A 57,671-nucleotide genomic window follows, 5' to 3' on the forward strand; every position below is an offset into this window, starting at 1 on the left:
GCGAGCTCGGCACGGTCGAGCCGACGATCTTGGTGGGCCAGCCGGCGAAGTAGTGGAAGGCCCGGGCGGCGAAGTCCACGTCGATCCCGCGCGCGGCGCCGCGCACCTTGCCCGCGTCGAGGACCTCGAGCTCGGCGAACTCGTCGGCGCGGGCCAGGATCGCGTCGCCGATCCGGTGCAGGACCTTGCCGCGCTCGAGCGGTGTCATGGTGCGCCACGGGGAGGCCGGGTCGAAGGCGCGGGTGGCCGCCGCGACGGCCCGGTCGATATCGGCGGCGCCCCCGCAGGCGGCGGTCCCGATCGCCCGCCCCGTGGCGGGGTCGAGGACGGGCCGGCTCTCGCCGCTCAGTGGGGCCTCGGCGTGGCCGGCCAGGAAAACGTGCGGGGCGCGAGCGAGCCGTTCGGCGACCGCGGCGGAGATGCTGGGGGTCTCGACAGTGAGAGTCATCGGTGTCCCTTCTCGATATTTGATACATTGACATGCTGTGGCTTGAAGCACAAGCCGCGGCGCTCAAGAACTCTCTGACCTGGTCTTTTGTCGGTGTATTTGACTCAAGAAGTCGACCAGAGCTTGGGTTGAACAGGTTTCCGGGCTTGTGTAACTTGTATCAAAGATCTAACTTCGAAGTCTGAAACGGCGAGCCAACTGGCTCTGACGACCGGCACGCAGGAGGCGTCGATGCCCCTCACGAACAGCACGACCACGTCGCACGCGACCGGAACGACGGCACCGCCGGACGGAGTGCCGGCCGCGCGCCCCTTCCGGGACGGCCTACTCACGCTCGAGCCGCCTCGGCTGCTCGGGTCGCGCTGCCTGGCCTGCTGCACGACGGCGTTCCCGGTACGGGAGTTCTGCCCGGCCTGCCGCGCCGTTGAGGGCGTCGAGCCGGTCGCGCTCTCCCCGAAGGGGCGGGTGCACTCGTTCACGGTCGTCCGGCAGGCCCCGCCAGGTGTCGACGTGCCGTACGTGCTGGCCTGGATCGACCTACCCTCCGACCAGGTCCGGCTGATGTCCACCCTCGTCGGGCTCGCGCCGGAGGAGGTCGCGCTCAACCTGCCGGCCGAGCTCGAGCTGACCGCGTTCGGTACGGCCGAGGACGGCGGCGAGCTGCTCGGCTACCGGTTCCGCGCGACCGGGGCGGGGGTGGCGGGATGAGCCTCGCACCCGCGCATGTCGCCGGGGCCGGGATGGTCCGGTTCGGCAAGTACCCCGCCGAGGTCACCCTCGAGCGGATGGCGGTCGGTGCCGCCCGCGCCGCGCTCACCGACGCCGGGGCGGAGCTGACCCAGGTCGACGGCCTGTACGTCGGTCACGTGTTCGGCGGACCCGTCGCCGGCCAGCGCGTCGCCGCCCAGCTCGGGCTCGACGGCACGCCGGTGTCCAACCACGAGAACTACTGCGCCAGTGGCGCGACGGCGATCCGGGAGGCGTGGGTCGCGCTGTCCGCCGGGCTGCACGACGTCGTCCTCGTGATCGGCGTGGAGAAGATGACCGACCGGATCTCCGGCGGTGTCCGGCCCGATCCCGGTGACCTGGATGCCGCCGTCGGCTACGTGATGGCGGCCGGGCACGCGATGAGCGCACGACGCTATATGGCCGACCACGATGCCACCCGCGAGCAGATCGCCGCCGTGGCAGTGAAGAACCACGCGCACTCGGTGCACAACCCGTTCGCGCAGTACCAGCAGCCGATCTCCCTGGCCCAGGTGCTCGGCGCCCGGCCGATCGCCGAGCCGCTCGGCCTGCTGGACTGCAGCCCGATCTCGGACGGAGCCGCCGCGGTGCTGCTGTGCAGCCCCTCCGGTCTGCGCCGGCTCGGGATCGGCGGGCCGGTGCCCAGAGTCGTGGGGGTCGGGCTGGTCAGCGGATCCGTGCAGACCGGGCTCGGTGACCTGAACGCGGAGGACGTCTCCCGCCGGGCGGGGGAGCAGGCCTGGAAGCTCTCGGGGGTCGGCCCCGACGAGATCGACCTGGTCGAGATGCACGACTGCTTCACCATCGCGGAGATCGTCCGCACGGAGGGCCTCGGGCTCGTGCCGCGCGGACAGGGCGCCGCCTGGACCGCGGCCGGCCACACCTCCCTCGGCGGCCGGCTGCCGGTGAATCCCAGCGGCGGTCTGCTGTCCCGGGGCCACCCCGTCGGCGCCACCGGTGCCGCCCAGGTCTGCGAGCTCACCTGGCAGCTGCGCGGCACCGCGGGCGGCCGCCAGGTTGACGGCGCCCGTACCGCGCTCGCGTACTGCAAGGGCGGCACCGTGAACGGCACCGACGGCGGCTCCGTCACCACGGTGGTGATGACCCGATGACTCCCACGTCCGCACAGACATCCGCAACTCGCCGCACCGCCGCCGGTGCCGGCTCGGCCGCCGAAGTGCACGTCGTCGGGGGCGGGGCACTGGTCGCCGAGGTCTCGCGAGTCGCGGCCGCCCTCCGGCCGTCCTCGCCGTCGGTGTGTGTCGTGCCGCGGATACCGGCCCCCGCCCCGCTGGCCGAGCTCACCGATGCCCGGCTCAGTGCGGACATCGGCGCCGCACTCGACGAGGTGCTGGCAGCGGTGCAGCGGGAGCTCGCCTTCGTGCGAAGCGGCCGCCTGGTGTTCGTCCTCCCCTCGGGTCCGCTGATGGCGGCGACCGGGTCCGCCGGTGCCGCCGCGGTGACAAACGGCGTGCTCTCGATGGCCCGCACGCTGGCCATCGAGCTGGCCCGCGACTCGGTGACGGTGAACGTCCTCGCCCTCGACACCGGGGTAGCCGCGGCAGCCGTCGGGCTGGCCGCCGCGTTGGCGGAGCAGCTCGCCACCCTGCTCGGACCGGGCGGGCAGTACATCACCGGCCAGGAGATCTACCTGACGGCTGGATCCGACCTGGGGAGGCTGCGGCCATGACACTGCACGGCAAGCTCGCGCTGGTCACCGGGGGCGCCGGCGGCATCGGCCTCGGCATCTGCGCCCGCCTCGCCCGGGGTGGCGCGACCGTCGTGGTCGCCGACCTCGACGAGGCAGCGGTCCGCGCGGCCGCCCAGGAGATCGAGGGGCGGCTTCACCCGGTCGTCCTCGACGTCACCGATCCGGACTCCCGGCACGCCGCGATCGCCCGCTGCGCCGAGCTCGGCGGTGTGGACCTGCTGGTCAACTGCGCCGGAGTGCTGCGCGACGCCCGGGTGGGCAAGCTCGACCCGACCCTGTTCCGGCGCCTGCTGGAGATCAACCTGCTCGGCCCGCTCGCCCTGATCCGGCTCGCCGCCCCGGGAATGGTCGAGCGGGGTGGGGGAGCGGTGGTGAACCTGGCATCGCGCGCCTGGCTCGGCACGTTCGGGTCCACGGCCTACTCCACGGCCAAGGGCGGTCTGGTCGGCGCGACGCGCTCGCTCGCCCTCGAGCTCGGCCGCAGCGGGATCACGGTCAACGCGATCGCTCCCGGCTTCGTCGAGACCCCGATGACCGAGGGGCTGCCACCCGAGATTCGCCGCCGCACCCTCGATGCCATCCCGGTCGGGCGCGCCGGGCGTCCCGACGACGTCGCCGACGCCGTCGCCTACCTCGCCACCGCCCCCTACGTGACCGGGCAGGTCCTGGTCGTGTGCGGGGGGCGCAGCATCGGCGACCCCTACGCCGCATGAGGAGCAGAACCATGCAGAACAGCCACGACGGACCCCTCGCCGGGGTCAAGGTCGTCGAGTTCGCCGGTCTCGGGCCCGGCCCGTTCGCCGCGATGCTGCTGGCCGACGCCGGCGCGGACATCGTGCGGATCGACCGGCCCGCCGGCAGGGTCGACGGCGGCGCCCTCACCCGGGGGCGGCCCTGGCTCGGGCTCGACCTCAAGACGTCCGAGGGGCGCGACCGCGCACTCGAGCTCGTCCGCCGGGCCGACGTGCTGATCGAGGGCTTCCGCCCCGGCGTGATGGAGCGGCTCGGACTCGGCCCGCAACGCTGCCAGGAGGAGAACCCTCGGCTCGTCTACGGCCGGATGACCGGCTGGGGACAGGACGGCCCCCGTGCGCGCGAGGCCGGCCACGACATCAACTACCTCGCCCTCACCGGCGCGCTGCGCTCGATCGCCCGCCGCGGCGCGGCCCCGGTCCCGCCCCTGAACCTGGTCGGCGACTACGGCGGAGGCGGCATGATGCTCGCCTTCGGCATCGTCACCGCCCTGCTCGAACGCGGCCACAGCGGCCGAGGGCAGGTGGTCGACGCGGCCATGGTCGACGGCGTGAGCCTGCTGATGACCGGGATCTGGAGCCGGGCGGCGCAGGGCCGGTGGTCCGGCGAGCCGGGCACCAACGACATCGACTCCGGCTCCCCGTTCTACGACGTCTACGCCACCGCCGACGGCGAGTACATGGCCGTCGGCAGCATCGAACCGCTGTTCTGGGCCCGGCTCCTGGAGGGCCTCGAGCTCGATTCCTCGGCGTTGCCCGACCAGTGGGACCGCGAGCAATGGCCGCTGCTGAAGCAGCTGGTTGCGACCGCGTTCGCCACCCGGACCAGGGCGGAGTGGACGGCGGTCTTCGAGGGTCTCGACGCTTGCGTGACCCCGGTGCTGTCGCTGGCCGAGGCACCCGCCGACGCCCACCTCGCCGCCCGGCGCACCCTCGAGCACCACCCCGACGGGCCACAACCCGCCGCCGCGCCGCGCCTCGACCGGACCCCGTTGCGCGCCCGCGCCGCCGACCCCCTCGACGAGGCCCTGGCGCGCTGGGGCGTGCCCGCCACGGTAGGTGTGTCATGAGCGCGGCAGAGAACACCCCGGCGAACGCGGTGATACTTTATCCATTCCAGACCAGGGGAGCGGGAGGAGCAGCGGTGGCCGGACGGGCTCGCGCCGACTCCCGCCCGCGCGGGCGGCGCCGCGCCCTGAGCGTCGAGGTGGCCGAGCACATCCGCTCCATGATCTTCGACGGCAGGCTCAAGGCGGACCAGCGTGTCCCGCAGGACGCCATCGCTGAGGAGCTCGGGGTGAGCCGGCTCCCGGTGCGCGAGGCCCTGATCGCCCTCGAGATGGATGGGCTGGTCACGTCCGAGTCGCACCGGGGCACCTTCGTGGTGCCCATCCGGTCCGAGGACATCACCGACCACTACAAGCTGTACGGGATGGCTCAGGGACTGGCCGCCGCCGGAGCCGTCCGGCGGATCACCAATCCAGTGCTGACCAGGCTCGACGAGCTGCACGAGCAGATGTGCGCCAGCGACGATCCGGATCTGGTGCACGACCTGAACTGGGAGTTCCACGCCCTGATCAACAAGACCGGGGCGAGCCGCAGGACGCTGTCCATACTGCGGCACCTGTCGCACAACCTGCCGCGCGAGGTCTACAGCCTGCCCGCGGCGGCGAGCCCGCAGGCCAACCGCGGGCACGCCCGGATCATTGCCGCGCTGCGCGCCGGCGACGCGGTGGAGGCCGATCTGGCCAACCGCGAGCACGTCCGCCAGGAAGGCGACCAGGTCGTCGCCGCGCTCAAGCGCGACGGCATTCTCGCCGACTGAGCTCGATCCCCGGCTGGCCATAGACGGCCGCCAACTTGTATCCAACATCCGAATCAATGGAGGTTCGGGATGGGCACCCATGTCTCGGTCGCCGGCATCGGCACCACCGACTACGGGGCGCTCGGGCGCACCGCCGATGACCTTGCCGGTGAGGCGCTGCGTGCCGCGCTCGACGATGCGGGGCTCGCCGTCACCGAGATCGACGGCCTGCTGACCCACCGCGTCGACAGCTACGAGTGCCTCGCCGCCGAGCACGGCCTCGACCCGCGCTGGACCGCGCAGCTCCCGCCGGAGGGCCGGATGACCGGCCCCGCGATCCAGCTGGCCGCGACGGCGATCCGTGAAGGCCTGTGCCACACCGTCGCCGTGGTGTACGGCAATGACGGCCGCACCCGGGGCGCCACCTACGGTGCCGGGAAGTCCGGGTCCACCGCGGCCGGCGAGGGCTACGGCAGCACGCCCGCGTTGACCGCCCCGTACGGCTTGACCTCGCCCGGGGCCTTCTCGGCGCTGATGCTGCAGCGCCACCGCCACCTGTACGGCACCAGCGACGAGCAGCTCGGCACCGTGGCCACGACGTTCCGCACCCACGCCGGCCGCAACCCGCAAGCGCTGCGCCGGCAGCCACTGACACTGGAGGACTACCTCGCCTCCCGCTACATCGTCGAGCCGCTGCGCATCCTGGACTACTGCCAGATCAACGACGGTGGCGTCGCCCTGGTGCTCACCTCCGCCGACCGCGCCCGCGACCTGCCGAAGCGGCCCGTGCACGTCCTCGGGGCCGCGCAACGCGCTCGACTGACCGGGTCCGACCTCCCCCCGGAGGACTTCTGGGCATCCGCCCTGAGCGAGGTCGGCAACGCCGTTCGGCACGCCGCGGACCGGGACCGCGCGGACGTCGACGCGCTGATGGCCTACGACAACTTCAGTCCCAATGTCCTGTTCACCCTCGAGGGCCTGGGCTGGTGCAAACCCGGCGAGGCGGGGCAATGGATGGCCGACGGCCGCATCGGGCTGGGCGGGGAGCTGCCCTGCAACACCTCCGGGGGCCAGCTCTCCGAGGGCTACCTGCAGGGCTGGGGCCTCGTCGTCGAAGCCGTACGCCAACTCCGGGGGGAATGCGGAGCACGGCAGGTCCCCGGCGCGCGCACCATCCAGTACGCCTGCGCCGCGCCGATCGTGTCGTCGGTGCTGCTCGGGACGGAGGCCTGATGGACGTCCAACCGCATGTCGACGGGCTGCGGGCCGGCGAGTTGCGCGTCGCCCGCTGCGGATCTTGCGGCACGCCGGCCTTCCCCCCGCCCCGAATCTGCCCACGGTGCGCCACCCGCGACGCCGCCGAGTGGTTCACCGCATCCGGACGCGGGACCGTCTGGTCCTTCGCCGTCTTCCACAAGACCTACCTAGCCGGGCATCCCGCGCCCTACCCGGTGGCCATCGTCGAGCTCGCCGAAGGCCCCCGGATCATCACCACGCTCACCGGCCTGACCACCGCCGACATCCGGGTCGGCCAGCCAGTGATCGCGGACGTCGACGCGCACAGTGAGCCGCCCCGCGTCGTGTTCCGCCCCGAACCCGATGGAGCAGCGCGATGAGCGTCCCGACCGATACACCCGCCACCAGGCCGGCCGGTCCGGTCGCCCTCACCCTCCCCGAGGTCCTTGACGACCTCGCCGCCCGACACCCCAACGCGGAGGCGCTAGTCGGACCTGAAGGGCGGACGACCTACGCCGCGCTCGCCGACCGCACCACCCGGCTCGCGGCCTTCCTCGCCGGCGCGGGCCTCCGGCGCGGCGACCGGGTCGGGATCCTGCTGCCCAACGGGCTGCGCTGGATCACCGCCGCCCTGGCCGCGCACCGCGCCGGCCTCACGGTGGTACCGGTCAACACCTGGTATCGCGCCGCGGAGCTGGAGCACGTCCTGCGTGGCTCCGCCGTCCGGCTCGTCATCACCGACTCGACGATCTTCGGGCGCGACGTCCGCGCCGAGCTCACCGCGGCTGGGCTGCCCCAGACCTTCCCGGCCGCCAACGGTCCGGACGGCTACCTCGGCGCCCTGGTGTGGCCGGCCGACGCCGAACTGCCGGGCGAAGCAGGCCCCGTGCCGCTCTCCGGACCCCGGCCGGACGACCTCGCCCTGCTGCTGTTCACCAGCGGCAGCACCGCCCGCCCCAAACCGGTCCCGCTCGAGCACGGCAAGCTGCTGCGCAACGGTTACGAGATCGGCCGCCGCCAGCACCTCGTCGCGGGCGACCGGCTCTGGATCGCCGCCCCGTTCTTCTTCGGCTACGGCTGCTCCAACGCGCTGCCCGTCGCGCTCGCCCACGGCGTCACGCTCTGCCTCGAAGAACGCGTCGACGGCGACCGCTCGCTGGAGTTCATCGCCCGCGAGCGCTGCACCGTCTACTACGGGCTCGCGCCCACCACCCGCAACCTGCTTGCCGCCCCGTCCTTCGGCCGCCACGACATTTCGTCCTTGCGCACCGGTACGACCGGGTTCACCGCCGAGGACAAGCGCCTGGTGATCGAGGAGCTCGGCGTCACCGAGGTCTGCAGCATGTACGGGCTCACCGAGGGCTACGGACACTCCACCGTCTCCGATGCCCACGATTCCGTGGAAATCCGCCTGCGCACCTCAGGACCGATCGTCCCCACCCAGGAGATCAGGATCACCGACCCCGACGGGACCCCGCTAGTGACGGGCGAGACCGGCGAGATCGAGCTGCGCGGCTGCGTGATCGGTGCCTACCTCGGTGGCCCCGAACTCAACGACGGCGCATTCCGGGACGGCGGGTGGTTCCGCACCAGTGACCTCGGCCACCTCGACGACGCCTGCCGCCTCCATGTCGTCGGCCGCCGCAAGGAGATGCTCAAGGTCAAGGGCATCAACATCGCCCCCATCGAGGTGGAGGAACTGCTCTGTAGCCACCGCGCTGTCGACCAGGCCTACGTGGTGGGCCTACCGGATCCCGCGGGAGACGAGCTCATGGTGGCGGCAGTCGTGGTCCGGCGCGGCCACGAGCAGGGGCCGGCATTCGTCGCGGAGCTGACCGCACACGTCAAGGCACGCGCGGCCGGTTACAAGGTGCCGACCCGTATCGAGGTTCTCGCCCAGGAGCAGCTGCCACTCACCGACACCGGCAAGGTCAGCAAGCGAGCCCTGCGAGACCTCCTGGCTGGAGGTACGGCGTGAGCATCCACACCCTCGCCGCCAACATCGGATTCACCGAAGGCCCGCTCTGGACCCACGACCATCGACTCCTCGCCGTGGCGATGTCGCGGGGCCTCGTCGTCGAGGTCGATCTCGACGGCGGCGTCGTCGACACCACCGAGGTCGGGGGCGGACCGAACGGCTTGGCCGAAGGTTCCGACGGCACTGTGTGGGTGGCGCAGAACGGGGCCGCGCTCCGGCCGAGCCGCTCCACGCGCCGCACCCCGCCCGGACTCCAACGAATCGAGCGCGACAACGTCATCGACGTCAATGTCGAGGGCGCCCTTGCCCCGAACGATCTTGTCGCCGGCCCCGACGGTCGCATCTGGTTCACCGATCCCGGCCTGCCGGGCGCCACCGGCAACGGCCGCCTGTGCGCACTCGAGCCGAGATCAGGCGCGACCTCCGTGGTGCTCAACGGCATCGCGTTCCCGAACGGTCTTGCCTTCGGACCTGAAGGCGACATCCTGCACCTCGCCCGTACCGACGAAGGGCGAATCACCCGTCACCGATGGACGGGAGATCGACTCGTCCCCGCCGGACAGGCAGCCGTCCTACCCGCCGGAGGGCCGGACGGGCTCGCGCTCGACGCGGACGGACGGCTCTACGCGGCCGCACCCGACGCCGACGCCATCTTCGTGTTCGAGCCGGACGGACGGCTGGCCGGGGAGATCCGCTTCCCCGGGCCCACCTTCCCGACCAACCTGTGCTTCGCTGGTCCTGACCTCGGGGTTCTTGTCGTGACCGCGGCCAAAGGCGGCAAGGTACTGCTGGTCGAGCGGCCTGGCGCCGCGCCCGGACTACCCCTGCGTGACGGGGCGGCCTGATGCCCCGACATCCGATGGCCATGAGCCGGGTGATCGCCGCGGTCACCGAGTTGGTCGACTCACAGCCGCGAGGGTCACGGCTGCCCGCCGAGCGCGCACTGGCCGATCGGCTCGGCGTGGGCCGCGCCGTCCTCCGGCATGCCCTTCGCCAGCTCGAGTACACCGGAAAGATCCGGACCCGCGCTCAGTCGGGCAGCTACGTTCGTTGATCTGGCACTCGCCGACTGCGTGAAGCACCGCGCTCGCAACGACCCGTCGGAGAGTAGAGAGTGGGGCGACATATGTCCGAGGAGCTTCTTCCCGAGCGGGGGACCGTGTCCCGTGCGGTCATTTTCGACAGGTACGGCGACGAGAGCGTGCTGCGAGTGGTCGAAGTCCCCGTCCCTGCGCCCGCGCCGGGTGAGGTTGTCGTCCGCGTCGTCGCCGCCGCTCTGAACCCGGGGGAGATCGGGATTCGGGAGGGCGTCTTCGCACAGATGTGGCCGGCGTCCTTCCCCGAAGGACAGGGCAACGACTTCTCCGGTCGTGTCGTCGAGATCGGGGCCGGAGTCACGTCCTTGACGGCAGGCGACGAGGTCATGGCATTCAAACCTCGAGGCGGCCAGGCTGACTACGTCAGCGTCGACGTGCCGCATGTCGCTCGTAAGCCGGCGGAACTGTCCTGGGAGGCGGCCGCCGCGATCCCTGGCGCCGGCGCGACCGCGTACGCGGCGGTACGCGCGGTGGCGCCGGTGGCCGGGGAGACCGTGGTCGTCTCAGCGGCGGCCGGTGGCGTCGGGGTGATCGCCGCTCAACTGGTGCGGCTGGCCGGCGCGCGGGTCATCGGTACGGCCGGCTCACACAACCACGACTTCCTGAGGTCGCTCGGCATTGAGCCGGTCTCGTATGGCGAGGGCCTCGCCGACAGGATCAGGAACCTGACGGACGGCCAGGTCGATGCCTACGTCGACACCTTCGGGTCGGGCAACGTCGATATCGCCATCCTGCTGGGCGTGGACCCCGCCCGAATCACCACCACCGCGGACGGATTGGCGGCCCAGCGCTACGGCACTCGCACCGACGCCCAGGAGGAGGCAGACACGCCCGAGGAATGGGAAGCCATCGCCGACCTGGTGCGGACGGCGCGGCTTGTGGTGCCCATTCAACAAGTTTTTCCGCTGACCGAGGTTCAGGACGCCTATCGTGAGCTGGCGAAGCGGCACACCCGCGGAAAACTCATTCTGCGCGTGAGCTGAGCGGCGGTCGCCGATTTCGCTACGCTGAACCAAGACGAATGGGGCGTCTGCCGATACAGGACCAGCCGCTCGCCCAGGTCATGCGGGAGCGCTATCAGGTGCACGCTGACCTGGTCGAGGCGTTCGCCGCCCGGGACTCGGACGAGGTGGCCCGGCTCAACCACGAGCACAGCCTCCATCGAATCACCGTAGCCGAGCTCGCCGCCAGCACGATCTGTTCAGCCGGTATACGGCTTCCGCGGGCCGAACGCCAGCGCCTCAGCCGTTCACTAGTTCCTTGATCGTGTGGCCGCGTCACCCCCTAGGCCTGCTCAAACACATAGCTGCCGGGCGCGTCGGCGAGGGGCGGGTGGTGCTGGCCCCCGAGCTGGGCGGGCGCCCGCTTCAGTTCTCCCGACCGGGCCTCGATCCAGTCGGCCCAGTGCTCCCACCAGGAACCGGTGTGCTCGATGGCTGACGTACGCCACGCCTCAGGGTCGTCGGTCAGCTCGCCGCCGGCCCAGTAGCGTGACTTGGGGTTACCTGGTGGGCAGACCAAAGTCTGGATGTGCCCGGTGTTCGCCAGTACGAACGTCGACGTCCCACCGAGCAGGTGCGCCGAGGCGAAGCAGCCCTTCCACGGTGTCAGGTGGTCGGTGGTGCCGCCCGTGACGTAGGTGTCGACCTCGACGCGGCTGAGGTCGACCGGTGCGCCGAGCACGGTCATTTCGCCGGGGTGGGCGAGTGTGTTGTCGGCGAAGATCTCAAGGAACTGGCGGTGCAGTGCGGCTGGGAGGTTGGTGCCGTCGGAGTTCCAGGCGAGGATATCGAATGGGGGTGGGTCCTTGCCGAGCAGGTAATTGTTGACGACGTAATTCCAAATCAGGTCGTTCGGCCGCATCCAGGCGAAAACGGATCCGAGGGTTCGGCTGTCGAGCATTCCGGCGCTGCGCGATCGCCAGCGAGCGAGTTTGAGAAGCGCGGGCACCGATAACATCCCGACAGCGGCGGGTGTGGTCCAGTCCAGCAGAGTGACGCCGAAACTCGCCGCCGACACGCGATGGTCACCGATGGCGGCCAGGTGGTTGAGCACCACCGCGGTCGTGATCCCGCCGGCGCAGAGCCCAAATAGATTGACGAGCTCGGATCGCGTGATGGCCGCGACGGCGTCGAGCGAGGCGAGGATCGCGGCCGCATAGGTCTCGAGATCCCAATCTCGCTGCACCCGGCTAGGGTTCCGCCAGGAGATGGCGAACACCTGCTGCCCCCTTCCGACTGCGAACTCGATTAGCGATCGGCCGGGTGCGAGGTCCATGAAGTAGTACTTGTTGATCTGGGGTGGCACGATCACAATGGGCGTCCGGCGCACCTGCTCGGTAGACGGCCGGTACTGCAACAGTTCCAGGACCTCGTCCCGGTAGACAACGGCGCCCGGCGTTACCGCGATGTCCTTGCCGACGGTGAACGCCGTGCGGTTGACCTGCCGCGGCAGCCCGCCGTTGTGTCGAAGGTCGTCAACTAGGTGGCGGGTGCCCCGGACTAAGCTCGCGCCACCGGTTTCGAACGCCCGCTTCAGGGCGGCGGGGTTACCCGCCAGGCTGTTTGTGGGCGCGAGTGCTGACGCGAGCACGGTCGCGACGAAGCGGGCACGCTCCCGGTCGCGCCAGTCGGGCAGGTCCAGATCTTCCGCGATTTCAGCGGCGCAGTCGCACGTGGCGAGGTACGCCTGCATGATCCGTCGGTATGCGGGGTTGTCGTTCCAGGTGGGATCGGTGAACCGTCGGTCACCCTTCGCCGGCTCGAGCTCGGAGCGGCCAACCGCGACCCTCCCCAGCTCGCTTGCCAACCGCGCACCGGAAGCAGCCACAACAGGTGCGGCCGCGGCGAGTCTTGCGACGTCGCGTGCGGCGTGGAACAGCCCCCCGGGTACAGGCGGGGACGTATGCCGTGAGTGGTCCGATCCTGTGAATGACATCGAAGGCTCCGAGCTGTGTTGAGGTGCCCTTCCGGCCGGCCTCGTCGGGCTGGCAATGGCCTAGCCGGTTCCCAGCTGGAAACTGGAGGAACACGGCATTACTCCTCGCCTGAGACCGTCCGTTTAAACTTGAATGGGTTCGACACCGGTGGCGTCGATGACGGCGGCAATCAGGATTCGGCGTATCTGATTGATGTCGGCTGATGTGCGCGGTGGGTATATAAGGGTGTAGGTCTCCGGGAGGTTGAACCTGATTCCGGCTAGCGGGTGGAACTCGCCCCACCCGCGTTCCACGACGAGCTGGGCGTCCGCCGGATTGAGCGTCATGTGCATCGATCCATCGGTCGGGTGGATATGGCCCACTTCGCATCCATCGCCACGGACACGGAGGGCGTCGTTGTGCTTTTCCCAGCGGCTCGTGCGGTACTGCAGGGCGGGCGACGTCAGGCCGGCGAATTCGTCGAAGATGGCCTTCAGTTCACCCCTCATATGTGCCGTGGGTTGCTGATCCAGCACGCGGTGCGGTACTGGATGTGGCGCCACGGTGGGCCGATTTCCGTCGCGGGGTGGCAGGTCCAGAAGTATTCGGCTGACTGCTCCGTCGGTCGGCTTTAGCGAAGTCAGTGGATCGCGGCTGCGGAAGCGCATCACAGTGACCTGCACCCAGCCGCCGATATTCGGTGGGAGACCGCCGACGCCGAGTGCGCGCCACGCGCGATAGTCGCGTGCAGCCCAGATCGACGCCGCAGCAGCGAGCGCGCCGATGGCGAGAGGCCGCGAATAGCGGAACTGAGGCATCACGCATCTCCCAGGAATCAAGTGTGGTGGCCAGGGAGCCTGGCGTCTTCGCTGATCAGATAGAAGCCCGCGGTCGTGCGCTGGTTGAACATGCGCAGTGTTGGCGATTGTGATGGTGAAGGCCGTGCTGACGCGGGATGCGGTCACATGTCGAGGCCACCGTCGACGGCCAACACGCTCCCCGTGACATAGCCTGCCTCGTCGTCGACGAGGAACTGGACCGCTCGCGCTATTTCGGAGGCCTGTCCAAGGCGGCCAACCGGAACAGCTTTAAGAAGTTTTGCGAGTGTATCCTCAGCGATCGCGGCAACCATCTCGGTCTCGATATAGCCGGGAGCAACACAGTTAACAGTGATGCCCTTGCGGGCTACCTCCAGCGCGAGGCTCTTGCTGAATCCGATTAGACCGGCCTTGGACGATGCGTAGTTGGCCTGACCAACCGATCCCGTTTGTCCGATCACAGAGCTAATATTCACGATGCGACCGAACCTATTGTTGATCATATGATCCAGCGTTGCCTTCGTCATGTAGAAGGCGCCAGACAGGTTAATCCGCAGCACTGCATGCCAGTCGTCGATGGTCATATTGCGAACGGTCTTATCGACGGTGATGCCAGCATTGTTGATCAGGTAGTCGACCCGGCCACCTTGCTCGAGGACGTCCGATACTACGCGTTGGCAATCGGCGGGCACGCCGACGTTGCCCTGATGTGTCGAGACGGACGCGCCTTCGGCGCGGAGCCTGGCGGCGAGCTCCTCGGCGGCCTTGCTGTTGGAGTTGTATCCCACGGCGACGTGCAGCCCGGCGCGGGCGAGAGTGGTGGTGATCGCGGCGCCGATGCCGCGCGCACCGCCGGTGACGATGGCGACCCGTTGTGCGGGCCGTGTGTCGACATTGACGGTCATGACAGGCCTTTCTGAAACAAACATGATGGAATGGTTGTCGCCGATTTCGGCTTTGCCGAGCCTTATGCCTTCTTGAGTACGTAACCGGCGTCGATGGGGATGGCGGCGCCGGTGAGGTAGCGGGATTGGTCCGAGGCGAGGAATACGACTAGGTTGCTGATATCGATGGACTCGAGCCACGGGATCGGTATGGCGTTGACCCGGACGTAGGCGGAGTCGGGTTTCTCTGCGTCCTGCTTGGTTGGGTGTTCTAACTCGGGCATGAACAGTCGGCGGGTTGTTTCGTTGTCGATCATGGCGGTGTCCACGTTGCCAGGGTTGACCGAGTTGACCCGGATGTACTCGGGTCCGAGCTCGACTGCGAGCGTCTTCATGAGTGCGTTCACTCCTGCCTTGGCCGCGTTGTAGTGCGCGATGCCGGGCGGGGGCAGCAGGGCGGCGGCGGAGGCTGTGAAGATGATCGAGCCACCGCGTCCACCCGCTCGGATGTGCCCGGTTGCGGCTTTGACGGTGTGCCAGGCCCCGGTGAGGTTGACGTCGATGACGTCCTGCCACACCTGTTCGTCGAGGTCCAGCGCGGCGCCCAGGGAGAAGATGCCCGCGTTGACCACGACGATGTCGAGGCGGCCGAAGGCAACTACCCCAGAGTCGATAACCGTCCGTAGCGCGCGCAGGTCCCGGACGTCAGCTTGCCGAAGGTGGGCCCGACGGCCGGTCTTCGCGATCAGTTCAGCTGTCTCAGCGAGGTCATCTTCAACGGCCATTGGGTAGTGAGTGGTAGTGATGTCGAGCGGGAGGTCGACGCCGATGATGTCGGCGCCTTCCTCCGCAAGTCGCAGGGCGTGACTGCGTCCTTGGCCTCGGGCAACTCCGGTAACAAAGGCGACTCGGCCGTCGAGACGTTCCATGATAATCATTCCTCCGGTGAGGTCTGGAAGTTGCGCGCGCTAGCGGGCGGCGACGTGTTTCCCGGCGAGGTAGGCGTAGCAGAGGATTGGCCCGATTGTTCCGCCGCCGGCCCAATACGCCTCGGCGGACGGCGAGGCCACGCAATTGCCGGCGCCGTACAGCCCGGAAATCGGTTGGCCGTCGGCGCGCAGTACTCGGCCGTGAATGTCCACTCGAGGGCCGCCCTTGGTGTCCAGCGTGCCCGGCCCCAGGATTGTGGCATAGTACGGCCCGGTGTCACTCAACGCGCGCATTGTGGGGTTGGGTCCATCTCCCGGCCCGGACATGGCATTGAGAGCGAGCTCGATCGGTGTTTCGCCTCGATGGAAGTCCTCGTCCACCCCGCTCTCGGCAAACCCACGGAATCGTTTGAGCGTTCGATCGAGCTGGTCACTGAACATCGGGTCGAGTGAATTGTGCTCGGCCGGCAGACCGAGGGTGCTAAGCCGCTTGTCGAGTTCCAGGGTCAGACCGGCGAGATCGTCCGCCTGGACAACCCAGTAGCCGTCGACGTCGTCCGGCGGCACCGGGTTGCCGAAGTCGCGGCCGGCGACTGTAGTAGCGACTTGCTGGTCCCAGATCGCGATCAGAGGCAGGTTGGGATAGCGCAGGTGGCGGCTGTCCCAGTCGAAGAAGGACTTGGTCAGCTCGTGGTAGATCGCTTTCTCGTTGACCGCCCGCTCACCGAACCGGTTGACGATCAGCAGCCCGTCGCCGGGGAGCACGAACGACCCAGCGACCGTCCGGGGTTCGCGTCGCATTTGTTCGAGCACGATCGGCGCGCTCCAGGCGTGCTGCATACCAGCGAGCTCCGCGCCGGCGGAGAGCGCCAGCGGGATGAAATCGCCGGTGTTGGAGACCGCGGCGCAGCCGCCCACATAGGGGCCGCGCAGGAACTCCCGGCGTAACCGGGCGTTGTGGGTGAATCCGCCGCTGGCGAAGACGACACCACGCCGCGCTCGGATACGGCGGGTAGCCGTCCCGCCAGTGACTACGCCGGTCACGGTGCCGTCGGAGGTCACTAGCTCGGTCACCGGGGTGGCGGTCCGCACCTCGACGCCGAGCTGGTCGGCGGCCTGGTGGAAGCGGGCCAGCATCTCCTGGCCGCCGGTCTGTCCGCCACCGCCCGCGGCGGGCCACAGGACCCGGCCGCGTTTGGGTGTGTTCTCCGGCAGGTGCGCGGAGTAGTCGGGGAAGTCCAGGCCGGCTGCGGGCTCCAGCGCGCCGATCTTCTCCAGGGCCGCGATGGCCTCGTCGCCCCGGTCGTAGAACGTCTCCAATGCCTGGTACTCGTCCTGGGGAATCCCGAGGAACGGCTCGTCCGGTGAATAGAGCGCTGGGCGAGAAAGTCGGGCCAGGTAGCGCAGCGCGTCGTCCTTCGGGTCCTCGATGCCGGCCTCGCGCATGAACCGGTTGTTGAGGATCCAGAACCAGGCGGCTGCTTTCCGGGTGGTACCGCCCGTCGCCCCGGCTTTCTCCAGTACGAGAACCGATGCGCCCTCGCCTGCCGCGGTCAAGGCGGCGGCGAATCCGCCGGCGCCGCTTCCCGCTACCACGACATCGAAGACCTCGTCCCATTCGTCGCTCATGATGCGCTCCGGTCGGGGGCGAAGACCGGGTTGACATCCATGTAGATCTGGTAGTCGGCGATCGCGCCGTCGTGGGTCCGGAACACATTGCAGCAGGGCAGCGATACGCTGGTGCCGTCCAGTCGTGAGTAGTGCACGGTCATCTCCGCGATGACAATGTCGGGATTACCGGCAACCTGCCAGAGTCCGGTCAACTCGTGTCGAATTCCGGCGATGCCGGCGAGGAAATCACGCATGGTGTCCTCGACTTTCCCGCGCCCATGTACCGGGGGGTTGTTTCCGAAGGCGAACCGGATATCGTCGGCGAACATTGATGCCGCTGTCCCGCCATCTCCGTGGTCAATAGCCGTGAACAGCTCACGAATTAGTTCGAGTTGGGCAGAAGCAGGCGCACGCGTCATAGCGATTCCTTTGCTGAATTTCGGAAAAGTAAAACTTAGGATTGGGCGCTGGTGAGCCGAGGGAACAATGCCTCGGCATTGCCCCGGTCGATAGCCCCGCGCAGGTAGGCCTCGATCGGGTACAGCTCGTAGGAGTGGCCGAAGCCGGCGGCGATCTCGGCTGGGGCGTAGGTCTGCGCGCTCCACTCGGAGATCGGCGGGCCGCCCGCGGTGATGTCGTGGTCGGTCAGCCGATCGCGCTACTCGGGCGGTACCACGTGCTGGTGGGTGTCAATCAGCCCGGGCGGGCATCACCGCGCTCCAACCCGTCGCAGGTCCGCCGCGAAACTCTCGAATACGGTGATCGCGGCGAAGTCGCTGACCGAGTCCCGGCTGATGACCTCGTCGGCGGCCCGGCCCAGCAGGATCTGCTTGATCGGCGTCTCCAGCTTCTTGCCGGTCAGCGTCCGTGGGATGGCCGCCACAGCCTCGATCACGTCGGGCACGTGGCGCGGTGAGAGCTGACTGCGCAACGCTGCACGGATCCGCCCACGCAGCGCGTCGTCGAGCGCGCCGCCGCCGGACAGTGTGACGAACAGGATCAGCTGGCCGGGCCCGCCTTCGGGGTCTTCCAGATGCAGCACCAGGCTGTCGCCGACGTCTGGGAGCTCCTCGACGACCGTGTAGAACTCGGCGGTGCCGAGCCGGACCCCGCCCCGGTTCAGCGTGGCATCGGAGCGGCCGCTGATCACGAAGCTGTGCCGGTTGGTGACGGTGGCCCAGTCGCCGTGTCGCCACACGCCCGGGTAGGTGTCGAAGTAGGCCGACCGGTACCGCGCGTCGTCCTGGTCGTTCCAGAACCGGATCGGCATCGAGGGCATCGGTTGCCGGATCACTAGCTCGCCGAGGGTCCCGGTGACCTCCCGGCCCTGGGCGTCGAAGGCGGTCACGTCGACGCCCAGGCACGGGCCGGCCAGCTCACCCGGGTAGGCCGGCAGCCAGGGGTTGCCGCCGACGAACGCCGAGCACACGTCGGTGCCACCGCTGATCGAGTTGACCAGCACCCCGTCCCCGAGCTGCTCGGTACACCAGTCGGAACCGTCCGGGGGCAGCGGTGAGCCGGTGACGCCGAGCCCGCGTAACGCGGACAGGTCGTGTGCCTGGGCGGGTTGTGTCCCGGACTGTCGGCAGGCCATCAGGTAGGCAGGGCTGGTGCCCAGCAGAGTGGCGCGGTTGTCCGCGGCCAGCCGCCACTGGGTGTCGAGCTCCGGGTAGAGCGGGTTGCCGTCGAACAGCACGATCGCGGCCCGGTGCAGCAGCGCGGAAACCAGGATGTTCCACATCGTCCACGCCGTAGTCGTGTACCAGAGCACGCGGTCGCCCGGGCGGGTGTCCAGGTGCAGGGCGTGCAGCTTGAGATGCTCCAGCAGGATGCCGCCATGGCCATGCACGATCGCCTTGGGCAGTCCGGTGGTGCCGGAGGAGAACAACACGTACAGCGGGTGGTCGAACGGCACCGCCGTGAAGGTGAGAGGGCCGGGCTCGGCCAGCAGCTCGTCCCAGCTCAGCGCATCGGGCACCCGGTGATCGCCGTAGGTGACCCCGACGACGTGGCGCAGCGTGGGCAGCCCGGCCCGGATCGAGGCCAGCTCATCAGCCCGGTCGATATCCCGGTCGCCATAGGTGTAGCCACTGACCGCGACCAGCACGGTGGGCTCGAGCTGGGCGAAGCGGTCGACCACACTGCGCGCACCGAATTCCGGGGCACACGACGCCCAAACCGCTCCCAGCGACGCCGCGGCGAGGAACAACACGAGCGCCTCGGGCACGTTGGGCAGGTACCCGACGACGCGGTCGCCGCGACCGACGCCCAGCCGGCGCAGCCCCACAGCGGCCCTGGCGACCTGCTCTCCCAGCTCACCGAAGGTGAGCTCGACCGGGTCGCGGGTTTGCGAATGTGCGATCACCGCGACCCGGTCGGTGTCCTCGTCCACACCGAACATGTGCTCGGCGTAGTTCAGCCGAGCCCCGGGGAACCATTCCGCGCCAGGCATGTCCCGGTTGCCGAGCACCTCCTCGTGGTTGCCGTGAACCCCGAATCGGTCCCAGACCGAGGTCCAGAATCCGTCGAGGTCCTCGATCGACCAGCGCCAGAGTGACGCGTAGTTCGGGAAGGTCCGGCCCCGCTCGGTGGCGAGCCAGTTCAGGTAGTCACCGAGCGCGGTGCCCTCCGGGCCGGGGCTCATTGGTGCGCGCCGGTCATCAGGTCGGCGAGGTCGTCGGGCTTGAGGAACGACGCCGGTGGCGGCGGCCCCCAGGCGTAGAGGCTGCGCTCGCCGGCGATGACACCCGGCTCCCAGAGCTGGTCATCGAGGATGCAGTCGATGTCGGAGTAGTACTCGGAGAAGTTGGCGGCGGGATCGCGTAGGTACCAGAAGAAGTTGGACCCGATGTAATGGCGGCCCAGCCCCCAGGTGTGACGCTCGGGGTGCTCCTCGAGCATCGCGGTCGCGCCGCGGCCGACTTCGTCCACGTCGTCGAGCTCCCACGAGGTGTGATGTAGGAAACTCACCGGTGCCTGCTGCACCAGCACGTTGTGGTGGTCGGTGCTGCAGCGCATGAACGCGGCCAGCCCGGGGGCCTCGTCACTGACCTTGAAGCCCAGACCATCGGTGAAGAAGCGCTGCGTGGCGGCCTGGTCCACGGATCCGAAGACCACATGGCCGAGCTTGCGCGGACGGACCCGGCCGGAGCGCAGGATCCCGGGTGCGCGGGCGTCAGGGCGTTCGATGTCCCCGGGGGCGTTGTAGGGCGGGGTTGGAGTGGCGGTCTGGGCGATCCGCGGCGCGATCGAGACGATCACGTCAAGGCCGGTCGCCGGGTCGGCGGTGCGCAGCCCGCTCGCGTCGCTGTGGGCGGCGACGCCGATGCGGTCGAGCGACGCGGCGATCCGGGCCAGGTCGTCCGGGTCGTCGGCGCCGACCCCGAGGGAGACGAGTCGACGGCGGGGGCTGTGCACGATCTGCAGTTGCTCGCCGCCGTCCATGGTGCGGAACCGGTGTTCGCCGGGCGAAGCGGTGGCCGGAGTCAGGCCGAATTCGGTGTAGTAGTCGGCGGTCTCGGCGGTGCCAGGTACGCCGATGGTGATCTCGGTGAGGCGGTGAAGTGCCATCTTGGGACTCCTGCTCTATTCAGGCGTGTGCTGGGTGGGCGCCGTAGCGGACACGAACCGGTGGCGCATCTCGCCGATGCCCCGCGCGTAGCTGACGAGCTCGTCGCCGGCGGACAGGAACCGCTGCGGCTTGCGCACCACTCCGACGCCCGCCGGGGTGCCGGTGAAGATGACGTCTCCCGGTTCCAGCGGCAGCACGGCCGAAAGCCGCGCCACCAGCTCCGGGATGGAGAACACCAGGTCGCAGGAGCTGCCCTTTTGCACGGCTTCGCCGTTCACGGCGCAGCCCAGCTGGATGGCGTCGCGCTCGGCCAGCTCGTCCGGGGTGACCAGCCATGGACCTGTGGGGCTGAACCCGGGAAAGGACTTGCCCAGGCTGAACTGGGGCGCCGGCCCGGCCAGTTGCACCGTGCGCTCGGAGATGTCCTGGCCCAGGGTCAGACCGGCGATGTGCGACCAGCCATCCTCGACGGCCACATTGCGGGCCCGCTCGCCGATCACCGCCACCAGTTCGACCTCCCAGTCCACGGTGGGTCCGGCGAGCACGATGTTGCCGATCGGACCGGTGAATGAGGAGACGAACTTGGTGAACACGGTCGGCGAGTCGGGGATGGCGAACCCGGCCTCGGTGGCGTGGTCGCGGTAGTTGAGCCCGATCGCGAGCACCTGCGCCGGGTGTGGTGCGGGGGCACCGAGATCGTCCTGGGTAAAGGGAACAGCGGGCTCCGTGCGCGGCGCGTGACCCGCCCACCAGCGCCGGAACTCCTCCCACCGAGGGTAGATAGCCTGAGGATCGGCACTGAACTCACCAGCGCTGGTTTGCTCGACATCGAGGGCGCCGTGCTCGGTGAACACAGTGAGCCGGCCGGCCAGATTTCCGATGCGCATGATCAGTCCTTACCGGGAGTAGCCAGGATGTGGTTGAGCGCCTGCCGCAGGGTTTGTGCGGGGTCTGGCACCGCGCCGTGCGAGCGGAACGCCACGTACCGGTCGGGCCGCACCAGCACCGCGCCCTCGGCGGAGATGCCTCGGTGCTTCAGCCAGCTGCAGCGCACGTCGACGTAGTCGCTGCCCAGCACGCCGACCCGGGTTGCGCGTAGCGGCAGGCCACGCTCCGCGGCGACCTTTTCGGCCGCCTCGACCCAGGCGTGTCCTTCCTCGCCGGCGATGAGCAGGAACTGCCCCCCGTGTAGCAAGGTGCCCAGTGGGACCCGCTCGCCTTCGCGCTCGACCCAGGCGTGCGGCATCGGGTGGCCGGGTTTGGTGCTCGGTTCGTACAGCCGTACCGGGTCCAGCGGGGTGTAGGCCGGCGAGCCGTCGTCGATCACGGCGGACGATTGGTAGGTGTAGCCAAACTCGACGTTGTGGTGGCGGAACTCCATGGTCTGCGAGCCGATCGCCCGGTTGAGCGCTTGGCGTTTGTGTTCGGAGTTCGGCAGCTGCTCCCACAGCGGGCGTACCTCGGCCCAGTTGGCCTCGGGGGTCTTGTCCGGGGAGAGCTCCAGTGCCTGGTCGATGCTGTAGTGGTTCATCGCGGCATTCACCGCGGCCTCGACGTTGGCCGCGTCGGTCGGTCGGCGCTCGGCGCCGTAGCTGTCGAGCAGGTAGTCGTCCGCTCGTCCGGCCAGCACCGCGGCGAGCTTCCAGCACAGGTTGTAGGCGTCGTGCACGGCGCTGTTGAGGCCCAGTCCGCCGGTCGGCGGGTGTCGGTGGGCCGCGTCGCCGATCAGGAACACGCGCCCGGCCCGGAACTCGTCGGCGAGCACGCCCTCCATGACCCAGGGGCTGATGTGGTGGATGACCGGGCTGAAGTCGGGAATGCCCAGCGTCGCGCGGATCCTGGCGAGCACCTTGTCCGGGTCATGGGCGTCGGTGTCGTCGATGGCGAACTGCAGGTGGAACACCCACTCCTCGGAGTCGGGCCCCCAGTGGTCCGGGCCCATGGCCACCAGCACCCCGGAGGCCCATGAGCCACCGAAGTCGGGGTTGACCAGCCAGCGGATCAGCACGTCGGGGTCGTCGAGGTAGCTCGACAGGTCGGCGGTCATGTGGGTGGAGACCATCCGCATGAGGTTGGTGGGCCCGCTCATATCGATGCCGACCAGCTGTCCGACGCTGCGGCCGCCGTCCGCGCCCAGCAGGTAGCGGCTGCGCACCTGGTACTGCTCGCCGGTGCCGCGGTCGAGGACCGTCGCGGTGACTGCCTCCGCGTCCTGATCGATCGCCAGCAGCTCGTGGTTGAACCGGATATCGGCCTCGGGAAACGTCTCGGCGTGCGCCTTGAGCACCGGTTCCAGGCGGATCTGAGGCAGGTTCGCGGTGCGGCACGGGCTCGCCGCGATGTAGTCCGGGTCGGTGTATCCACCGCCCCAGACCTCCAGTCGACCCACCCGGCGCCCGTAGCCGTCGTGTGCCCCGGCCACCCCGGCGTACCAGGCCGTGGCCTGCATGTTCGCCGCCGGCGTGCTCCTGCGCATGATCTCCGGCGCGACGCCCAGCTCGGTGAAGATCTCCATGGTGCGCTGGTTGAGCACATGGGCCTTCGGCAGCACGGAGGTGCCCGGATGGCGGGAAACGAGCAGCGAGCGCACCCCCAGCTGCGACAACAGCATCGACGAGGTCAGACCTGCGCCGCCGCCCCCCACGATCAGTACTGGGACTTCGATCTCCCTCATCACGTCCTCCTTGACGTTGTGTCCCGGGCTTGAGCGAGTACACAATCAATCATGATGATTATGGCTGAAAGTATCGACACTCGACTGGACTGCTGTCAAGACCTAGGTCATAATCATCATGACGGATAGGGGAGGTGGTCACCGGTGAGTGCTGGGATGCTCAGTGACGGCGTCGGCTCGCGCGCCGAGAGCGCCGCTCGGCGCGTGGCGGAGCTGGTCCGCCGGTCGGCTCCGGGCACGCGGTTGGGCACGAAGAACGAGCTGCGTGAGCTGTGTGAGGTCTCGGTCGGCACCTTCAACGAGAGTCTTCGGCTGCTGCAGTCGCGCGGGTTGGTCGAGGTGAAACCCGGCCCGGGCGGGGGGCTGTTCGTCGCGGAGCAATCGCCGATGGTCCGGCTGGGCAACTCGGTGCTCGCGCTGGATGCGGACGCCGCGTCGGTCTCCGACGCGGTCCGCATCCGCGACGCGCTGGACCCGCTGCTGATCGCCGACGCGCAGCACCACTCCTCGCCAGCCGACCTCGAGGCGTATCGCGGGCAGGTGGCGGCGATGCTCGCGGCCACCGAGACCCAGGACCCCGTGGAGTTCCTGCACGCGAACTGGCGGCTGCACGCGCTGATCGCCGCTGTCAACCCCAGCGCGATGCTGCGCTCGCTCTACACCACGCTGCTCGACATCGTGGAGGCGCACACCCTGGCGGTGCTGCCGGTGCAGGACCAGCCGCTCGCGGAGGTCATGCGGGGGCGCTATCAGGTGCACGCCGACCTGGTGGAGGCGATCGCCGCCCGGGACTCGGCAGAGGTGGCCCGGCTCACCCACGAGCACAGCCTCAAACGAATCACCGGCGGCTAAACCTAGTTGCGCTCGATCCGTCCAACCCGCGTACGCGCGGCCGTGCTGGACGTCGACGCCGAGACTGGCATCCAGGGCGGCAATGGCTTGTTGGCGGCCGCGACCGCATCACCGTCTGTGGGGTGACGTCGGGTTGTAGATGAACCCGACGTGGAGGGCGTAGATCCAGTGCTAGACGAAGACGGCCAGCACGAAGATCCAGCCGAAGTTCAGGCTGAGGAACCCCGCGTGCACGCCCATCGCCGGTGCGTAAACGAGGGGAGTCATGACCAGGACGCTCAGGACGGCGAGGATGGTGCCGAACACGAAGGCCTTGGCCATGTTGCCTGCGGCGCTGTTAGGCCACGGCAACAGTGGGTGCAAAGCCACGACGTACAGAAGCGTGAAGATGATCCCGATGCGGGTCTGCAGGTAGGCCAGATGGCGGTAGCCCTCCGGGAAGCGGGCCAGCAGGCCTTCGTCGAGGATACGTGCCCAAGGACTATGTGCGGGACCCCAGTGCGCCCGCCGAGAGCATGGTGCCTGCACTGGCTCGACAGTTCCGAGGGACTCGTGCCCGGCAAGTACGACTTCAAGTCGACCTTCATCAACGGCTCCTGGGATGGGCAGTACACGTTCATGGAGCCGATGATGACCAGAGAGTGGCTACTGACTAAGGCGCCACTACGGCAGGACATCAAACAGCCGGTCGCCTATCAGCGCAGCGGCTACTTTCCGACCGTCTACAGCGTGAACTTCGACGATTCATCGAAGGAATACGTGATCTCGCTGGGCGGCCTGACAAAGCGCGATGCGTCCTGAGCCGTTGCTCGCGCGGTGCAGGCAGGTTTCCCTGGCCGAGGTGGCGGCACTAGGCCACTCAGACCGGTGACCAGCGTGGTGCACGTGGCGAACCCGCGCGCGGAGAAACACGGCCGGAACGCCCCAAGCAATTGCTGATCGATCGGGGAAGTCTCTCGGATCGCTGCTCGGTAACAGGGCGGCGCGAGCCAGGCACTATCACTGGCGCACGTACGTTCCGTCAGTCTTTCAAGGGCCTCGGCGGCGACAGTATTAGCACCCGAGCGAACAGCTGCTTCAATCAGTTCAACCGGAATATAGCTTCGGAGACCGGGCTCGTCGAGCTCACCCGCTCGCTTTAGGGAGGCGAGCGCTTGAGGGTACTGGCCTCGCCACTTTCAGAACGGCGAACGTAAGGTGGCCAGAGCGGTACTCCACGCCACGACCTGGTCAAGGACTACGCCAACCGCTTCCGATTGGAATGGAGCGGGGGCGAAGGTGCTGAAGTTATCACTTCCAGCTCTGATCAAGGTGCTAGTGGGCCGCGTCTGAAGCTGGTCGATCCCGATCCCCACCGCGAACACGCACCCGTCGACACCGTCATCTTCGCCTCGGGGATGCTCGTGGCCTCCGCTCTGCGACAACGCGTGACATCGAATTGGCTGAACATCTCCTCGACCGTGGTGACGAAAGCCTTCGTGGCGGCCCGCGAGGCGGGCTGCTTCGACGCGATGAGTGACACCTCGAACTCGATCGCCGGCTCGGTGCGGTGCAGAGCCGGTTCCGCCCCGGGAGCGCCGAGGTAATGACAAAGGCAAGCCCGAGTCCGCCTGCGCGCCGCGTTCAGCAACTGGCGTACCACGTCCGCCAAGCGACGAGCACGACGTCCTTGCTTGTCGCGGACTCCAGCAAGGACCTTTTCTCTGATTCCGTCTTGGCCTGATGGACGACGCCGGTGCTGTCCACTCGCAGCAGCGTGACCGAGCGTCCCAATCACGGCAACCGCCCCGCGCTGCTGGCGCTACGCAAGTCCGACGTGTTGAACGCGGCGAATCTGGGCACACCGTGCACCCTAACGACCCCGTCTTGCCCGCCGAAACCTGTAAAATCTGAACCCCCTCAAGTGAGAACCAATTCGTACCAGTCTGCTGAGACGGCGCAGGTCACGCAGGGTGCAGATCAGAGCGCTCGCGGCATCGCTCGCCACCCGGATGATCTTGTTCGGTTGGGTTTCGGCTTACGGGGCAGTCCCGGCGGCCTACGGCCGGACACCGAGGAGTTGATCAGGGAGCCTGCGGACGCTCCCTGTCTGAATGCTTGGGCCGGTGGGGCGGCGAGATCAGATCTCACCCCGGATGGCATGCAGCGCCTGCTCAACGCCGCAGCCTGGGACGTCGATGGGATGCGTAAGGAGCGTGGCGGCGTCAGTCGCGGGGGTCACGGCCGACGTGGCAAAACATCGCCTCCACGATTTGAGGGGATTGACACTGCCAGGACGCATAATGGATCGACCTTCCGTTGCCGATGTGAGCGTCCAGCTTCATGGCGCACCGGTACGGGTTCAAGCGACGGCGTTGGCGATCGCACGGTATACGCGGTCGACGTCGTTCTTCCAACCGTGCAGCGTGCTGCCCGAGTCAGTGGCCAACGACTTCTCGATCTGGCGCAACATCCAGCGCGAGTACGCGGAGGAGCTTCTTGGGCAAGCAGAGTGCGACGGCAGCGGCCGCCCGCTCGATTATGCGAACCTCGAGCCCTTCGCAACGATGGACCAGGGGCTGGCCGATGGTCAGATTCGGGTCTACTGCCTCGGTCTCACGCTCGACGCGCTGACGCTCGCCGGCGACTTGCTCACGGTCGCCGTGTTCGAACCTGAGCTGTACGACTCGCTGTTCGGGGGCCACGTCGACCGCAACGACGAGGGCGCCATTCCTGCCCGAGCCGTTCCCTTCGAATCCAACACGATCCGCGCGCTCCGCGAATCCGGTCAGCTCTCGCCCGGCGCGACTGCGGCCATCTACCTCACGTGGCTACATCGCGCCTCATTGCTGTTCAGCTCCCTGTAGTGTCACCCCGCAGGGCGGCTGCTTTAGGACGCTGTTGATTCACTTGCCTGTCTGCACGCGGGAGCTCGCCGTCGAAACGGACTGGCGATGTTGCTGCACCAGCACCCTGGTTGGGGTGCGCGTCGGATTCGTAAATGCTCCATGCATGGACATCGCTGAGGAGGTTGAGAGCCTGCGGTGGATCGCCGCGGGGTGTCCTGGAAATGCAGTTGGTGCCCCAGGAACCTCGGCTGGCTAGTTTGCCGCCTGCCCGTCCTGATGAGTCGATAAACTAAGGGCTGAGCCCCAGCCGATGAACGCCGGGTAGATGAGGCCAGCTATAGCGATATCGACCGGCCGAATGAGGTGAAAGCGATGGGCGCGGAGTTCGCGGCGAACGTGAACAGGACGTCGCAATTCCAGAACGGTTCGATCGACAGAGCAACCACGCCGCCGAGCAATGCCAAGGGTCGCGCAGGGGTGCGATGACGCACTGCGATGACGGCGCAGTCCATCGCGATGAGGACTGCGGCGACAACCAGCGCGAGCAGAGTCCCCGGCAGGACGGGGTCGCTCGCCTCCACGTGCAGCACCGAGACAGCGTGCATGACAGGCACGATCACGAATAGTTCGTAATCTAGACTACCGGGATGGTGTCCGTCAGCGCCCGGTATGGGTAGCGAAGCGGGGTCGCGCTGGTGCAGGCCTCAGGAATCGTCGCCTCCGCGCTCGAGTAGGTGTATGCATGGTCTGGGGGGGTCCGATTGTGTGGAGGTCTCGTATGGGGGAGGCGGGATGACGCCGGCTCGGCTCGTTCGGGCCGAGATATTGCACGAGAGTGAACGCACACGTGTGACTCGGCTGTTCTTTCCGGGGCGCACAGTCATTCGGAAGGAGCCGCTGGGGCCGAACGCGGAACGCCGGCTGGGGAATGAGCTGGCAATGCTGCAGCGGCTGCGCGGGGTTGCGGGGGTCTCACAGTCGCTGGATGCTCCGCGCTACCCGGGCTCGATCGTGCTGGCCGACGCCGGCGGCACGAGCGTGGCCGGGCTGGCGAAGCCGCTGGGCGTCGATGACCTAATCGGGCTTGCGGTGGAGGTGGCCCAGGCGGTGGCGGGGATGCACCGCCGGGGGGTAATGCACCGGGATATCAGTCCGGGGAACATCGTAGTCTCCCGCGACGGCGCCCCGTGCCTGGTGGACTTCGCGTTGGCGGCCTCGGTGGCCGAGGTCCGTCCGGAGTTCACCCACCACAACCAGATCGTGGGGACGTTGGCGTATCTGGCGCCGGAGCAGACCGGGCGCACCGGCCGGCCGGCGGACCAGCGCGCCGACCTGTACGCGCTCGGCGCGACGCTCTACGAGTTGGCCACCGGCGGGCCGCCTTTCGGTTCCGGGGACCCGCTGCGCCTCACGCACGATCACCTGGCCCGGGTGCCGGTGGCGCCGGCCCAGGTGAACGCGGCCCTACCGGGCCCGTTGTCGGAAATCGTCATGCGTCTGCTGGAGAAGGAACCCGACCATCGCTACCAGACCGCCGACGGCGTAGTCCACGACCTGCAACAGGTCCGCGACGCCCAGGCACGTCCGGCAGCGGCTCGGGTGCGTATCGGCGAGCACGACGTTCCTTCGCGGCTGCTGCCGCCGCAGCTGGTGGGACGCGACGCCGAGCTGGCGGCGCTGGAGGCAGCGTTCGAGGCGGCGCTGGCCAGCCGCTGTCAGGGAGTGCTGGTCGGCGGCGCTCCGGGGGTGGGCAAGACCGCACTGGTCGACCAGTTGCGGCCGGCGGTGACCGGCCGGGAGGGCTGGTTCGTGGCCGGCAAGTTCGATCAGTGGCGGCGGGATATGGAGTTCGATGCCAGTTACCAGGCGTTTCGCGCGTTGGGCCGGATGCTCTTGGCCGAGCCGGAGGACAAGCTTGCCGAGGTCCGCGAACGGATCATCAAGGCGCTCGGCCCGAACACTGGACTGCTGGCCGCGTTGGTGCCGGAGTTCACGATGCTGCTGCGGGTGCCGCCAAATCCGGGGGATCCGCTGACCGCACAGGCGCGGACGCAGCGAGTGGGTGTGCAGGTGCTGAGGGCGGTTGCGTCTCGGCAACGGCCGGTGGTGGTGTTCCTCGATGACCTGCAGTGGGCCGGTCGCACCCCGCTCGGCTTCGTCGACCTCGTGCTCAGCGAGGAACCGTTCGAGGGCCTGTTGCTGGTGGGGGCCTACCGCGAAACCGAGGTGGACATGGCACATCCGCTGGCCGCGCTGCTGTCCCGGTGGCGCGATCAGGCCGGTGTGCGGCAGCTGCGCCTGGACAACTTGGCGGTGCCGGACCTCGTCACCATGGTGGCGGAGATGCTGCACGTGGACGCGGCTGCGGCGGCCGGCCTGGTCGAGGTGATCGAATCACGTACGTCGGGCAACCCGTACGAGACGGTGGAGCTGCTCAACGCGCTGCGACACGAGGGCGTGCTGACCGCAACGGCCGCGGGGTGGCGGTGGGACGAGACAGCCGCGCGGGTTCGTCTGGGCGAGTCGGAGGTGGCCGGGTTGCTCGCGGCGCGAGTCGCGGCGATGCCACCGGCCTCCCGCGCGCTGATCGAGGCGATGGCCTGCCTGGGCGGACGGGCAGAGGCAAGCCTGCTGCGGACCGCCATCGATGCTCCGCCGGGCGTGGTGGACCAGCAGCTGGCGCCCGCCCTCGACGAGGGCGTCTTGGTGGGCGAGCCAGGGCTGCGTGATTCGGTGCGGTTTCGCCATGACCGCGCCCGCGAGGTCATCCTGGGCGGTCTGGCCCCGGCACGGCGACGCGCGTTGCAGCTGGCCATGGCGCGGCGGCTGGCCGGAGTACCGGAGCTGTACGCGGTGGCGGCCGAGCAGTACCTGCCGGTGATCGACGCCGTCGCCGACGCAGCGGAGCGCCACGTGGTGGTGGGGCTGCTGCGCCGGGCCGCCGACCAGGCGGCGTTGATTGGCGACCACGCGCTGGTGAACGCACTGCTGGCGGGCGCGCTGAGGCTGATCGACCCGAGCGAGACCGCCATGCTCGTCGCGGTGCATACCGGCCGGCACGCCGCCCTATACAGCATCGGGCGCCTGGACGCGGCCGACGAGGAGTACCGGACGATCGAGCGGCTGCGCCCCACCGCCCTGCAGCGCGCGGATCCGACGGCGGTGCAGGTGAGAAGCCTGACCCACCGGACCCGTTTCGCGGAGGCGATCAGCCTCGGCCTGGACTCGCTGCGTGAGCTCGGCATCGCCGTCCCGGCGGCGGACCGGCTCGCCGTCGAGCTGGACCACCGGTTCGGCTGTCTGTACCGGTGGCTGGACCACACCGGCGCCCCCGACGATCTGGCCCGGCCAGATATCACCGACCCACTGCTGCTCGCCGCGTCCGGTCTGATCGACGCGACGCTGCCGCCGGCGTACTTCGGCGAGGACTTCTCCATGCACGGGTGGCTGAGCCTGGAGGCGCTGCGTATCTGTATCGAGCACGGCCCGGCCCCTGCGCTGGTCGGCTCGGCCGGCCACGCGGCCTTCGCCGCTGTGGCGCTGCGGGGCGACTACGCCGCCGGGTACCGGGCGGGGCGGCGGATCGTGGCGCTGGGCGAGGCCCGCGGCTACGAGCCTGCCACCTCGCAGGCGCGTTTCCTGTTCGCCCACCTGAGCTGCTGGGGCGAGCCGATCGAAAGCGGTGTCCAAGAAGCGCAGCGGGCCCGGGAAGGACTGATCGCCGGAGGTGACCTGGCCAACGCGGGACACACCTACTATCCGGCCGTGAGGGGCCTGCTGGACGGCGCGCCCTCGCTGGACGCCTACGTCGCCGAGGTCGAGGATGCCTTGGCCTTCGTGCGGCGTACCGGCAGTGAACAAACCGGTCAGTTGATCGACGGCGACCGGTGGCTGGCCGGTGTGCTACGCAGCGAACGCTCCGCCGCAGCTGGTGGGGTGGCGCCCGACAGGTACGTCGGCAACCCGCTGGCGCGTGTCCAGGCGCACGTCAGCCGCGCGATCGCCGCCGTCATCTTCGGCGATCCGGCCGGCCTGGCGCAGCACACTGCGGCGGCGATGCCGCTGCTGCCGGCCGCCGCGGGCGCCTACGTGACCGCCATCGCCCGCCTCCTGCGCGGGCTAGACCTGGCCGGGCGGGCCCGCATCATGGACAGTGACGAGCGCGGCGGCCTGCTGGCAGAACTGAACGAGGTGACGGGCTGGCTGGCCGCCCGTGCGGCGGACGCGTCGGACAACTTTCTGCACCTGCTGAGGCTTCTCGAGGCCGAGCGGGCCTGGGCGGTCGGCGACTTCCGCGCCGCCGTCCTCGCCTTTGACGCCGCCCGGCGGGAGGTCGCCGGACGCCAACGGCCCTGGCACCGGGCCCTGATCGCCGAACGCGCCGCCTGCTTTTACCTCGCCCACGGCGTCGAGCAGGCCGGTTACGAGCTCCTCGCCCAGGCCCGCCGGGAGTATCTCGCCTGGGGAGCGACCGCGAAGGTCGGCCATCTGGATTGGGCCTACCCGACCCTGCGGCCACACGCCGATGCGTCCGCCGACCAGCCTGGCGATCTTCCCCATCAGCGCGCCACCGTCACCGCCGGAACGCTCGACCTGCTCGGCATCCTGGCCGCCTCCCAAGTCCTCAGCTCCGAAACCACCATCGAACGCCTCCACGCCCGCGTTGTCGAGGTGCTCCGCACGATGACCGGCGCCACCGATGTCCAGCTGCTGCTCTGGGGCGATGCCCGGCGCGACTGGTTGCTGCCCGCGCCCGATGGTGACGGCGGCGGCGCCCGGATCGGGGGCACCAGGCATGAGAACGCGGTGCCGATGTCGGTCCTGCGCTACGCGCAGCGGACGGGCGAACCGTTGGTCGTGGCCGACGCCACCGGCGACGACCGGTTCGCCCGCGACCCCTATTTCGCCGACCTCGCCTATTGCTCGCTGCTGGCAGTGCCCATCCTCAGCCGCGGCACCCTGCAGGCGGTGCTGCTGCTGGAGAACCGGCTCATCCGCGACGCATTCACCACTCAACGGCTCGACGCGGTAAAACTCATCGCCGGCCAGCTCGCCGTCTCCCTCGACAACGCCCAGCTCTACGTCGAGTATCGCCGGGTCGCGGACGAGCAGGCCGCCCTGCGGCGGGTGGCGACCCTGGTGGCCCGGGCGGCACCACCGGAGGAGGTGTTCGCCGCAGTCACTGCGGAGGCCGCGCGGCAGCTTCCAGCGGACCACGCAAACCTGTTGCGCTACGAGCCCGGCGACGCCGTGACCTTCGTCGCGGCCAGCGATGGCCCGATCGTCGGCACCTGTGCTCGGCTCGGGGGGCGGAACATCGCCACGCTGGTGTTCGAGACCGGGCAACCCGCCCGGATCGACGACTACGCCGGCGCCTCCGGCGGGGCCGCCGATCTCGGCCGGGAGTGGGGCTTCCGCGCCGCCGTCGGCACGCCGATCAGGGTCCAGGGCCTGCTGTGGGGCGTCATGATCGTGGGGTCCAGGCGGGAGGAGTCGCTACCGGCGGACACCGAGGCGCGGCTGGCCGGGTTCACCGAGTTGGTCGCGACCGCGATCGCGAACACACAGGCCCGGGTGGAGCTGCGCAGCTCCGCCGGGGAGCAGGCGGCGCTGCGGCGGGTGGCGACCCTGGTAGCGAGCGGGGCGCGGCCGGAGGAGGTGTTCACCGCGGTCACCGCCGAGGCCGGGCGGGTGCTGCAGGTCGACTACACCAGCCTGATCCGGTGCGAGCCGGAGGGGGTTATGACATGGGTCGGTGCATGGAGCGGCACCGGTGCCGTGTTCCCAATCCCGGTCAGCACTCGGGCTGAGACCGGAGGACAGAACATGCCCACGCTGGTTTTCGAGACTCGCCGGCCAGCGCGCATCGACTACGCGCACGCCTCGGGTGCGGTCGCCGAGCTCGCCCGCCAGGTGGGCATCCGCTCGTCGGTGGGCGTGCCGATCAACGTCGCGGGCCGGCTGTGGGGGCTGCTGGCTGCGGTGTCCACGCAGGTGGAGCCGTTGCCGGCGGACACCGAGGCGCGGCTGGCCGGGTTCACCGAGTTGGTCGCCACCGCCATCGCCAACACCGAGGCCGAGGCCGCGCTGACCGCCTCCCGGGCCCGCATCGTCGCCGCCGCCGACGCCGCCCGCCGCGGCATCGAACGCGACCTACACGACGGCGCCCAGCAGCGGCTGGTCTCCCTCGCGCTGCGCCTGCGCGGGGGGGTGATGGCGGCGGTGCCCTCCAGCGCCGACGAGCTGACCGCGCAGCTGGACGGCGTCGTCGACGAGCTGGGTGAGGTGCTCGACGAGCTGCGCGAGCTCGCCCGCGGCCTGCACCCGGCCGCGCTCGCCGACGGCGGATTGCGCCAGGCGTTGCGGACGCTGGGCCGCCGTTCCGCGGTCCCCGTGCGCCTTGACGCTCGCGTCGACGGGCGGCTGCCCGAACCGGTTGAGCTGGCCGCCTACTATGTCGTCGCCGAGGCACTGACCAACGCCGCCAAACACGCCGGTGCCTCGGTCGTCGACGTCTGCGTGGCCGTCGGCGAAGGGCAGCTGCGGGTCGAGATCCGCGACGACGGCCGCGGCGGCGCCGACCCCGCCGGCGGATCCGGCCTGGTCGGGCTCAAGGACCGAGTGGAGGCGCTCGGCGGCCGGCTCGGGGTGCAGAGCGTCCCCGGCGCGGGTACCACCGTGCAGGCCGAGCTTCCCCTGGGCCCGGCCCGCGCGGTCCGCGGCTGACCAAGCCGACGCCGTGCCTCGGCAGCCATGTCCGCCGTGGCGCGCCCTCGTGCCGGGCCACGGTCGCCGCCCGGTTCCACGCCCTGCGGTATCGCCGCGGACCTGGCGCCGATCCGGCTGCGCGACCTCCGTCCTGGCGCTGATGTTCGCCGCCGGGGGGCGATGAATGCATTCAGGATGGTGGATGAGGCCGGCTGCGGTGGCGTTGTCGGCGATTTCGTACGGTGCGACCGGATCGATGCCTGCGTTGGCAAAGGGTGTCGATCGAGTTAAGCGACGAAGCCCTGCTGGCAGGTAATGGAGTTGGGCGCTAGCCGCGGAGACATGCCTTCAGCTGTCAGCGATGGTAATGAGGTGCGCAGTCGGGCAAGAAACGCCGGGCAGCGGTTGGCGAATTCGCATTCGGTGGCCTCGACGTTTGCCGCTGTCGCGGTGCCGAACTTTCGCCGCTACGGGCCTCAGCGCCGCCAAGTCGCGGACGTCCGCTCCGGGCGGCACTCCCGCGTGTCGCGGAAGGGTACGTCCGTGATGCTTGCGTGTCCGTTTTTGTCCAAAACGTATCTCCAGAATACGACTCGGCACCGGGCAGCGGCACCTCGCGTGAAGAGCAACAGGGCTGATCAGAGGCCCTGGGGCAGCCAGGGACCACGATTGTCTTCCTGAAAGGGAGGCGACCGGATGAGTCCCGGAATCAAGGGAGCTGATCACGGTGCGACTGATCGTGGGTATGACGGGCGCGACGGGTGCCGGGTTCGGCGTCCGGCTGCTGGAGAACCTCCGGCAGCTGCCGGAGGTGGAGACCCACCTGGTGCTCAGCCGCTGGGCGCGCACCACCGTCGAGCTGGAGACCGGCCTCTCGGTGGCCGAAGTGGGTGCGCTCGCGGATGTCACGCACCGGCCCGAGGACCAGGGCGCGACCATCTCGTCCGGTTCCTTCCGGACCGACGGCATGGTGATCGTGCCGTGCTCGATGAAGACCCTCGCCGGGATTCGGGCCGGATTCGCCGACGGGCTGGTGGGGCGGGCGGCAGACGTGATGCTCAAGGAGCGCCGCAAGCTCGTCCTCGTCCCTCGTGAGACTCCGCTGAGCGAGATCCACCTGGAGAACATGCTCGCTCCGGCCCAGAGGGGTGTGCAGATGGTGCCGCCCATGCCCGCCTTCTACAACAATCCGCAGTCGGTGGACGACATCGTCGACCACGTCGTGGCCCGCGTCCTGGACCAGTTCAATCTCCCTGCCCCGGCCGCGAAGCGCTGGGACGGCATACGCGCCGCCCACGAACTGAAGCCCGCGGGCTGACTCCGTCTTCTTCCTGCACCGCTAGAGAGAGGTTCGACAATGGCTTACGACGACCTTCGCAGTTTCCTGGACACCCTGGACAAGGCGGCTGACGATGCCGCAGCGGGCGTGCACGCAACGAAGGGATCACACTCCGATGGCATCACCCCAGCCGACCGCCTCCGACCGGCCCGACACCCTTATGTGGGAAGCACGCGCCGAGCCGGGCCGACGACAGGAGTTGCTGGCCTGGGTCGAGGAGCGGGCATTGCCTGAGCTCGTTGGCAGCCCCGGCTTCCTGGCCGCCGACATCTACCTCGGCGGCCAGGACCGCGTCGTAGCCATCGCCCGCTTCGACGCGGGCCACGCCCCGGCCCGGCTGCCCGACCCGCCGACCGATGTGCTCGCCCGCTCCGCTCACCGGTGGCCGTTCCGCTTGCACCGCAGCGTGTCGTCCTGACGAGAACCGTCTCTGCTGACCGCGTGTACGGCGTGGCAGACGAAGTGTGTAAGCCGTGGTCCTGACAGCGTGCCAGGGGGCTGATGGTGGATGAGGCCGGCCGCGGTGGCGTTGTCGGCGTTTTCGTACGGTGCGACCGGATCGATGCCCGCGTTGGCAAAGGTGTCGATCGAGTTCAGCGAACGCGTTGCTCGTCGGCGCACTCGCCTGCCTCGCTGCGGTCATCATCGGCGCCCGGCCACCGCGCACGGTGCCGCCCCCCGTCCCGCAGCCCGCTACCGGCCCGACCGCGGGCTGGCAGTCCGGGAGTGCGGTCTGAGTCTTAGGAAACTGCCACGCCGTACGGGCTGTCCCCGACGGAGATGGTCGTGAGGACCTTGAGCGTGTGGGGGTCGATGACGGCCAGGGCGTTGGCGCCCTGATCGGCTACGTAGAGGGCGGTCGCGGTGGCCGCGACGCTGAACGGGTCGGTGCCTTCGGTTCCCAGCGACACGGTGTTCGTGACCTGGTGGGCGTGGGTGTCGAGGACGGAGAGGTTGCCGGGGCCGAGGTCGGCGATGTAGGCGTTGTCGCCGCTCGGAGACAGTGCCGCGCCGAACGGGCCGACGCCGACCGGCACGGTGGCGATGACTGTCCCGGTGTGCGTGTCGATGATCGAGACGCTCTGGGCGAGTTCGTTGGCGACGTAGAGGGACCCGCCGTCCGGAGTGACGGCGAGGCTGGCGGGGATGTGACCCGCGGGGAGGGTCCGGATGGTGTGGTTGGTCCGACTGTCGATCACCGAGACGTTGTCGGATCCGGCGTTGGCGACGTAGACCGACCCGCCGTCACGGGAGATGGCAATGCCGACCGGTTGCGTGCCGACCGGGATAGCGGCCACGACCCGGTTGGTTCCCGTCTCGAGCACGGAGACGCTGTTGGTTGCGCCGCCGGTGACGTAGGCGGTCTTTCCGTCAGTGCTGACGGCGACGCTGGTGGGGCTGCTCCCGGCGGGAAGGGCGATGGAGGCGGTCACGGTATTGGTGGCGGTGTCGAGCACCGATACGTCGTGGGATTCGGCGTTGGCGATGTAGGCGTGCTTGGTGTCGGGGGCGAGTGCCACACCTGTCGGTGCGGTCCCGACCGGGACGGTCGCTACTACCTTGTCGGTACGCGTGTCGATCACCGAGACGGTGTTGTCCTGTTGGTTGCTGACATAGACGTTGGCACTCGCGGTCGCCTGGCCGGCCAGAGGCGCGGCCGACGCGGGCGCGGCGAGGGTGCCGAATACCAGCAGCAGGACCACCATGCCAGCCGCGACCGCGGCCGATCGGGGGGCACTGCCCCGTGTCGAGCGGCCCACGCCGGCGCGGGCCCGTCGTCGCGGTGAACGCATGGGTGAACTCCTCCGGGAACGAGACGGCTCGGTCGGGCGGCGGCTGTCATACCAGCAGGGTGCGGGCGTAGTAGTCGTTGGCGTCGGTCACTCCGGGGAGGGCGAAGAAGTAGCCGCCGCCGATGGGGCTGATGAAGGGGACCAACGCTTCGTTTTCCAGCCGATTCTGCATGGCAATGTAGGTCGACAGCTGCTGCTGGAAGCAGCAGAACGCATGCCCCATGTCGGGATTTCCCGCCTGATCGGGGCTGCGGTCGTACTGGAAGCTGCGGCGCAGGATGCTGCTGGTGGCCAATGTCTCCGGGGTCTGCGGGTTCGCCAGGCGGATGTGGCAGTTCAGCGGGGTGACCAGACCTTGTGGATCATTGGTGTAGATCGGGTCCGAGGTGTCGGGGACATCGGGTGAGGTGGCGTACAGCGGGGCGCCGCTGAGCTTGCGCCGGCCGAAGATTCGTTCCTGTTGCTCGACGGGCACCTTGTTCCACTGGTCGAGCAGCATCCGGATGATGCGCACCACCTGGTAGGTGCCCCCCGCGGTCCAGGCCGGTTCGGGTGCGCCGGGCTGGGTCCATACCTGCTGGTTCATATCCGTGGCATCTTCAGTGTCAGGGTTTGTAATGCCGTCCTTGAAGCCCATCCAGTCCCGCGGAATGCCTACCGGCCGCGGAGGGAAGCGGTACCCGTCGATGCGCCACCGGACCCGCATGACGGCGCTGGTGTTGGCCAGGATGTCGAGCATGGCGTGCCCGACCGTGTCGCGGTGCCCGGCACACAGCTGCACCAGCAGGTCGCCGTCGCAGATCGCCGGGTCCAGGTTGTCGTGGGCGAACGCCTGCATCGTCTCGAGCTGGGCCGGCTTGCGGGGCCCCAACCCGTAGCGGCCGTCGAAGAGCGACGCGCCCAGCGCCACGGTCACAGTGAGATCGTCGGGTGGGACGGTGGATCCGAGCAGCCGGTCATCCGAATGGGCTCCAGGGGAATCCGCCGACGGCACACCCCCCGCGGTCAGGAACGCGGCCCGCGCGGTGAGCGTCTGGAACAACTGGGTGAGCTGGCCGCAGTCGGCAGCGGTCACATCGAAGGCCAGGAACGTCGCGGCCGTCTGCGGCGGGGTGGCAATACCTGCCTGGTACTGGCCATGGAACGGGATCGACCGCCGCCCGTCCTCCGTCGCCTCCAGGTTGTAGTCGTCCTCGTTGGAGCCGCCGTTCTGCGGCGGGCTGGCGGCTCCTGGACGGGTGGCGGCTCGCCCGCACCCGCCCACCAGCGCGCCAGCGGCGACCGTGCCTGCCACCCCCCCGCCGACATTGCGGAGAAACCACCGCCGTCCGAACCCCGAAGATGATTCACTCACCGGGCAGTTCTGGTCGGCCGCCGGTCCACGCGATTCTTCGTCACGCATCTGCCTTCCCCCTTTGCTCTCGAGCACGCAAGGCAACATCGAACTGGCCCAGTCCTCATTGCCGGGCCAGTTCGATGCACGACCGCCGTATATCCTTCTTTAGCCCAGTTCTTCGATGGCCTTGGCGACGCCTTTACCGTAAGCGGGGTCGGCCTTGGCGAAGTGGCCAATCCAGCGTTTCTGGATCGCATGAGGGACGCCCCGCATAGCGCGCGCGGTGTTGTCGAACAACGCTAGTTGTTGTTCCGCGGTCATCTTCCGGAAGAGGTTTCCGGGCTGGCTGTAGTAGTCGTCGTCATCTTCGCGGAAGTTCCAGTGATCCGCGACGTTGCCAACTGCCTGCGGTGGATTACGGTAGGGGGGCTGCTCCCGCCTTCGACCCGCAGTTCAACCGGACGGCGGATCCTGGTCGGCTGAGCCCCGCGGTGCCTCAGGTGCGGACGTTCTCGGCGCCGACCATCCAGGCCTGCTTCTCGAGGCCCTCGATGATCCCGTGCAGCAGGTCGGCCGATGTCGGGTCCTCCGCATCGACGCTGTCGTGGACGCCTCTCAAGGTGGCCACAGCGGCACGCAGGCGGTTGACCACCAGGTCCACCACCCGAGCGGTGTCCTGCACGCCGGCCGGGAATGCCGGAAGCGTCGTGCCGGCCGCGACGGTGTCCGAGCGCCCGTCGGCGATGGCGTGCAGCGCCCGGAGCCGCTCGGCGATGGTGTCGCTCGCGCCGCGGGCGACGTCGACGATCTCGTCCAGCTGCAGGTGCAGGTCGCGGAAATTGCGGCCGACGACGTTCCAGTGGGCCTGCTTGGCCTGCAGGTGCAGCTCGATCAGGTCGACGAGCACGGCCTGCAGGCTCGCCGCGAGCGCGGGAGAGGCGTTGAAGCCGGGAACGTCGGCGTCCGAGCGCTTGCCGGACGCCGACACGTAGGTGCTGGTCATGACGGTTCTCCTGGTTCAGCGAAGTGGATCACTCGGGCCATGCCGAGCCGGTGATGATGTCCACGAAGTCCGCACGCGTGAAGCCGGGCGCGAAGTGGGCGAGCACGTCGTCGTTCATCGTGCCGAAGGTGCTGTCGGGCCGATCCTTCATACCCTCGTAGAAGGCCCGCAGAATGTTGTTCTTGAAGTCCGGTCTCGGGTGCGCCGCCACGACCGCCGCGATCTCCTCGGCCGTGATCTGGTCGAGGTCCCATCCCAGGACGTCCGCCTCGACGCCGAGGCTGACCAGCGCCGTCTCCGGCTCCAGGTGGTCGGGAACGCCCGGAGTGGTGTGCAGCGCGATGCCCAGCCAGACCGCGCGGGCGTCGGCGGCGCTGCGCCCGTGGTCGAGCAGAAAGTCCCGCGCCAGGTCGGCGCCGTCGACCTCGAAGCGCTGGTGGCGGGTGCGGTATTTCTCGGTCAGCCCCAGGTCGTGGAACATCGCACCGACGTAGAGCAGCTCAGGGTCGGCCGCGATCCCGCGGTAGCGCCCCTTCAGGCTGGCGAAGAGAAACACTCGGCGGGAGTGGTCGAACAACAGGGGGGTTTCGGCCTTGCAGACCAGCTCGGTGGCCTTGTGGACCAACTCGGTGTCCGGAATGTCGATCCCGGCGATCGTCTCGGTCATGTGCTGTGCCTTTCAGTAGGGTTTCGTTCTATGTCGAGCGTGTTCGCGCCGCCGGCGTCGGGACCCGCGTGGGCGGTGACACCCCACACGATTCCGGGCAGAGCTCTGTCTCGTCGGGAGGACATTCGCGGCAGCGGTAGCCTTCATTCGCAACGGGCCGAAGGACAGCGCGGTGACCGGTCATACCGCCGCCATCACCGGCGTGTGTGGCAGTGGCGGCGGCGCTGGCGATGCGACCGCCAAGGCGATCCAGGACAGCGCGCTCAGTGCAACGGCACGCGGAGGGGCCCCTCTCGGCTCGGAACCTCGGCCCTGGTTGCGGTGAGACTGGGTGAGCTCGCCGCGGTCGGCCGCGTTCACATCGAAGGCCAGGAACGTCGCGGCCGTCTGCGGCGGGGTGGCAATACCTGCCTGGTACTGGCCATGCGTCACGCATCTGCCTTCCCTTTGCTGTCGGGCACGCAAGGCACCAACGAACTGGCCCAGTCCTCATTGCCGGGCCAGTTCGATGCACGACCGCCGTCTACTCTTCTAGTCCAGTTCTTCGATGGCCTTGGCGACGCCTTTACCGTAGGCCGGGTCGGCCTTGGCGCAGTGGCCAATCCAGCGTTCCTGGATTCCATGAGGTGCACCCCGCATAGCGCGCGCGGTGTTGTCGAACAACGCTTGCTGTTGTTCCGCGGTCATCTTCCGGAAAAGATTCCCGGGCTGGCTGTAGTAGTCGTCGTCATCCTCGCGGAAGTTCCAGTGATCCGCGACGTTGCCAATGGCCTGCGGTGGGTTGCGGTAGGCGGGCTGCTCCTGCCATTGACCGTAACTGTTTGGCTCGTAGTGCAGGGTGCTGCCGTAGTTACCATCGACGCGCATCGCGCCATCTCGATGGTAACTGTTGACCGGGCATTTCGGAGCGTTGACCGGGATTTGGTGATGGTTGACGCCGACACGATAGCGTTGTGCGTCCCCGTAGGAGAACAGTCGTCCTTGCAGCATCTTGTCCGGCGAGAAGCTGATCCCGGGCACGACCTGTGCGGGGTTGAACCCCGCTTGCTCGACATCGGCGAAGTAGTTGTCCGGGTTGCGGTTGAGTTCCCACTCGCCGACCTCGATGAGCGGGTAGTCGCCCTTCGGCCAGATCTTCGTCAGGTCGAATGGGTGATAGGGCACCTTGGCGGCGTCGGCTTCCGGCATGATCTGGACGCACAGCTTCCAGCGAGGGAAGTCACCCCGTTCGATCGCTTCGTAGAGGTCACGCTGGTTGCTTTCGCGGTCATTGGCGATGACCGCGGCCGCCTCGGCGTCGGTGAGGTTCTTGATACCCTGCTGTACGCGGTGGTGGAACTTGACCCAGAAACGTTCGCCCTCGGCGTTGATGAGGCTGAAGGTGTGGGATCCGAATCCGTGCATGTTACGAAACGAGGCCGGGATTCCACGATCGCTCATGATGATGGTGACCTGGTGCAACGATTCCGGCAGCGAGCTCCAGAAGTCCCAGTTGTTCTTCGGGCTACGCAGATTGGTACGGGGGTCCCGCTTGACCGCGTGGTTGAGGTCCGTGAACTTGAGTGGGTCGCGGAAGAAGAAGACGGGAGTGTTGTTCCCGACAAGATCCCAGTTTCCCTCCTCCGTGTAGAACTTCAGCGCGAATCCGCGGATATCGCGCTCTGCCTCGGCGGCGCCGCGTTCCCCTGCGACGGTCGAGAACCGGGCGAACATCTCGGTCTTCTTGCCGACTTCAGAGAAGATTTTCGCTTTTGTGTATCGGCTGATGTCGTTCGTGACGGTGAAGGTACCGAACGCGCCGGAGCCCTTGGCGTGCATTCGCCGTTCGGGGATGACCTCCCGGTCGAAATGGGCCAGCTTCTCCAGGAACCAGACGTCCTGCAACAGCATGGGTCCGCGTGGTCCCGCGGTCTGGATGTTCTGGTTGTCCGGCACGGGCGCACCCGCAACCGTCGTGAGTTTCCCAGAAGTCCCGTTTTCCTCAACCACCATTTTCTCCTTTGTCTCGCGGCAAGGTTGCCGACAATCCGTGCAGCAGCTTCAAAATTTAAGCTCCACGTCATCAATGGTGAAGCCATCGGTATTGCCAGCCTCCAGGCAAGGCGCTGTACCGAACACGCGGTTCACGTCGCGTTCCGTCATCCGGGGCCTCGGCTCCTAAGCCGGAAGCCCAGACCCGTGCCGGACGGGCCTAGAGCCGATCGCGTTGTCGATCTCCGGCTAGATCCGCAGGCCCCGCGGCCGGATCACTTGTCGGAGTGGTTCAGGACCCGGAAGGCAAGTCCGGCGGCGGCGCCGGCAACGACGGTGAAACCGATCGCCAGGCCGTAGAAGGAGTTGTCCGAGTGGTCCTTGCTGGTGGCAACGTTGAGCACGACGTAGGCCAGGGCGAAGGTGAACAACAGCTCCGCCACGACAGCTGTCACCAGGGCGTGACCGGCCGGGGACAGGCTGGCGCCGACGCCCCGGGTGACGACCGCCCCGACAACCAGCGCGGCGACGAGCTGCGCGATCCAGTACCCGACGGCCTCCCCGAGCCCGATCCGGCCCCGCAGCAGCACCGCCATCGTCACGGCCGGGTTGTAATGTCCGCCGGAGATGTGCCCACCGGCGTAGATCATCACCATCAGCGACGCGCCGATAGCCAATGGCGCCAACGCGCTCCCGCTGGACACGCTGGCACCGACGGTGAAAACAAGGAACAGGTCCCAATCAGCTCGACCGTGAACTTCCGACCCGTCTGTTGGGCGACGACATTCGTGGTTGCTTGAGGGGTGACGACATCCATGACAACGACACTGGTTGGTGACCGAGCACACGTCGCTACGGCCAACATCCATCTACGTTGCTGGTTGGCTGGAACGCTTCCGTACCTACCAGCGGTAAACGCGCCGGTCCGGCTATCGGGGCTGCCCGATAAGCCGCGGAACTGCTGAGAAAGGCCACTCCGGTGGGGTGGCCTGAGTGGCGAGAGCGGAGACACCGCTGACACACGCTCGAAGGAGACGAACATGACCGAGACCATCGCCGGCGTGACGATCCCGGACAGCCGACTGGTCGCCGAGGCGACCGAGCTGGTCCGCGACTCGGCCCCGCCGCTGTTGTTCCACCACTCCCGCCGGGTGTTCCTGTTCGGGATGCTGCAGGGCACCCGACGCGGCCTGACCCGGACCCGGAGCTGCTCTACGTCGGCGCGATGTTCCACGACCTGGGCCTGACCGAGACATACCGCACCCGACACCAGCGCTTCGAGGTCGACGGCGCCGACGAGGCCCGCCGCTTCCTCACCGCGCACGGCATCGACGACGAGGGCGCACGCCGAGCCTGGACGGGCATCGCGCTGCACACCACCCCAGGCATCCCGGAGTTCATGGAACCCGAGGTCGCCCTGGTCACCGCGGGCGTGGAGACCGACGTACTCAGCATCGGTTACCTCGACCTGGACCCGGACGCGGTCCGCGCGGTGACCGACTCCCACCCCAGGCCGGACTTCAAGCGGCAGATCCTGGCCGCCTTCACCAACGGCTTCGCCAACCGCCCGGACACCACCTTCGGCACCGTGAACGCCGACGTGCTGGCGCATTTCTCCCCCGGATTCACCCGCACCGACTTCGTCGAGGTCATCCAGGGCAACGCCTGGCCCGAGTGAGGCCGCGTGCGACCAGCAGCGACGAGTGCCGATGTACTCTTGATCACCCCGTGCAGGAGCACCAGCCTCGGCCCGTGGAGTACATGCCAAAGGCAAGGGCAGCAGCCACCAGTTTCAAGCAAGAGCCACGGCACTCCAAAACACACGCAGAACGAGATCAAGGACGCCCGCCGTGATTCCCATCCGGCTCCCACTGCGCCTGCCGAGTCGCTCCGACGGCGGGCCGCCCTTCAGGTCCGCATGCATCATCCACACGCGCGTGCATGCTCGCGTACCGGGTCGCTAGCGGTCAGGGAGGTGGCGAAGCTGCCTGCGTGAGCTGATGCCGAGCTCTGGAACATTTTCCGGAGGTGATAGTCGACGGTGCTGGGGCTGATGAACATTGTGGTCGCTACCTCTTAGTGGTCGCCCCGCTGGCCACGAGCGTGACGATCTGGGATTCCCTGGACGGGTGAGTGCCGACATGTTCGGCGCGGCGCAGGCGTGCCCGCTCACGCCCGTGGCAACGAGGTCGCGGCGGGTGCGCTCGGCGAATGCGGACGCGTCCAAATCGAGGAACATGTGGTGCGCGAGCTCGAGCCGGGTCGCGGCGTCAGCCCGCCGCCGGTGCAGCCACTCGCAGTACAGGAGGTGGGCGCGGGCCAGATCGGTGACCACGGGGGTGCGGCCCAGCCGGTCAACCGCCTCCGCATGGAGCGCTTCGGCGGAGCCCTCCGGTTCCAGCAAGGCATGAGCGCGGGCAAGCAACCCCAGCGTCCACGGTGTTGCGGCCGCGGCAACAACCTGCACATGCCCCGCGCCTCGACGACATCTGGAAGGGGGATCGTGCCCAGATGTAGCGCGTTCTCGGCGACGAGCTCGCGGGCGACGGCGGTGGCCTGCTGATAGATTCCGATGCCGAGATGCACCCACCACCGCTCGGGTAACCACCACATGTTGGTCCGCCACAAGTCGAAGGGCGACGGTGGCCTCATCGCCGCCGACGGTCCGTCCGGATGAGTGGCCGCGTTCGGCTTGGTGATCTTGGGCCGTCTCAGTTTCCGTCTCAGTTCCGTTCCGTACAGCAAGTCTCAGCGGTGGCACGTACCTCGCTGACCAGCACGGCAGCGACGGGGGACACTGTGTGAACGGTGTACCGGAGACCTGAAAAGCGGTAGGTCGGCGGGCGCCGGTTGGCCGGGGTCGAACCCGCCGCGTACGTTCACGACCTCGACATGGCGCTGTGAGGTTCGGCGTGGGTCCGGTCCGTTGGGCAGATGGAGCATCATTGTGCAGGGGCTGCTGGCAGAGCGAATTCTGATCGCCGTGATTGCGTTGTCGTTGAGTTTGTCTAATGTGGATGGTTGGCAGTGTGCTAACAGTGTGACAACGGCAGGACTGGGATACCCCACCAGCTTGTGACAGGACGCGACACGACATTGGTAGTCGGACCAGCCAAAATAACACTCCGTAACGTCGAACGACAGAGCTCGACAGGATCCCGAGAGGACTCATAATCCGTCAGGTCCTGGGTTCGAACCCCACCCATCCCAGAAAGTTGCAGCTCAGAGCGTTGTGTCGGACCCATCAGCTAGGCTTCCTTGATCCAACCCATCGGAAACCCGACGGAAACGACTCAAAGGCGAAGGTCGAATCAGATGGCGCGACCACCGCTGGCCATGGGTACACATGGCAGCATCTCGGTGAGCAAGCTTCCCGCCAAGACGAAGGCGTTGACCGCACTCCAGGACATTGAACTCATTACACACCGCCCCGATATCAGTGTAAACACAAAACTCGTCGGCATGAGATCCTCTCAATGATGCCTCGATTCACCTTCACTGATATCGAAGGCCGAAACCCGTTGCGCCGTAACGACAGGTCGCGGCCGATTCGCATACTGATCGATCCCAAGTTGCTAATGGGCACAGGGTCGGAAGATGCGAAGATTTTTAGAGAGTTCTTTGAAGTCGCCAGAAAGTCGCATACATCGATTTCGTTACGATAGCAAGCGGCCCTTGCGACGGACTTGCCGACGGCACAATCGAGCTACGTCCTGTTCATAATGACTCGCTTCAAGTTTCATTCAATTACGGCGGCGAATCCGCAAATGTATCACTCGGAATGAATTCGAACGTGACGGCGAGGGCCGAGTTTGAGGCGAGCCGAAGGGCAAAAATTAGTGAGACGAGTTGGTACGATAGGCTCGTCTTAGCGCGGGCTGCGGAGCACACTCAGGCGGACATACTGGCCACCAATCGAAGAGGCACGCTTCTAACTCCCGTACCGCCGCGCACCAGGCCGACGTTCTGCCTCTCAAGCGCTGAGACCATCGCGGCCTGCTCGCTCGTTCTCCGTCATCACGAAGCCTGGCTGCCGGTTTGGCCCGAGCGCATTGAGTACCTGCACGCCGAGTGGTTAGCGCGCCGACTGATTATACTCGACAAAGTTTTTGATCGAAATCACTCGCTGATGAGGTTTCGTTCCATTGGCGCCCTGACCGCCGCCCCTCAAATCGCCGAGCTGGCGGAATCTATGGTCCAAAGACTCTCAACTGCGATCGCAATTCGAGATGTTGTGGCCATCGAAGCAATGAAGCCCGTCAACAACGACGGCATGGACAAACTCTCCGCCCACATCGAATGGCTCTGCTTGACTGTATCTGGAACCTTCGATGCCCTCGCCATAATCTTGAACTCGCTACTTCCCTCACCTGTACCCAGAAAAGCGACGAGCTGGACCGAGAAGGACTGGCGCCGAGAAGCAAGTTCAGTATTCCCCGAGTATTTTGAGGTGACCAAGGAGGCAAACGTAGTCGGCATCCTCAATCTCTGCAAGCGCCTGCGGGACACCATCCACAGCGTCGCTCCTGGAGCCACCTTCTACCGAGGCCCCGAGATAGATGGTGACGCCACCTACATTACTGTTCCCCGCGAGAAAGTTGACGGCTTCTGCGCGAGCTGCACGTCCGCCGGAGGTCGCTATCAAGATTGGGGAGTAATTAAAATCGGAGATGAGATCCTGCTTGACCCGATGACGTTCACGGGAAGACTGCTTGATAAGGCTCTTAGCAGTCTTCGTCTGGCGGTCACTGGATTTCCGTGGGCAATTTTCCGCAACCTCGCTCTACCCCCTGCGGAGTCACCTCAGGTTTCCGCACTCTACCGCGAGGGAATCGAATTCATGTACGTAAGCTATGGCCTTTCTAGATAGCAGATAGCAGATAGCAGATAGCAGAGGCTGACGCAGGCCACCCGCATGGCGACGTTGCGGCCTGGCCCTCCAGACTCAGCTATCGTGCTGCTGAGGCAACGGTGGCCGGAGCAGGAGGCTCCGAACTCTGAGCCGGGCGCAACCCAGCACGATCACCGCGCCCGGTCCAACTCGCGTTCGAGACGCGGGAGGTTCGCAAGCAAAGGGCGACGTGTTCGTCCGGCTGCATCGGTCCATTGGTCCTCAGGAGCACGAACGACGGAGCAGCCGTTGCCTGGCGGGCGAGGAGCTCCCCAAAGTCGGTGTCTTCCGAGACCACGACATACCCATGCTCGCGGGCGAACTCGAGGTTCACCTCGTCCGGCTCCGCTTGGAGGCCATGATCGCGGACGTGCTCGGCGGTGACCTCGTCGGGGATGACCCGGTACACCTACCGTCCCAGCCGGCGCCCGATCTGCGCCCTCATGTCCTCCAACGAAACGGCATCCGGGTTCCGCCCGGTGCGGGCGATCCGATCAGCCTTCGCCATCAGGCGGAAGTACCACCGGCTCCTGCCGTTCCGCCGCGGCGTAGAGACGCCACTTAGCGATGTGTGGACGCTGTCCTCAGGCCCCGGTGGTGGAACCTCGCGAGCGGCAGCGGGGGTGCCGGATGACTAGGAGATTAGTTAGCCGCTCTTACGTCGCCGCTTCGACTTGATCGGCACGACATTGGCGGTGCCGGTCGCCAGCTCAGACATCCGTTCCGCAACCGCGCGGTCCTGCTCGGCGGCGGTGTGCAGGTACACCAGCGCGGCGCCGGTCGAGCTGTGCCCCATCCGCGCCATGAGCGTTGGCAGGTCGGCGCCGGCAGCTGCCGCTGCCATGTTCGCGGTGTGCCGCAAGTCGTGAAACCGCAGGTCTGGACGGCTGGCCTTCGTGCGGGCCGCGTACCAATGGCGACGGAACGTCGACTCGTTGAGCTGCACGCCGCTCGCGGCCGGGAAGAGTAGTCCGTCGCGACCGGGCTGGGTGTGCTCACTCAGGTGGGCTCGTACGGCCGGCATCACGTGCGGCGGGATCACCACGTCGCGCACCCCGGCGTCCGACTTCGGACCCTTCACCAGTCGGGCGCCGGTCACCCGAACAACGCCGCGGCGAATGCGCAGCACGCCGTTCGTGGCGTCGATATCGCCGCGGCGCAGCTCAGCCATCTCGCCGAAGCGGGGGCCGGCGTACGCGGCCAGCAGCACCATCAACCGAAACCGCGAGGGCATCGCGGCGGCGAGCGTGGCCACCTCGGTGGCAGTAGCGACGGTCACTTTGCGGGCGCGCTTGGTGCTGCCGGCGCCACGGATCTGGCACGGGTTGCTGGGGATCAGGTCGTCTACCACGGCGGTGCCGCAGATGGTGCGCAGCAGTTGGTAGGCGTGCGATTTCGCCGTGCGACCGCAGGTCAGTCCTGCGTGCCAGGCGCGCACGTCGGACTTCGTGATGGCGCCGAGCGCCACCGTGCCGAACCGCGGCTCGATGTGGTTGGTAAGCAGCCGGCGGTACAGCTCGCGGGTTCTGGGTGCCAGCTCACGGGCTGCCAACCAGCTGCCCGCATACGCGGCGAAGGTGACGGTCGGCTTCGGGGCTGGCAGCCACTCGCCGCGCAGCACTTCGCTGTGCCGCAGACTCAACCACCCCTCGGCGTCGCCTTTCGTGTCGAATGTCAGTGGGTCACCGTTGCTCCGCTTCGCCGCGTATTGCCGGCCGTCGGGCCCGAGGTACCGAGCCTGAAACCGACCGCTCGGAAGCTTGCGGATGCTGCCGAACGCACGCTTGCTGCCCCGGTTGTTCGGCACGGCGCCTCCTTCGTTTCGTGTGAGTCTCCCATTTCGTGCCATATCGTGCCAGATGCAGTGTTCAATCGTGTCTTCTCATGTCCACCACTGTCCGCGATCTGGGATGACTGAACTGCAGGTCAGAGAGCACCTTCGCTGGTTGGCGCGGATAGCGGTAAGCTTACCGACCGCAGGTTCGAACCCTGCCGCGCCCACCAGCTTGACCAGCACGAACGCAATACCGAACGATCATCGGTGTGTTCGGGAAGCGTTCGACTATCGCGGGGGCGCCGAAGAAGTGGTCGCCCTGTGCCGGCTGCCCGGTCCAGGAGTGGTGTCTGTCCTAGGCGATGGAGTCCCTGCCGCACGGTATCGCCGGCGGGCTCACCGAGACCGAGCGCAGCAATCGCCGCCCGGCCGGTTGCCGCGACCCCGACTGAGAACGCCGCCGCCGGCCGCGAGGCACTGCGGGCCGGTAGCCCAGCAACCAAGGTTGCCGCCGAGTTCGGAGTCACCGGCCGTACGGCCGAGCGGTGGGCACAACGCGTGCGAGCCGAGGACGCACACATGATGAGGGCCGGACGATGAACGACAGGCGTGAACTGCGTAGCGCGCCACGACGCGGCCTTCACTGACACCCGCCCGTACCGGGCCGTACTCGACGGCCCCGAGAATGACCCAGCATCGACCGGAAGGACTGATCAGCATGGCCGGCGAGACCACTTTGACCGTGATCGGCATCGTTGACTGCACCAACTAACGATGACGCCGTTTGCTTGGGCCATCGCCCTCCACTCGGTGCCAAATTCAACCGATGAAGAATTCGGTCAACATGGGGCGCCAGGTCCATCCCGGCGCGCGCCCGAACGCCTCGGCCAGTGCGGCGACGAGTGGGACGGCCACCGTCGCGGGCAGACCTCGGCGCGCCGCTCAGCTGTGGTGGCGGACGGCCGCTTCTAGGCCGTCGAGCAGGTGCTCCGAGAAGATCCGAGCGACGAGTTCGCCTCGGCTGTTGACGTGGGTCTTGTCGAAGATGGCCTTGACGTGGTCACGCACGGTGTGGCTGGACAGGCTGAGTTCCGCGGCGATGTCCCTGGTGGCGAGGCCCCGCGCGAGCAGCAGGACGATCTCCACCTCGCGTTGGGTCAGCCCATAGGACTCGAGCAGGATGGGTAACACATCAGAGGACCGGGCGGGTTCGATCATGACGCCCACCTGGCCTTGGCCGCCCTCCATCGGGACGGCGGTCACGCGCAGCCACTGGCCGGATATCCCGCAGACCCGGGTGACCAGGTTTGTCGACGTGCGGCTGAACCGCGCTCTGGTCACCGCCGCCCCGAGCAGGGATGGCAGGCCTGGTTCGGCGACGCCGCTGGTCTGCAGCTCATCGAGTAGCGCCCGCGATTCCATGGTCATGTTCTGGATCTGGTTGCGGCCGTCGATGACGAGCATGGCCGCCGGTCCGTGGGTCGCGGCATCGAGCCTGCAGACCCCGCCGCGGAACGCTCGGGCGATGAGCGGCGCGAGGCTACGGACCTGGCTGACCTCATGGCTGGGGAACGGTCCGTCCTCGGTCGCACGGACGAGGTCGGTGACACCCCAGCATGTCGTGCCGAGCACAAAGGCGGCGCGCAGATCGTCGGCGACGCCCAGCGGTGCGTAGAGATCGGTGTAGATCGGGGCGCGCTCGATGTCGCCGTCGGTGACGTCGTACAGGGTCGCGACCGTGTCGGTGCTGCGCGCGAGGGCGTTGAACTTGTTGAAACCCGGCGCCAGAAGCTCGTTGTCCCAGAAGGGGGCACACGCCTCGGCGGCAAAGCCTTCCACGATGCCGCCGGTTGGCAAGAGCGTCCTCGGGTCGACGGTCATTAGCGCGCACCAAGAAAAGCGGGTTACCGCATGGAGCGAGGCGAGGGTCTCGTCCAGGATCATCGCGATGTCGGTTTCGTCGTCGATGATCCGTAGCAGCCGGTCACGAGCGCCAGTAAACGCCTCGATGCCCACACCGGTGACTGTACGAGCCCCATCAGTGGTATGCCACCCCCTCAATTGCGGGGTGCGAAGGCCCGGCTCAGGGGTTGGGTCCACTACCGAGCGGGATTCACAGCTCGATCGTTTCTATTTATGGTCGAGCCGTGGAAGGAGTCCCAAAATGGAAGTGTCACCTCTAGCGACCACGCCTCGGGAAAAGCCAGCGGACGACTGGCTGATGGGCTTTTTTCAGCTGATCGACGCGATGGATGCCGACACCGCGTCGCAGGCATTCGCCGATGATGGGACCTTCCGGTTCGGCAATGCGGATCCGGCCGTCGGGCGGCAGCAGGTACGAGACAACATCTCGGAGTTCTTCGCGATGATCGCCGCGCTGGACCACCGCATCACCGGAGTGTGGTCTGGCGACTGGGAACAGGGCGAGGTGAAGAGCGTGGAAGCGGAGGTCGTCTACACCCGTAGGGACGGCAGCCGGACCATGCCACTTCCGGTGACGAGCACCCTTCGTATGCGCGCGGGCCTGATCCAGGACTACCGGATCTTCATGGACATCTCGCCGCTGTTCGCGCCGCGGCCCGAGGATCCGGAACCGGCGGGCGGGCGTCGACCGGCGACTGAGCCAGCGGGGGGTGCGCGGTGAACAATTCCCACGCCTCGACCAGGGACGGGCTAGTTCTGGCGGCCGACGACGGTCTGGCGTTCTGGTTCCTCGACACCCTGACGCTGACCAAGGTCAGCGGACAGGACACCGGCGGGGGCTTCACTGTCCTGGACCACCGCTGTCCCCCGGGCTTTGCGCCGCCACCACATATCCATCGGGATTCCGACGAGGCCTTCTTCATTCTCGATGGTCAATTCGAGGGATTCTGTGGCGAGCGGCTGTGGAACGCCGGTCCGGGCATGCTGGTGTTTCTACCCCGAGGCGTGCCGCACGGTTTCCGAGTCTCCGAGCTCGGCCAGGGCCGCACTCTGCTGATCCTTGGCTCGGCCGGTTTCGACGCATTCGTCGCCGACATGGGGGAGCCAGCCGAACGGCTTGTATTGCCTGAGCCGGCCCGGCCTGACCCAGCCCGAGTCGCGGGACTTGCCGCTGCGCACGGCATCGAGTTGTTGCCGCCGCGGGCCTAGACCCCCTGATGGTCTGAGGTGGCGCTGATCGCTGGCATGTAGCGGGGGCAGGTACCTGGTGGGGGTACGCAGTCTGGTAATGATCATTACCGGCAGGAGGACCCCTCGTGCACGAGCCGGTCGATCCTCCGTCAGAGCAGCGTGATCTCCGGTCGCTTCGGCTGGTGCGTTTGGGTTCGGTTGTTGCGACAGGTGACCCACGAGAGCCGTTCCAGCTTCATGACGTCGATGGTGAGGTTGATTGGCCTGTCGGCGAGTTCGTGCGGCACTTGGTGGCCTGTGACTACAGCGCGGCGTCGTGCCGCTCCTACCCGCTGAGTCTGTTGCGGTGGTTGCGGTTCTTGAGCGCTGTCTCGGTGGCGTGGGATCGCGCCGAGCGGCGTGACGTGCGTGATTTCGTGTTGTGGATGCGTGGGGCGGACAACCCGCAGCGGCAACGCCGCAGCGGGGTGCTGGCGGGGTCGGTCAACGGGGTGTGACCGGCAAACCGGAGCTGTCGGAGGGGTATGCGCCGGCGATGATCAACCATGCGCTGTCGGCCGTGCGGATGTTCTATGACTACCACCAGCTGAGCGGTGAGGGCCCGTGGTGAACCCGGTGCCGGTTCAGCAGGGCCGTGATGGTGGTCGGGCGCTGACGCATCGCAGCCCAATCGAGCCGGTTGAGCGGCTGCGGCGGGCGGCCTACCGGTAGCGGGTCCCCACTCGGCTGCCTCGTGCGCTGCCGGATGCGGTGTTCGACGAGTTCTTCGCGGCGCTGCCGAGCAATCGGGACCGGGCGATCATCGCACTCGGGGTAGGCAGCGGGCCGCGGGCCAGCGAGCTGGTGGACATGCGGGTCGGAGACCTCGACATCGCCGGACAGCTGATCGCATTGCGCGGGAAGGGGCATGGCGAGCGGGAGTGGGTGCCAGCCTCCCCGGACGCGCTGCTGTGGCTGGCGCTCTACCTGGCCGAGACCGAGCAGCTACGGCCGACCGGCGACACCAGGCTGTGGTGGACGCTGCGGCGTCCCACACGAATATTGACCTATTCGGCATTGCGGCAGGTGCTCAACCGTGCCAACGCCCAGTTGGGCTCGAACGTGACCTATCACGACATGAGGCATACCTACGCGATGCGTCTGATGAGCGATCCGAACCTGCTGATCACCGACGTTCTGCGGCTGATGCGGCACCGGTCGCTGGCGAGCACCCAAATCTATGCTCGGGCCCGTATCGACGACCTGGTCGCCAAAATGCGTGAGCATTACGCCCGCCCCGAACCGGCGCCAGCCCGGCCGGACCCCGCCTACGACCCGGACGCGTTGGGACCGTCGAGCGCGGGAGGTGCTGTGGGGCCCTGGTAGAGGCGGGTGGCGATCTGCAGGTTGAACCGAGTCTCGGGGTCGCCCAGGTCGTGGTCGGTGAGCTCGCGGATCCTGTACAGCCGGTACCGAAGGGTGCTGCGATGAATACCGAGGGCGGCCGCGGTTTCGCCATAGTGGCCGGTGTACTTGAGATAGGCGGTGAGGGTTTTGGTCAGCTCGGTACCGTGCCGCTGGTCGTAGTCCAGCAGCGGGGCCAACCATTCCTGCACGAAATCGTCGGCCTCGGATTTGACGACCAGCCCGTAGACGCCGAGTTGGTCATGGTTGGTGACGCCATGCGGGTTCATTTTAGTGGTCTGGATGCTGAGGGCTTGCCGTGCTTGGCGGTAGGACCGGGGGATGTCGCGTTGCGTCGGGGCGAGGCCGCCGACACCGATCGAGCCGACGCCATCGGGTAGGGCATGAGCTATTGCCTGGTGCATGCCCCGCCACACGCCGGTGTCTGCCCATGCATCGTCGGTATCGGAGCGCTGGGCGAGCACGACAAGGGCGCGGTAGCGACGAGTGCTCCAGCAGACCACGTGGACTGTATGCGCGGCGGCGGTGACGGTGTCGATGAAGCTGTCGTCGAACGCACGCCCGCTCCACCGCAGGGCAAGGACCCGGTACGAACGGTGTGGGTCGTGGCCCAACACGGCCGCCCGACGGACGAGTTCCTCCGGGGACACCGCGTCGGTTTCGCCGTCGAGGAGGTCATCGACTAACGCGCGACTCAGCCGCGCCCTGCTCGCGGTCCCGAGCATTTGATCGGGGCTCTCCGACGGATCCGGCGGTGGGCGTTGAGAGCACATCGGAGCCCACCCCTCATACAATTCGATACATGTGATTGTCGTGTGGGTTTGTTGTGTACCCCACTGGATCGAGCAACCCGAGGACATGGAAATCGACCTCTGCGCCGGGTGGTCGACTCATTGCGTTCGACGGTGACTCGACGAGCGTGACCGCCGAAATGTCGCAGTGACCAGTGTGGTTGGTGAGGCGTGCGGGTTTCAGGGGCACTCATATTCCGCGATTTGTCGGCTGAGCTCACGGACGATCTCGAGTAGTTCGTCGTGAATGACCATGAGCTCGTCGTGCTGAGCAGCTACCTCGCGCGGTGAGTGGCTAATCTGATCGGCGAGGCGGCGGAGTCGTCCACTGATATCTGCCTCTGAACTCAACGAAAACTCCTGGTGATCCGCCCTCCAGTGTCCGGAGGGGCACCGATGTAGAGGGTCGTATGGGGCGAGTTGATGGCGCGACCATCCCTTTTGGCAAGGTCAACGCACGGATGTCGCGGTGTGAGAGACAACGGCACAGAGGCCAGACCATTCGGGGTGGACGGACCCTGAGGATTCAGAGGTTAGCAGAATTTCAGCTGATTCGTATACTGAATTCTGATATGCTGTCCAGGTAGGACCCGTCAGCGATCATCGGGCGGAGTTGCGGAATCTATTCCGCTCACTGCGGCCACCGAACCGCTGGGCGTACTCGCCCACGGTGGGCGGGTATCCGCTTCACCGTCAGCGCGAACGCTCACGATTCCGAAAGCCCAGACCTCGCTGATCGGAGTAGCGATGAGCGCCGAGCCGTTTGCGGACAGTCCGCGTCGAGGACAACGGACCTGAGCGGCTTCCTGGCTCTGGGACTGGCGCGGAAACGAACAGCGACGGAGGGCTAGAGACTCGAAGGCGTCGAGCTGGTCGTCATCGCCAGGACGCAGAGACTGCGGGCGGGGACCGCCAGCGCCTCGCCGCCCGCGCACGACAACCGAATGCTGTCCTGGTGCCGTTCGGGCACAGCTGGCCGGGCGCGGACGTTGAGCTCGAGCTGGTCAACCACCCCGGTCAATGGCAAGGCCTGGGAGCCGATGGTCACGGCCGACTGCGCCCCGAACCCAGGTCCGGGTCGCCGGCCGCGGCGCGGCGCATCGCGCCCGCGGGGCGACGGTGCTGCTACCCGGTCCGACCGGCGCACTGGCCGGCACCGAACGGTCAGGACTGTCCGCCGCGCCCGCACCGCATGCGACTCAGCCACCGGCGCCCGTACGCAAGGTTGGGTAGAGGCGAGTACCACCCGCGTCGTGGGGGTGACCATCCTCGAACTGCCGTGCGCCGTGCAGAGCACAACATCTCTGTGGCCGTCGAGGTCGTTGAGCAGGTGGGCCGCTCGCCTCCGCGGGGATGGTGAGCGGCGCGGCGTGTGGTGCCGGAAACGACCCACAGGTGGCGGCACCCCGCACAGTTCTCACCCTCACCAGTCTCTGCCGGCGACCGACCGGACTCGTCGGTCAGCCGCGGGCGCTCTGCAGCGGCAGCGGCCGACGGAAACTCTGGCCGGCCAGCGCTAACCGGTGCTGCTCATCCCGGTCGTGAAGCTCTGCCACCGCGACCCTGTCCAACGGCCCAGCCAGCAAAACCGCCGCGCGATGGCTCGTACACAGGAAGAGACACCAAATGTCCTGACCGGCGGGGTAGCGCACCAATGCATAGCCCGAAACGGGGGAATGGCAGCGGCCCGGGCCGGTGCGGGCCCGCTGGAAACCATCACCGCACAGCCAGGCGCCCCGGCCTCGACAGGCCACAGGAGGGACGTCGACTCGGCAATCTGACTCACTAGAAGAAAACTGAGGGGAATATATGTTCGATCAATGTGCGAAACTCGAGGGAACCGGGAACCGGGAACCGGGAACCGGGAACCGGGGACCGGCTCGGAGATCTGGGTGATCTTGCCTAAGGGCAACGTCACGTGCCACAGGATAGCCGCTATCGCTATCTAGCTGCGATGATGGTGGACATCATTGGTCAGCTCTGGTCGCGCCTAGTGGACGCTTCACGGCCTGGAATACGGCCTGATCTTGACTCTTGATGACCGCCCCGGTGTGAACACCGATTGCTGCGCCCGCTTGGGTTAGCCGAGACCGCCATGATGCGGTTGAGCTGGGCCCATGTGGCGCACAGTGCGGTCACGACGGTTTAGAAGTTGGCTAGCTTGCTGACTCTCCGCTGACACAGTGCGACCACAGTTCAGACGAGGCCCCGGTTCTTTGACAACTAAACGCCACTTGTGATCCGGTCGCGAGCCCGGTAACCACTCAGAGACTGGCGAGGACCTCGCGTACCTCCACAGTGCGAACCATCACGCCCTCAACTAGGCCTACAGGCTGACCGACCTGGAACTGTCCCGCCGCCTTTCGCGCCGGCTCCTCCTCGTCGAATACCACCACCGAAATGCCTCGTCCGTCTACCGGCGCGAGCCAGTATCCGGCACGTGCACCCATCTCGCGTGCACCCGGGACCGCCACCTCAGGAAGCCTCTTGCGAGCCTCCGGTAGATGCGACTCATCGGCATTGACCTCAACGAACACGGCGTACATGGCATGTCTCCTCATGTGGAGTCGGACTGCCGCGACAGCCAACTCCCTTTGCATGCCGGTGACAAGGTCGTTCGCCCATCCGGCCTCGACCCGGCTCCGTTCTGCATCGTATTCAACTATATTGTCGCCAAACTGCCCATTTCCTAACGTCGGACCCCTCTCTCGGCCAGTTCTGTGCGGGTGAACCTGGTCGGCCAAGCGTGGCTCTGCGACGTCGACCCGAGACGTCCCGCCGACCAGCCTCGATTCGACACCCAGTCGATCATGGTAGTAGCCACAATCGAGCTCTGCAGTTGCCTTCACGGCTCCGAGCACTCCGGCGTAAACTGCTCGCGATACATGATCATTTAGCATCGTCCGAGGTCAGAAGGTTGCTGGTGCTCTCGTGTGGCCGGCCTAAGTAGCTGGCGTTGCTGTGCTTCCGAGCTGTACCAGACTGCCCAGTTTGGGGGCTCAGGCCGGAGGTTCTGGCAATACCCCCACCTGCTGCAGGAATCGCGCCTGATCGACGACTGCCCAGTACTCGACGATCTTGCCGTCCCGGACACGATGAATCGCGATGCCCTCGGTTTCGATTTCACGGTTGGTCGCCGAGATGCCGAGGATCTCGCCGTCATGGACACCGCGCCCACGGATGAGGCTTACAACAAGATCTCCCTCGGCGACCTGCAGTTCGATCACGTGGTCCCCGGATGTGCCTTGCCTGAACATCTCGCTCGCTTGCTTCATCCCTTCTCGATCAAGGGAGAAGCCAGGCAGCGGCGGGGGCAATGGGAGACGAAGTCCTCGGAGAGGTACTCATCCACGACGCTCCAGTCGGAAGAGTGGTTGGCGCAATAGCGTCGATAGCCGCGACGTAGCGCTGGATCAGATCCTTGTTGTCCTGCAGTGGCATGGCGGCTCCCCCCTCGGTCGTGAGTGAAGTCGGGGGATGCGGACTCCGACGATGCGGCCTCCTCGGGATCACGTGGCTTGCCGTCCAGCGGGACAGCGCTGGGGTGGTCGTTGGAGGGTGTGCGATGGGCATTGGCCGTATTTCGTGCGATAGGTGGTGGCGAAGCGGCCGAGGTGGGTGAAGCCCCAGTGGCTGGCGATGTCGGTCACCGTGGTGTGGGTCGGGTCGCCGTTGGCCAGATCGTGGTGGGCATGTTCGAGGCGGACCTGGCGCAGGTACTGCATCGGAGTGAGGCCGATGTGGCGGCGGAAGCCGTGCTGCAGGGACCGCACGCTGCTGCCCGCGATGTGGGCGAGGGCGGTGGGGGTGAACGGGTGGTCGGGGTGGGCGTGCATGGCGTCGATCGCGCGATGTACGGGCGCGGCGCCCCAGGCGTGGACGGGGTGTTCGAGGGCTTCGCGGTCGGGGTGATCGGCGGCTTGGAGCAGGCCGGCGAGGACCGCGTCGTGCAGTGGCGCGGCGATCAGCGGGTTGGTCAGGGCGGTTCGGTGCGTGCGCTGGTAGGCGGTGGCCTCGGCGGCC

The 57,671-nt window shown here is 67.6% G+C and carries 52 protein-coding genes and 1 pseudogene (2 of these 53 running past the window's edge); 26 read left to right on the forward strand and 27 right to left on the reverse strand.

The annotated features are described in order from the left end of the window. Positions 1–448, reverse strand: partial view of an aldehyde dehydrogenase family protein gene (locus ACTXG6_RS19840; RefSeq protein ID WP_445189280.1) — the 5' end (the start) only. 1,046 nt of this gene lie to the left of the window's left edge; the window shows 448 of its 1,494 coding nt (coding positions 1–448); it begins with the start codon at positions 446–448; its stop codon lies beyond the left edge, outside the window. Between the two features lie 231 nt (positions 449–679). Here ACTXG6_RS19840 and ACTXG6_RS19845 point away from each other — a divergent pair, with 231 nt between their 5' ends. The 13 genes from ACTXG6_RS19845 (at position 680) to ACTXG6_RS19905 (ending at position 11,037) form a co-directional block, all read left to right on the forward strand. Further along, positions 680–1,156 carry a Zn-ribbon domain-containing OB-fold protein gene (locus tag ACTXG6_RS19845; RefSeq protein WP_445189281.1) on the forward strand — a complete coding sequence of 159 codons (477 nt, stop codon included), beginning with the start codon at positions 680–682 and terminating at the stop codon, positions 1,154–1,156. Further along, positions 1,153–2,307, forward strand: a complete 1,155-nt coding sequence (locus ACTXG6_RS19850) for a thiolase family protein (RefSeq protein ID WP_445189282.1) — start codon at positions 1,153–1,155, stop codon at positions 2,305–2,307. The genes ACTXG6_RS19845 and ACTXG6_RS19850 overlap by 4 nt, the downstream gene beginning before the upstream one ends. Beyond that, positions 2,304–2,885, forward strand: a complete 582-nt coding sequence (locus tag ACTXG6_RS19855; protein WP_445189283.1) for a hypothetical protein — start codon at positions 2,304–2,306, stop codon at positions 2,883–2,885. The genes ACTXG6_RS19850 and ACTXG6_RS19855 overlap by 4 nt, the downstream gene beginning before the upstream one ends. Continuing rightward, positions 2,882–3,619, forward strand: coding sequence for an SDR family NAD(P)-dependent oxidoreductase (locus ACTXG6_RS19860; protein WP_445189284.1), 738 nt, complete (start codon positions 2,882–2,884; stop codon positions 3,617–3,619). Before ACTXG6_RS19855 ends, ACTXG6_RS19860 begins: the two co-directional genes overlap by 4 nt. 11 nt (positions 3,620–3,630) lie before the next feature. After that, the gene (locus tag ACTXG6_RS19865; protein WP_445189285.1) at positions 3,631–4,728 is read left to right on the forward strand and encodes a CaiB/BaiF CoA transferase family protein; all 1,098 of its coding nucleotides are present in this window, start codon (positions 3,631–3,633) and stop codon (positions 4,726–4,728) included. A gap of 74 nt (positions 4,729–4,802) precedes the next feature. Then, a complete protein-coding gene (locus ACTXG6_RS19870) occupies positions 4,803–5,483 on the forward strand; it encodes a GntR family transcriptional regulator (RefSeq protein ID WP_445189286.1) in 681 nt (226 codons plus the stop codon). A 69-nt stretch (positions 5,484–5,552) separates the two neighbouring features. Beyond that, the gene (locus ACTXG6_RS19875; RefSeq protein WP_445189287.1) at positions 5,553–6,695 is read left to right on the forward strand and encodes a thiolase C-terminal domain-containing protein; all 1,143 of its coding nucleotides are present in this window, start codon (positions 5,553–5,555) and stop codon (positions 6,693–6,695) included. Then, complete coding sequence (locus ACTXG6_RS19880) at positions 6,695–7,078, forward strand: Zn-ribbon domain-containing OB-fold protein (protein ID WP_445189288.1); 384 nt, start codon at positions 6,695–6,697, stop codon at positions 7,076–7,078. Before ACTXG6_RS19875 ends, ACTXG6_RS19880 begins: the two co-directional genes overlap by 1 nt. After that, complete coding sequence (locus ACTXG6_RS19885; protein ID WP_445189289.1) at positions 7,075–8,676, forward strand: class I adenylate-forming enzyme family protein; 1,602 nt, start codon at positions 7,075–7,077, stop codon at positions 8,674–8,676. Before ACTXG6_RS19880 ends, ACTXG6_RS19885 begins: the two co-directional genes overlap by 4 nt. After that, positions 8,673–9,521 (forward strand): SMP-30/gluconolactonase/LRE family protein, encoded by an 849-nt coding sequence (locus ACTXG6_RS19890; protein ID WP_445189290.1) that lies wholly within the window; start codon positions 8,673–8,675, stop codon positions 9,519–9,521. Before ACTXG6_RS19885 ends, ACTXG6_RS19890 begins: the two co-directional genes overlap by 4 nt. After that, positions 9,521–9,730, forward strand: coding sequence for a GntR family transcriptional regulator (locus ACTXG6_RS19895; protein WP_445189291.1), 210 nt, complete (start codon positions 9,521–9,523; stop codon positions 9,728–9,730). Before ACTXG6_RS19890 ends, ACTXG6_RS19895 begins: the two co-directional genes overlap by 1 nt. A gap of 72 nt (positions 9,731–9,802) precedes the next feature. Next, complete coding sequence (locus tag ACTXG6_RS19900) at positions 9,803–10,756, forward strand: NADP-dependent oxidoreductase (RefSeq protein ID WP_445189292.1); 954 nt, start codon at positions 9,803–9,805, stop codon at positions 10,754–10,756. Between the two features lie 38 nt (positions 10,757–10,794). Beyond that, complete coding sequence (locus tag ACTXG6_RS19905) at positions 10,795–11,037, forward strand: hypothetical protein (RefSeq protein ID WP_445189293.1); 243 nt, start codon at positions 10,795–10,797, stop codon at positions 11,035–11,037. A 20-nt stretch (positions 11,038–11,057) separates the two neighbouring features. Here ACTXG6_RS19905 and ACTXG6_RS19910 read toward each other — a convergent pair whose 3' ends face one another. The 10 genes from ACTXG6_RS19910 to ACTXG6_RS19955 form a co-directional block, all read right to left on the reverse strand. After that, positions 11,058–12,581: an alpha/beta fold hydrolase gene (locus ACTXG6_RS19910; protein WP_445189294.1), complete on the reverse strand. Its 1,524-nt coding sequence runs from the start codon at positions 12,579–12,581 to the stop codon at positions 11,058–11,060. 252 nt (positions 12,582–12,833) lie between these two features. Beyond that, positions 12,834–13,508, reverse strand: a complete 675-nt coding sequence (locus ACTXG6_RS19915) for a luciferase domain-containing protein (protein ID WP_445189295.1) — start codon at positions 13,506–13,508, stop codon at positions 12,834–12,836. A 143-nt stretch (positions 13,509–13,651) separates the two neighbouring features. Beyond that, entirely contained in the window at positions 13,652–14,413 is a 762-nt protein-coding gene (locus ACTXG6_RS19920; RefSeq protein WP_445189296.1) for a 3-oxoacyl-ACP reductase, read from the reverse strand. 62 nt (positions 14,414–14,475) lie between these two features. After that, positions 14,476–15,321 carry a mycofactocin-coupled SDR family oxidoreductase gene (locus tag ACTXG6_RS19925; protein WP_445189297.1) on the reverse strand — a complete coding sequence of 282 codons (846 nt, stop codon included), beginning with the start codon at positions 15,319–15,321 and terminating at the stop codon, positions 14,476–14,478. Positions 15,322–15,360: 39 nt separating this feature from the next. Next, positions 15,361–16,950 carry an FAD-dependent oxidoreductase gene (locus ACTXG6_RS19930; protein WP_445189298.1) on the reverse strand — a complete coding sequence of 530 codons (1,590 nt, stop codon included), beginning with the start codon at positions 16,948–16,950 and terminating at the stop codon, positions 15,361–15,363. Then, entirely contained in the window at positions 16,947–17,351 is a 405-nt protein-coding gene (locus tag ACTXG6_RS19935) for a nuclear transport factor 2 family protein (RefSeq protein WP_445189299.1), read from the reverse strand. Before ACTXG6_RS19935 ends, ACTXG6_RS19930 begins: the two co-directional genes overlap by 4 nt. 290 nt (positions 17,352–17,641) lie before the next feature. Continuing rightward, positions 17,642–19,576 carry an acetoacetate--CoA ligase gene (locus tag ACTXG6_RS19940; protein ID WP_445189300.1) on the reverse strand — a complete coding sequence of 645 codons (1,935 nt, stop codon included), beginning with the start codon at positions 19,574–19,576 and terminating at the stop codon, positions 17,642–17,644. Continuing rightward, positions 19,573–20,502 (reverse strand): VOC family protein, encoded by a 930-nt coding sequence (locus tag ACTXG6_RS19945; RefSeq protein ID WP_445189301.1) that lies wholly within the window; start codon positions 20,500–20,502, stop codon positions 19,573–19,575. Before ACTXG6_RS19945 ends, ACTXG6_RS19940 begins: the two co-directional genes overlap by 4 nt. 15 nt (positions 20,503–20,517) lie before the next feature. Next, positions 20,518–21,390, reverse strand: coding sequence for a fumarylacetoacetate hydrolase family protein (locus ACTXG6_RS19950; protein ID WP_445189302.1), 873 nt, complete (start codon positions 21,388–21,390; stop codon positions 20,518–20,520). 2 nt (positions 21,391–21,392) lie between these two features. After that, positions 21,393–23,177 (reverse strand): FAD-dependent monooxygenase, encoded by a 1,785-nt coding sequence (locus ACTXG6_RS19955; RefSeq protein ID WP_445189303.1) that lies wholly within the window; start codon positions 23,175–23,177, stop codon positions 21,393–21,395. A gap of 144 nt (positions 23,178–23,321) precedes the next feature. Between ACTXG6_RS19955 and ACTXG6_RS19960 the strand changes: the two genes are divergently transcribed. Beyond that, on the forward strand, positions 23,322–24,029 hold the full coding sequence (locus ACTXG6_RS19960; protein WP_445189304.1) for a FadR/GntR family transcriptional regulator: 708 nt from the start codon (positions 23,322–23,324) through the stop codon (positions 24,027–24,029). A gap of 171 nt (positions 24,030–24,200) precedes the next feature. On the opposite strand, the gene ACTXG6_RS19965 is transcribed toward ACTXG6_RS19960, so the two are convergent. Next, positions 24,201–24,350, reverse strand: a complete 150-nt coding sequence (locus tag ACTXG6_RS19965) for a hypothetical protein (protein WP_445189305.1) — start codon at positions 24,348–24,350, stop codon at positions 24,201–24,203. A gap of 36 nt (positions 24,351–24,386) precedes the next feature. On the opposite strand from ACTXG6_RS19965, the gene ACTXG6_RS19970 reads away from it, so the two are divergent. Beyond that, positions 24,387–24,830: a hypothetical protein gene (locus tag ACTXG6_RS19970; RefSeq protein WP_445189306.1), complete on the forward strand. Its 444-nt coding sequence runs from the start codon at positions 24,387–24,389 to the stop codon at positions 24,828–24,830. A gap of 1,481 nt (positions 24,831–26,311) precedes the next feature. Beyond that, positions 26,312–26,875 carry a hypothetical protein gene (locus ACTXG6_RS19975; protein WP_445189307.1) on the forward strand — a complete coding sequence of 188 codons (564 nt, stop codon included), beginning with the start codon at positions 26,312–26,314 and terminating at the stop codon, positions 26,873–26,875. A 317-nt stretch (positions 26,876–27,192) separates the two neighbouring features. Here the strand turns inward: ACTXG6_RS19975 and ACTXG6_RS19980 are convergent, their stop codons facing one another. Then, positions 27,193–27,477: a hypothetical protein gene (locus ACTXG6_RS19980; protein ID WP_445189308.1), complete on the reverse strand. Its 285-nt coding sequence runs from the start codon at positions 27,475–27,477 to the stop codon at positions 27,193–27,195. Positions 27,478–27,649: 172 nt separating this feature from the next. Here ACTXG6_RS19980 and ACTXG6_RS19985 point away from each other — a divergent pair, with 172 nt between their 5' ends. The 3 genes from ACTXG6_RS19985 to ACTXG6_RS19995 all read left to right on the forward strand — a co-directional run bounded on the left by ACTXG6_RS19985 (position 27,650) and on the right by ACTXG6_RS19995 (position 35,322). Continuing rightward, positions 27,650–33,583, forward strand: a complete 5,934-nt coding sequence (locus ACTXG6_RS19985; protein ID WP_445189309.1) for a GAF domain-containing protein — start codon at positions 27,650–27,652, stop codon at positions 33,581–33,583. A 709-nt stretch (positions 33,584–34,292) separates the two neighbouring features. Then, entirely contained in the window at positions 34,293–34,883 is a 591-nt protein-coding gene (locus ACTXG6_RS19990) for a non-oxidative hydroxyarylic acid decarboxylases subunit B (protein WP_445189310.1), read from the forward strand. Between the two features lie 136 nt (positions 34,884–35,019). Beyond that, positions 35,020–35,322, forward strand: coding sequence for a hypothetical protein (locus tag ACTXG6_RS19995; protein ID WP_445189311.1), 303 nt, complete (start codon positions 35,020–35,022; stop codon positions 35,320–35,322). A 322-nt stretch (positions 35,323–35,644) separates the two neighbouring features. On the opposite strand, the gene ACTXG6_RS20000 is transcribed toward ACTXG6_RS19995, so the two are convergent. From ACTXG6_RS20000 to ACTXG6_RS20030, 7 genes and pseudogenes are all read right to left on the reverse strand, one after another. Beyond that, positions 35,645–36,697 carry a YVTN family beta-propeller repeat protein gene (locus ACTXG6_RS20000; RefSeq protein ID WP_445189312.1) on the reverse strand — a complete coding sequence of 351 codons (1,053 nt, stop codon included), beginning with the start codon at positions 36,695–36,697 and terminating at the stop codon, positions 35,645–35,647. 46 nt (positions 36,698–36,743) lie between these two features. After that, a complete protein-coding gene (locus tag ACTXG6_RS20005) occupies positions 36,744–38,099 on the reverse strand; it encodes a Dyp-type peroxidase (protein ID WP_445189313.1) in 1,356 nt (451 codons plus the stop codon). A 99-nt stretch (positions 38,100–38,198) separates the two neighbouring features. Then, a pseudogene (locus tag ACTXG6_RS20010) lies at positions 38,199–38,390 on the reverse strand (catalase-related domain-containing protein); the annotation flags it as partial. A 139-nt stretch (positions 38,391–38,529) separates the two neighbouring features. Next, positions 38,530–39,036 (reverse strand): Dps family protein, encoded by a 507-nt coding sequence (locus ACTXG6_RS20015; RefSeq protein ID WP_445189314.1) that lies wholly within the window; start codon positions 39,034–39,036, stop codon positions 38,530–38,532. A gap of 28 nt (positions 39,037–39,064) precedes the next feature. Next, the gene (locus ACTXG6_RS20020; RefSeq protein ID WP_445189315.1) at positions 39,065–39,703 is read right to left on the reverse strand and encodes an HD domain-containing protein; all 639 of its coding nucleotides are present in this window, start codon (positions 39,701–39,703) and stop codon (positions 39,065–39,067) included. Positions 39,704–40,234: 531 nt separating this feature from the next. After that, positions 40,235–41,692: a catalase gene (locus ACTXG6_RS20025; protein ID WP_445189316.1), complete on the reverse strand. Its 1,458-nt coding sequence runs from the start codon at positions 41,690–41,692 to the stop codon at positions 40,235–40,237. A 257-nt stretch (positions 41,693–41,949) separates the two neighbouring features. Next, entirely contained in the window at positions 41,950–42,378 is a 429-nt protein-coding gene (locus ACTXG6_RS20030; RefSeq protein WP_445189317.1) for an aquaporin, read from the reverse strand. A 336-nt stretch (positions 42,379–42,714) separates the two neighbouring features. Between ACTXG6_RS20030 and ACTXG6_RS20035 the strand changes: the two genes are divergently transcribed. From ACTXG6_RS20035 to ACTXG6_RS20045, 3 genes are all read left to right on the forward strand, one after another. After that, a complete protein-coding gene (locus ACTXG6_RS20035; protein WP_445189318.1) occupies positions 42,715–42,921 on the forward strand; it encodes a hypothetical protein in 207 nt (68 codons plus the stop codon). Continuing rightward, positions 42,900–43,352 carry a diguanylate cyclase gene (locus ACTXG6_RS20040; protein ID WP_445189319.1) on the forward strand — a complete coding sequence of 151 codons (453 nt, stop codon included), beginning with the start codon at positions 42,900–42,902 and terminating at the stop codon, positions 43,350–43,352. The genes ACTXG6_RS20035 and ACTXG6_RS20040 overlap by 22 nt, the downstream gene beginning before the upstream one ends. A 2,103-nt stretch (positions 43,353–45,455) precedes the next feature. Then, positions 45,456–46,544: a hypothetical protein gene (locus ACTXG6_RS20045; protein ID WP_445189320.1), complete on the forward strand. Its 1,089-nt coding sequence runs from the start codon at positions 45,456–45,458 to the stop codon at positions 46,542–46,544. 79 nt (positions 46,545–46,623) lie between these two features. On the opposite strand, the gene ACTXG6_RS20050 is transcribed toward ACTXG6_RS20045, so the two are convergent. The 3 genes from ACTXG6_RS20050 to ACTXG6_RS20060 all read right to left on the reverse strand — a co-directional run bounded on the left by ACTXG6_RS20050 (position 46,624) and on the right by ACTXG6_RS20060 (position 50,355). Beyond that, entirely contained in the window at positions 46,624–46,974 is a 351-nt protein-coding gene (locus ACTXG6_RS20050; protein WP_445189321.1) for a DUF5615 family PIN-like protein, read from the reverse strand. A 237-nt stretch (positions 46,975–47,211) separates the two neighbouring features. Continuing rightward, on the reverse strand, positions 47,212–48,372 hold the full coding sequence (locus ACTXG6_RS20055) for a tyrosine-type recombinase/integrase (RefSeq protein WP_445189322.1): 1,161 nt from the start codon (positions 48,370–48,372) through the stop codon (positions 47,212–47,214). A gap of 909 nt (positions 48,373–49,281) precedes the next feature. Further along, positions 49,282–50,355 (reverse strand): response regulator transcription factor, encoded by a 1,074-nt coding sequence (locus ACTXG6_RS20060; RefSeq protein WP_445189323.1) that lies wholly within the window; start codon positions 50,353–50,355, stop codon positions 49,282–49,284. 148 nt (positions 50,356–50,503) lie between these two features. Here ACTXG6_RS20060 and ACTXG6_RS20065 point away from each other — a divergent pair, with 148 nt between their 5' ends. The 4 genes from ACTXG6_RS20065 to ACTXG6_RS20080 all read left to right on the forward strand — a co-directional run bounded on the left by ACTXG6_RS20065 (position 50,504) and on the right by ACTXG6_RS20080 (position 52,818). Beyond that, a complete protein-coding gene (locus ACTXG6_RS20065) occupies positions 50,504–50,983 on the forward strand; it encodes a nuclear transport factor 2 family protein (RefSeq protein WP_445189324.1) in 480 nt (159 codons plus the stop codon). Next, complete coding sequence (locus ACTXG6_RS20070; RefSeq protein ID WP_445189325.1) at positions 50,980–51,471, forward strand: cupin domain-containing protein; 492 nt, start codon at positions 50,980–50,982, stop codon at positions 51,469–51,471. Before ACTXG6_RS20065 ends, ACTXG6_RS20070 begins: the two co-directional genes overlap by 4 nt. 107 nt (positions 51,472–51,578) lie before the next feature. Beyond that, positions 51,579–51,950: a site-specific integrase gene (locus ACTXG6_RS20075; RefSeq protein ID WP_445189326.1), complete on the forward strand. Its 372-nt coding sequence runs from the start codon at positions 51,579–51,581 to the stop codon at positions 51,948–51,950. A gap of 253 nt (positions 51,951–52,203) precedes the next feature. Beyond that, on the forward strand, positions 52,204–52,818 hold the full coding sequence (locus ACTXG6_RS20080; RefSeq protein ID WP_445189327.1) for a tyrosine-type recombinase/integrase: 615 nt from the start codon (positions 52,204–52,206) through the stop codon (positions 52,816–52,818). Here the strand turns inward: ACTXG6_RS20080 and ACTXG6_RS20085 are convergent. From ACTXG6_RS20085 to ACTXG6_RS20100, 4 genes are all read right to left on the reverse strand, one after another. Beyond that, positions 52,761–53,717 (reverse strand): PucR family transcriptional regulator, encoded by a 957-nt coding sequence (locus ACTXG6_RS20085; RefSeq protein WP_445189328.1) that lies wholly within the window; start codon positions 53,715–53,717, stop codon positions 52,761–52,763. The two genes, ACTXG6_RS20080 and ACTXG6_RS20085, sit on opposite strands and share 58 nt — an antisense overlap. A gap of 2,195 nt (positions 53,718–55,912) precedes the next feature. Next, a complete protein-coding gene (locus tag ACTXG6_RS20090) occupies positions 55,913–56,509 on the reverse strand; it encodes a hypothetical protein (RefSeq protein WP_445189329.1) in 597 nt (198 codons plus the stop codon). Between the two features lie 138 nt (positions 56,510–56,647). Next, positions 56,648–56,923 (reverse strand): ester cyclase, encoded by a 276-nt coding sequence (locus ACTXG6_RS20095; protein WP_445189330.1) that lies wholly within the window; start codon positions 56,921–56,923, stop codon positions 56,648–56,650. 234 nt (positions 56,924–57,157) lie between these two features. Beyond that, a protein-coding gene (locus tag ACTXG6_RS20100) for an AraC family transcriptional regulator (protein WP_445189331.1) crosses the window boundary here: on the reverse strand, positions 57,158–57,671 show its 3' portion. It continues 500 nt past the right edge of the window; only the last 514 of its 1,014 coding nucleotides appear in the window; the start codon falls outside the window, past its right edge — the gene reads right to left on this strand; it ends in the stop codon at positions 57,158–57,160.

Source organism: Pseudonocardia sp. Cha107L01 (assembly GCF_052566575.1).

Coding starts and splice junctions, on each gene's coding strand:
- ACTXG6_RS19975 (WP_445189307.1), top strand. CDS start 26,312: ATGGATCGACCTTCCGTTGCCGATGTGAGCGTCCAGCTTCATGGCGCA.
- ACTXG6_RS19875 (WP_445189287.1), top strand. CDS start 5,553: ATGGGCACCCATGTCTCGGTCGCCGGCATCGGCACCACCGACTACGGG.
- ACTXG6_RS19905 (WP_445189293.1), top strand. CDS start 10,795: ATGGGGCGTCTGCCGATACAGGACCAGCCGCTCGCCCAGGTCATGCGG.
- ACTXG6_RS20035 (WP_445189318.1), top strand. CDS start 42,715: ATGACCGAGACCATCGCCGGCGTGACGATCCCGGACAGCCGACTGGTC.
- ACTXG6_RS19900 (WP_445189292.1), top strand. CDS start 9,803: ATGTCCGAGGAGCTTCTTCCCGAGCGGGGGACCGTGTCCCGTGCGGTC.
- ACTXG6_RS19925 (WP_445189297.1), bottom strand. CDS start 15,321: ATGGAACGTCTCGACGGCCGAGTCGCCTTTGTTACCGGAGTTGCCCGA.
- ACTXG6_RS19895 (WP_445189291.1), top strand. CDS start 9,521: ATGCCCCGACATCCGATGGCCATGAGCCGGGTGATCGCCGCGGTCACC.
- ACTXG6_RS19965 (WP_445189305.1), bottom strand. CDS start 24,350: ATGGCCAAGGCCTTCGTGTTCGGCACCATCCTCGCCGTCCTGAGCGTC.
- ACTXG6_RS19995 (WP_445189311.1), top strand. CDS start 35,020: ATGGCATCACCCCAGCCGACCGCCTCCGACCGGCCCGACACCCTTATG.
- ACTXG6_RS20095 (WP_445189330.1), bottom strand. CDS start 56,923: ATGAAGCAAGCGAGCGAGATGTTCAGGCAAGGCACATCCGGGGACCAC.
- ACTXG6_RS19935 (WP_445189299.1), bottom strand. CDS start 17,351: ATGACGCGTGCGCCTGCTTCTGCCCAACTCGAACTAATTCGTGAGCTG.
- ACTXG6_RS20000 (WP_445189312.1), bottom strand. CDS start 36,697: ATGCGTTCACCGCGACGACGGGCCCGCGCCGGCGTGGGCCGCTCGACA.
- ACTXG6_RS19860 (WP_445189284.1), top strand. CDS start 2,882: ATGACACTGCACGGCAAGCTCGCGCTGGTCACCGGGGGCGCCGGCGGC.
- ACTXG6_RS19985 (WP_445189309.1), top strand. CDS start 27,650: ATGACGCCGGCTCGGCTCGTTCGGGCCGAGATATTGCACGAGAGTGAA.
- ACTXG6_RS19845 (WP_445189281.1), top strand. CDS start 680: ATGCCCCTCACGAACAGCACGACCACGTCGCACGCGACCGGAACGACG.
- ACTXG6_RS20045 (WP_445189320.1), top strand. CDS start 45,456: ATGAATTCGAACGTGACGGCGAGGGCCGAGTTTGAGGCGAGCCGAAGG.
- ACTXG6_RS19955 (WP_445189303.1), bottom strand. CDS start 23,177: ATGAGGGAGATCGAAGTCCCAGTACTGATCGTGGGGGGCGGCGGCGCA.
- ACTXG6_RS19950 (WP_445189302.1), bottom strand. CDS start 21,390: ATGCGCATCGGAAATCTGGCCGGCCGGCTCACTGTGTTCACCGAGCAC.
- ACTXG6_RS19865 (WP_445189285.1), top strand. CDS start 3,631: ATGCAGAACAGCCACGACGGACCCCTCGCCGGGGTCAAGGTCGTCGAG.
- ACTXG6_RS20065 (WP_445189324.1), top strand. CDS start 50,504: ATGGAAGTGTCACCTCTAGCGACCACGCCTCGGGAAAAGCCAGCGGAC.
- ACTXG6_RS19940 (WP_445189300.1), bottom strand. CDS start 19,576: ATGAGCCCCGGCCCGGAGGGCACCGCGCTCGGTGACTACCTGAACTGG.
- ACTXG6_RS19915 (WP_445189295.1), bottom strand. CDS start 13,508: ATGCCTCAGTTCCGCTATTCGCGGCCTCTCGCCATCGGCGCGCTCGCT.
- ACTXG6_RS20085 (WP_445189328.1), bottom strand. CDS start 53,717: ATGTCCTCGGGTTGCTCGATCCAGTGGGGTACACAACAAACCCACACG.
- ACTXG6_RS20040 (WP_445189319.1), top strand. CDS start 42,900: ATGTTCCACGACCTGGGCCTGACCGAGACATACCGCACCCGACACCAG.
- ACTXG6_RS19850 (WP_445189282.1), top strand. CDS start 1,153: ATGAGCCTCGCACCCGCGCATGTCGCCGGGGCCGGGATGGTCCGGTTC.
- ACTXG6_RS19880 (WP_445189288.1), top strand. CDS start 6,695: ATGGACGTCCAACCGCATGTCGACGGGCTGCGGGCCGGCGAGTTGCGC.
- ACTXG6_RS20020 (WP_445189315.1), bottom strand. CDS start 39,703: ATGACCGAGACGATCGCCGGGATCGACATTCCGGACACCGAGTTGGTC.
- ACTXG6_RS20005 (WP_445189313.1), bottom strand. CDS start 38,099: ATGCGTGACGAAGAATCGCGTGGACCGGCGGCCGACCAGAACTGCCCG.
- ACTXG6_RS19855 (WP_445189283.1), top strand. CDS start 2,304: ATGACTCCCACGTCCGCACAGACATCCGCAACTCGCCGCACCGCCGCC.
- ACTXG6_RS19885 (WP_445189289.1), top strand. CDS start 7,075: ATGAGCGTCCCGACCGATACACCCGCCACCAGGCCGGCCGGTCCGGTC.
- ACTXG6_RS19930 (WP_445189298.1), bottom strand. CDS start 16,950: ATGAGCGACGAATGGGACGAGGTCTTCGATGTCGTGGTAGCGGGAAGC.
- ACTXG6_RS19920 (WP_445189296.1), bottom strand. CDS start 14,413: ATGACCGTCAATGTCGACACACGGCCCGCACAACGGGTCGCCATCGTC.
- ACTXG6_RS19945 (WP_445189301.1), bottom strand. CDS start 20,502: ATGGCACTTCACCGCCTCACCGAGATCACCATCGGCGTACCTGGCACC.
- ACTXG6_RS20015 (WP_445189314.1), bottom strand. CDS start 39,036: ATGACCAGCACCTACGTGTCGGCGTCCGGCAAGCGCTCGGACGCCGAC.